We start from the raw sequence: 56,913 nt of genomic DNA on the forward strand, positions 1-56,913 counted from the left end.
CACATTGTCGGGCCATGCCGCGCGAATCAGCGCGTTGTGGCGGTGATACTCGCTCGACTCCAGTTCGCCCACCGCCGTGATCAGTGGGGCGCGCGTGGCCGGCGGCATGAAGGCCGGCGACATGCGCGCGACGTCCGACTCCGTAAGCCTCAGATCGGCCTGCAGGAACGCGGTGCGACGCAGCGGCTCCAGATCGTACAAACCGCTGATCGACAAGCCACCCTTGACCAGATCTACCGGCAGATCGGCACCGACCTGCGGCCACAGCGCCGTCATCAGCATGGTCACAAGATGGCCACCCACCGAATGTCCGGCCAGGAAGATACGATCCGGGTCATGGCCCAGCGCATCAGCCTGGCGATACAGCCATGCCACCGCCTCCAGTGCCTGACGCACGATCGTTTCAACAGTCACGTCCGGGCACAGCGCGTAATTGACAACCGCCACCGACACACCGCGCCGAGTCGGCACGCTGGCCACGAAACTATGATCGCGCTTGTCCAGCGCCCGGTAGTAGCCACCGTGCAGGAATACCAGCAATGGCGGACGCGTGCCATCCGGCACGTGCATGGCCGGGAAATAGTCGTATGTCTCGGTGGCGACCAGTGGCGAATCCGCCTCTCCGTAGGACAGATCCTCGAAATACTCGATCGCACCGGCCCGCGCCAGCGCCGAATCCGCCGCCCAGCGCGCCATGTGTACGGGATTCTCGGGCACGTTCGCGCGATTGTTGTACTGCTGCGCGTAAAACGCGGGGTCCTGCGAAGGGAGTTCAGCCAATGCGGCAAACGTGGCGGCAGGGGCAACATCCAGGGGCGGCTGGACTGACATGGCACTCGGCTCCAGTGGCATCTCGGGGGGGGGGCACCGCAAGGCGCGGTTGCGCGCTATCCTACCGCAACTGCCGCCCCTCCCTGACTCCACAGGAATACCAATGGTCGTCAAGCGCCGTCTGCGAGAAGGCCACGATGGCCAACTCGGCCCGCCCCCCGAAGCGCCAACCGCAGCCGGATCGCTCTGCCCGCTATGCGGCCGCAGGTTGCTGGACGACGCCACAACCGACCTCCACCACCCTGTGCCACGCAGCCACGGCGGCCGCGCAGTCGTGCCAATGCACCGCGTCTGCCACCAGAAAATCCACTCGGTCTTCACCGAGGCGGAACTGGCCACGACCTATCACGACTGGAACGCGCTGCGCGCCCATCCAGCCATCGCCGATTTCATCCGCTGGATCGCCCGCAAGCCGCCCGGCTTCTACGACCGCAGCCGCGCCACCAACGCCCGGCGCGGACGCTGACACCAAACCCGCCCCGGGTTGTCCGACTGGGCGATTTCCGGCATAATCCGCGATTCATCGCAGTGCGACAGGCATTCTCGCCCGTCGCCAGATACCCAGCCCGGGTGGTGAAACAGGTAGACGCAGGGGACTCAAAATCCCCCGCCGCAAGGCGTGTCGGTTCGAGTCCGACCCCGGGCACCAACTCCCCCATCGATTCCATTGCCAACCTATCCACCGCCAGCGTGGAGGATCCAGGCATGGCGAAACCGACGCTCCAGTCTTCGACCTTGCCCTTGGTATTGACCGGGTTGCCCCTGGCGCTGGCATCGGTGCTGGAATGACCATCGCTGCCCATCAGGCTCAGGTGCCCCCGGTCCGTGGTGGTCTGGCTACCTTCCCACTTGCCAACCGCGTATAGCCCGCCGGAGGCCGGCTTGTCGCTGTCCCGGTCGAAGCCCTGCTCTTCCACGTACTGCGGCTCACCGAGCCGATCGTGCAGGCTGTGCGCGAATACGTAAGACATATCCCGCTGGCGCAAAGGCGCATCCGTTGCTTATTCTTCTACCGTGCGATCGAGCGGGCCCGTCGAAGGCCCGCCGGCACGAACAATCCTCGATAACTGCAACACAGGGAATGAAGATGATCCGACTTACCGCCACAACCGCGGCCGTCGCCTGCGCCGCACTACTGGCTGGCTGCGCCGGCGCCAATATGGATAGCCTCACCCAGGCTGGCACCAGCATGTTCTCGGCCGCCACACTCAGTGATGCCAACGTCAAGCAACTGTCCGACCAGTCCTGCGCGCAGATGGACAAGCAGAACACGCTGGCCACGCCGGACAGCACCTATTCGAAACGGCTCGTGAAAATCATGAGCGGCCTGCAGAACACCGGGCTGCCGCTCGATGCGAAGGTCTACATGACCAAGGATGTCAACGCGTGGGCCATGGCCAATGGTTGCGTGCGGGTCTATAGCGGGCTGATGGACATGATGAGTGACGACGAAGTGCGCGGCGTGCTCGGCCACGAGATCGGCCACGTGGCGCTGGGCCATACCAAGTCGGCAATGCAGGTGGCCTATTCCACCGCCGCCGCGCGTGGACTGCTCGGTTCGACGGGCAACGCCACGTTGACCGCGCTGTCGTCGTCGCAGTTGGGTGCGCTCGGCGAGCAGCTCGTCAATGCGCAGTTCTCGCAGCGACAGGAGAGCCAGGCCGATGACTACTCGTTCGACCTGCTCACCAAGAACGGCGCCAACCGCCAGGCGCTTGTCACGGCATTCCAGAAACTGGCCAAGCTCGATGGCGGCCAGTCGAGCATGCTGAGTTCGCACCCCGGTTCGGCTGCGCGCGCGCAGCATATTCAGGACCGGATCGCCAGCGGGAAGTAGTCGCGCGCTCCCAGGACGCGGGAGCGGGTGTGGAGGTTCAGGATGCGACGTACGGCATATTGAACCGCTGGCCCCCGTTCCTCTCTCGCAAGCGGGAGAGGAACGAACACCGCAGGCGCATCAGCGCGCTTCGACAAACGCCAGCATCGTCTCCAGCATCTTGCGGATAGCGGGCTGGATCGCGGCGGCCTTGGCCTCGCTGTACGCGAACGGGTACACCTCTTCCATGTAGGACGACTGCGTCTGCTCAAGCTGGACCGCGTGCACGCCCTGCGCCGGGTTGCCATACTGGCGCGTGATATACCCGCCCTTGAAGCGGCCATTGAGCACCGCGGTATGGTTCGGCACCGCGTCGGCGATCGCGATCAGTTCGGCTGCCAGGCCAGCGTCGCAGCTCTTGCCATCGGCGGTGCCCAGGTTGAAATCGGGCAGCTTGCCTTCGAAGAAGCGCGGCAGCATCGAGCGGATCGAATGCGCTTCCCAGAGACCAATCGTCCCATGCTCGGCACGCAGACGCGCCAGTTCTTCCTGCAACGCGTTGTGGTACGGGTGCCAGACTGCGCCACGGCGCAGCGCGACTTCCGCATCGTCCGGCCCGTTCGTGCCATCGGCGTAGATCGGCGTCTTGTCGAACGTATCGACCGGGCACAGGCCCGTGGTGTCCTGGCCCGGGTACAGGTTCTGGTTATCGGGCGGACGGTTCAGGTCGATGACATAGCGCGAGTGCGTGGCCATCAGGATCGACGCGCCCAGTTCGCGCGCGCATTCATAGACGCGATCCATGTGCCAGTCGGTGTCCGGGACGGTGCGGGCCTCAGGCGTCAGGCGCTCGGCCAGTTTCGCGGGAAGATGGGTGCCAACGTGCGGCATCGACACCAGCAGCGGGCGTGTGCCGCGATGCAGGGTGAAAGCGGGGATATCGGTGGTGAAGGACATCGTTGTCTCTGGGGCTTCGGGATTGCAGTCCAGGCTCGGTTGGCCTGGCTCAGTCGGCCAGCAGGCGAGCACGCGTCTCGGCGAACAACCGGCCCGCCTCCGCCTGTTGCGGATGCACGCCATGCTGCACGCGGCACATGCCGCCGGTGCGGACTTCCGCTAGTGTCTCATGTCCGTGGCTGGCAAACACGTGCGTGGCCAACGCGCGTGCGCCGTCCAGACCGGCCAGCGTCGGATGATTGCCATCCAGCACGACGAAATCGGCACGCTGCCCCACAGCCAGCCCGGCCACCGGACGTGCCGACGCGCGCGCGCCGCCAGCCACCGCATCGAGCCAGAGCAGATCCGCCACCTGCGGATGCCGCGCCGATGCCAGCACATTGCGCCGCTGCATGGCCAAGCGCTGACCATACTCGAACAGGCGCAGTTCCTCGGCCACGCTCACGCTGGCATGGCTGTCCGAGCCGATGCCCCATGCGCCGTTCTGCGCAAGGTACGGCGCCGCGTCGAACACGCCATCGCCAAGGTTCGCCTCGGTGGTCGGACAGATGCCCGCCACCGCGCCGCTGTGCGCCAGGCGCCGGCGTTCGTCCCAGTCCATGTGCGTGGCATGGACCAGGCACCAGCGCGCATCCACCGGCGCGTGATCGAGCAGCCACTGCACGGGACGCACGCCCGTGGTCGCCAGGCATTCATCCACCTCTTTCTGCTGTTCGGCGATGTGGATATGCACGGGCGCCGTCGCGTCCATCGCGTGCAGGTGCGCGACGGCCTGGGCCAGGCTGTGCGGCGGCACGGCACGCAGCGAATGCGGCGCGAGGCCGAGTCGCGCCCCATAGGCCGCGCAGTGGGGCGCGAGCTTTTCCAGCAGCGCCAGCATCGCATCGGTATCGTTGAGGAAGCGTCGCTGGTCATCCTGCGGAGGCTTTCCGCCGAAGCCGGCTGTCTGATACAGCACCGGCAGCAGCGTCATGCCGATGCCCGCCGTCTGCGCCGCGCGCAACAGCCGCAGCGACATCTCGGCCGGATCGGCATACGGCTTGCCATCGACATCGCGATGGACGTAGTGAAACTCGCACACGCTCGTATAGCCCGCGCTCAGCATCTCGATGTAGAGCTGGGTCGCGATGGCCTCCAGCGCATCGGGTGACAGGCGCAGCGCGAAACGGTACATCAGCGTCCGCCAGCTCCAGAACGAATCGCCGCCGGCCGGGTCAGCGGTCTGGCTGACACTGCGGTATTCGGTGAGCCCCGCGAATCCGCGCTGGAACGCATGGGAATGGAGATTCGGCATCCCGGGCAATACCGGGCCTGCCGCTTGCGGTTCTCCGGGGGCAGGTGCCACATCCGTCGTCACCGACGTAAGCACCCCGTGGGCATCCCATTGCAGCCGTACATTGCGTGCCCATCCGGCGGGCAGCAACGCGTGCGACGCAAACAAGCTTGTTACTGCGGTCATCGTTGCCAACCTTCTCCGTTGCGGAATACCCGCCCTCGCCGCACGACGGCGGCGCATGGGTTGCGGCCGAACCAGTACGCAAGCTCGGCCGGCGACGCGACCTGCCACAGCACGAAATCGGCGGCGCGATCCACCGCCAGCCGGCCATGCCGGTCGGCCGCGCCGAGCGCGCGTGCCGCGTGTGTCGTCACACCGGCCAGCACCTCGGGCACCGTCATGCGGAATATCGTGCAGCCCATGTTCATCATCAGCAGCAGCGAGGTGGTGGGCGACGTACCTGGATTGTGATCGGTCGAGATCGCCATCGGCACGCCATGCTTGCGCAGCAGCGCCAGCGGCGGCAGTTGCGTATCACGCAGGAAATAATACGCCCCGGGCAGGAGCACGGCCACGGTACCCGCTTCGGCCATCGCCACCACTCCGGCCTCGTCGAGATGCTCGAGGTGATCGGCCGAAATCGCCTTGTGGCGCGCAGCCAGCGCCGCGCCGCCCAGGTTGCTCAGTTGCTCGGCATGGAGCTTGACCGGCAGGCCGTGGCGCGCGGCGGCCTCGAACACGCGCGTGGTCTGCGCGATCGAGAAGCCAATGCCCTCACAGAACGCGTCGACCGCATCGACAAGCCCTTCCGCAGCCAGCGCCGGCAGCATCGTCTCGCAGACCAGTTCGATGTACGCGTCGGCGCGGCCGGCGTACTCGGGTGGCAGTGCATGGGCGCCAAGGAACGTCGTGTGGACGGCGACGCCATAGGTCTCGCCAAGCTGGCGCGCCACACGCAACTGCTTGCGTTCGGCATCCAGCGACAGGCCATAGCCCGACTTGATCTCGATCGCGGTCACGCCTTCCGCGAGCAGCGGCTCGAGCCGCTCGGCCGCCTGCGCGAACAGCGTGGCTTCGTCCGCCTCGCGCGTGGCGCGCACCGTGGACACAATGCCGCCTCCCGCGCGCGCAATCTCTTCGTAGCTTGCGCCGGCCAGCCGCATCGCGAACTCGTCGGCACGCTGCCCGCCATAGACCAGATGGGTATGGCAATCGACCAGTCCTGGCGTGATCCACGCGCCGTTGGCGTCGTGCCGCGGCAAATTGCGATAGACGTCGGGCAGCGCGGCGAATGCGCCGAGCCATGCGATGCGGCCCTGCTCGACGACGATGGCGCCATCATGAATCGCCTGCGCCGGATCGGCGGCGGGCAGCAGATGGCAGTGATGCCAGACGCCGTCGGCTGACGGCGCTTCGTTGAATTTCATCGGACCGGTTCCTTGTGCAAGGCCACGCGCAGGCACAGCGCGGACATCTCATCGTGAATCATCGTGACAGCCGGCGCTCCGGGCACCATCACGATGCCGTCGCCAGCCGTCATGTGCTGGCCGTCGCCACAATCCCATGCGCCGCGCAGCACCAGGATCAGCACCGTGGCGTCGGTGGGATCGGCGGTGAACGCCTGACGCATCAGTCGAACCTCCGCGCGGCAAACGCCGCGACGCGTCATGACATTGAAGTCGCGCGTCGGGCCGTCAATCAGCGTCGCGTGGACGGCGCTATCGCCGGAGAATGCGAACGGCTCGCCGAGGTGCCTGAGCTTGTGGCAAAACGAATCGTCGTGAGCCTGCAGATGCACGCCAGCCCCGTCGATCAGCACGATCTGTCGGTCGATACCCGGAAACGCCGAGAACGGCCCGTCCATGGCGATATCGGCCACGCTGATGCGCCAGTCGAACGTATCCATGCCCGCGCCCGGCGGCCATACGGCGATTTCACGCGTGGTGCCGCCGCCGTTCTTCCACGGCGTCGGCACGATCCTGTCGAGTCCAAACTTCATGTACGGTTCACCATCGGCAGATTCAGTCCCTTTTCCTTCGCGCATTCGATGGCGGATTCGTAGCCGGCATCGGCATGACGCATCACACCGGTGGCAGGATCGTTCCACAGCACGCGCTCGATGCGCCTGGCCGCGGCGTCCGTACCATCGCAAACGATCACCACGCCAGCATGTTGCGAGAAGCCCATGCCAACACCGCCGCCGTGGTGCAGGCTGACCCACGTGGCGCCGCCAGCCGTGTTCAGCAGCGCGTTGAGCAGTGGCCAATCAGACACGGCGTCGGATCCATCACGCATCGCCTCGGTCTCGCGGTTCGGTGATGCCACCGAGCCGCAGTCGAGGTGATCGCGGCCGATCACGACGGGCGCCTTCAGTTCGCCAGACTTCACCATTTCATTGAAGGCCAGACCCGCGCGATGGCGCTCGTCGAGACCAACCCAGCAGATGCGCGCGGGCAAGCCCTGGAACGCGATGCGGTCGCGCGCCATGTCGAGCCAGCGGTGCAGGTGCTTGTCCTCCGGGAACAGTTCCTTCATCTTGGCGTCGGTCTTGTAGATATCCTCGGGGTCGCCGGAGAGCGCCACCCAGCGGAACGGCCCCTTGCCGCGGCAAAACAGCGGACGGATATACGCGGGCACGAAGCCGGGAAAATCGAAGGCGTTCTTCACGCCTTCGTCGAACGCCACCTGACGGATGTTGTTGCCATAGTCGAGCGTGGGCACACCCATCTGCTGGAACGCGAGCATCGCCTCCACATGCTTGACGATCGACGTACGCGCGGCCGCTTCCACGGCCTTCGGATCGCGCTGGCGCAGGTCCTCCCATTGCGCCACGGTCCAGCCCTCTGGCAGGTAGCCGTTGACGAGATCATGGGCGGAAGTCTGGTCGGTGACGATGTCCGGCCGCATACCGCCGGCCTGCGCGCGACGCACCAGCTCCGGCACGATCTCTGCGGCATTGCCGAGCAGCCCCACCGAGATCGCCTGGCCATTTTTCGTGGCCTCGGCAATCATCGCCAGCGCTTCATCGAGCGTGGTGGCCTTCTTGTCGAGATAGCGCGTGCGGATACGGAAATCGATGCGCGATTCCTGGCATTCGATCGCCAGCACACAAGCACCGGCCAGCACGCCGGCCAGCGGCTGCGCGCCACCCATCCCGCCCAAGCCAGCGGTCAGGATCCACTTGCCGGTCAGGTCGCCGTTGTAGTGCTGGTTGCCTGCTTCGGCAAAGGTCTCGAACGTGCCCTGCACGATGCCCTGCGTGCCGATGTAGATCCACGAGCCAGCAGTCATCTGACCGTACATCATCAGCCCGGCGCGATCGAGTTCGTTGAACTTGTCCCAGTTTGCCCAGTGCGGCACCAGGTTCGAGTTGGCGATCAGCACACGCGGCGCATCGGCATGGGTGCGGAATACTCCGACGGGCTTGCCCGACTGCACGAGCAGCGACTCGTCTTCGCCCAGACGGCGCAGGCAGTCGAGAATCGCGTCGAAGCACTCCCAGTTGCGCGCGGCCTTGCCGATGCCGCCATAGACCACCAGATCCTGCGGGCGCTCCGCCACGTCGGGGTCGAGATTGTTCTGGATCATGCGGTAGGCGGCTTCGATCAGCCAGTTCTTGCAGTGAAGCTGACTGCCATGCGGCGCGCGGATCTCGCGCGGGCCACGCAGCGTCTGGGTGAATTGGTGTTCGTTGGCGTTCATGATCGGTCCCGGGATGGATGAAGGCTGCTCGAATGGAGAATGGAGAATGGACTAGCGGTTCACGAAGCTCATGCGCCGACGTTCGTCGGCAAGATCGCCCGCACGGCTTCAGGCCAGCCCGCGCCGGCATCGCCTTGAACGACCCACTGCTTCATGGCCTCGATGTCCGGCGCGAGATAGCGATCGGCTTCGACGAACGCCACGCGCGCGCGGATGCGCGCCAGTTCCTGTTCAACCAGCGGCGACGACTTGAGCGGTCGATGAAATTCGATACCCTGCGCGGCGGCCATCGCCTCGATGCCGACGATCACGGCGGTGTTGGCCGCCATCTCGCCCAGGCGGCGCGCGCCGTAGGTGGCCATCGACACATGGTCCTCCTGGTTGGCCGAGGTGGGCAGGCTGTCCACGCTGGACGGATGGGCCAGTGACTTGTTCTCGGACGCCAACGCCGCGGCCGTGACCTGCGCGATCATGAATCCGGAGTTCAGGCCGCCATCGCGCACCAGGAACGGCGGCAGGCCCGACAGGCCGGTGTCGAGCAGCAGCGCAAGACGGCGTTCCGAGATCGCGCCGATCTCGGCAATCGCCAGCGCGATGATGTCGGCGGCAAAGGCCACCGGCTCCGCGTGGAAGTTGCCGCCGGAGACCACATCACCCTGTTCGGAGAACACCAGCGGATTGTCGGATGCCGCGTTGGCTTCGATGCGCAGGATGCGGGCGGCATGGGTCAGGTTGTCCAGGCATGCGCCCATCACTTGCGGCTGGCAGCGGATCGAGTACGGGTCCTGCACCCGGCCGCACAGCTTGTGCGAGTCGACAATCTCGCTGCCATCAAGCATTGCGCGTGCCGCGCCAGCCACGGCGATCTGGCCCGCCTGGCCGCGTGCCGCGTGAATGCGAGCATCGAACGGCTTGACCGATCCCTTGATCGCTTCGAGCGACAGCGCGCCCGCCACCAATCCGGCCGCGAAGGCGTCCTCCGCGGCGAACAGGCCGGCCAGGGCCAGAGCGGTGGAAACCTGCGTGCCGTTGAGCAACGCCAGACCTTCCTTCGGGCCCAGCGTGAAGGCGGCGAGCCCCACATGGACCAGACCCTGCGCAGCCGGCACGCGCTGGCCGTCGACATACACATCGCCCACGCCGATCAGCGTGCAGGACATATGGGCCAGCGGCGCCAGATCGCCCGATGCGCCGACCGAGCCCTTGGCGGGAATGCACGGCGTCACGCCGTGGTTGGCCAGCGCCAGCAGCGCTTCGATCAGTTCGGGGCGCACGCCCGAATGCCCACGCGCGAGGCTGACAGCCTTGATGGCCAGGATCAGCCGCACGGTATCGACGGACAGGTCGGAGCCCGTGCCCACGCTGTGCGAGAGCACCAGATTGCGTTGCAGTTCGGCGAGCTTGTCGTGCGCGATGCGCGACTGGGCAAGCTTGCCGAAGCCGGTATTGATGCCATAGACCACCGCGTCGGCGTCGATGATGTCCTGCACGGTGGCCTGCGCGGCACGCACGCCGGCCCACGCCGACTCCGCCATCGCCAGTCGCACTTCGCCACGATGGATGCGGCGCAGGTCGTCCAGCGAGACGTGGCCGGGGTTCAGCGTCAGGAGCGGTCGGGAATCTTGGGTCATCGTCATTCTCTGCTTGCTTGTCGGTCTTGGATAAAGACCTTGTATGGGCCTGTCTATACAGGTTAGTCGAAAAATAAGCCCGATGACCAGCTGTTGCTGGCCTCAGGCGCAAATATCAGCCGAAGGCAGGATTGCCGTCGGCACGGAAGCGGCTGCCAAGTCGGTAGCGGTTGCCCGGGTGCAGGCAACGCACGAACGTCACCGGCACGCCGTTGGTCCATGTGCGGCGCGTCAGCAGCAGGCACGGCTGCGTCGGCGGCATCTCAAGCTGCGCCGCCTGCTCGGGCGTGGCGGAGATGGCATCGACCACATGCTCCACCTGGTCGTACGGCACATTGCGCAACAGGTATTCGCCGGGCTTGGTGCCGCTGAAATCCTGGTTGATGAACTCTGGCGCCACGCGCGGGTTCACGTAGCGGTCTTCGAGTTGAACTGGCACGCCGTCCTCGCGATGCACACAAACCGAGTGGTACACCGACTCGCCCGTGTGCAGCTCCAGTGCGGCGGCGACCTCGATCGGCGCGGAGACGCGCTCCACCAGGATCACGTCGCACGCGTAGTCATGCCCACGCATACGGATCTCGTCCTGCAGGTTGACCACGGAAAGCAGCGTCGACTGCGGCTTCTGCTCGGCCACAAACGTCCCCACACCAGCCACGCGCACCACCCTGCCCTGCTCCGACAATTCGCGCAGCGCGCGATTGACCGTCATCCGCGATACCGAGAAGCGGTTCACGAGTTCCTGCTCGGACGGCACGCGGTCACCGGGTTTCCACACGCCGCTCTGGATCTGGCGCGCGATGTATTCCTTGACCTGCCGATACAGCGCGGCAGGCGCGGTGGCGTTGGTCGGGGTGGGTGCCTGGCTGGCGGACTGGTTCATGGTCTCAATGCTCGGCCGAGGCCATGGCTTCGGCGCGAATTTCCTCGGTCAGCCGTGCCTTCAGCGCGGAGAACTCGGGAGAGGTCTTGATCGTGTAGTGGCGCGGATGGGGGAAGTCCACCGCGATTTCGCTCTTGATCCGACCCGGCCGCGCGGAGAACACCGCCACCCGGTTGGCCATGAAGATGGCCTCGTCGATATCGTGCGTGACGAATAGTACCGTCTTGCGTGCGGACTCCCAGATGCCCAGCAGCAGTTCCTGCATCAGCACGCGGGTCTGGTTGTCGAGCGCGCCGAACGGCTCGTCGAGCAGCAGGATCTTCGGATCGTTGGCCAGCGCCCGCGCAATTGCCGTGCGTTGCTGCATCCCGCCGGAGAGCTGCTTCGGATAGTGATGCTCGAAGCCGCGCAGCCCCACGCGCGCCATGAAGAAGTCGCTGCGCTCCTTCTGCGCGGCCTCGCTCATGCCGCGCTCGCGCAGCCCGAAGCGCACGTTCTGCTCGATCGTCAGCCACGGAAACAACGTGTACGACTGGAACACCATGCCACGGTCCGCGCCCGGGCCGGCCACCGGCTGGCCATCGAGCAGCACGCGACCCCCGCTGGGCGTATCAAGCCCTGCCACGATGCGCAGCAACGTGGATTTGCCGCAGCCCGATGGGCCGAGGATCGTCACGAAATCGTTGTCGCGTACTTCGAAATCCACGGGCAGCAGCGCCTGCGTGGAGCCACCGCGCGGATTCTCGAACGTGCGGGAGACCTGCTGGATCGACAGCGCGCTCATTTGATCGAACTCCACGGGAACAGGCGCTGGTTGGCCTGCTTGAAGACGAGGTCCGACACCAGCCCGATGCAGCCGATGACGATGATGCCGAAGATGATCTGTCCGGTATTCAGCAGTGCCTGGCTGTCCGTGATCATGTGGCCGATGCCTGACGACGAGCCGATCAGCTCAGCCACGATCACATAGGTCCAGGCCCAGCCGAGCACCAGACGCAGCGTCTCGGCAATATCGGGCGCGGCGCCCGGAATCAGCACGCGCCGCACGATGCCACGCGGCGTGGCGCCCAGCGTGTAGGCCGCTTCCACCAGATCCTTGCGCGCGCCGCCCACCGTCACCGCCACCATCAGCACGATCTGAAAAAACGAGCCGATGAAGATCACCAGCAGCTTCTGCGTCTCGCCGATACCCGCCCACAGGATCAGCAGCGGAATAAACGCCGACGCCGGCAGGTAGCGGCAGAACGACACGAACGGTTCGAAGAACGCTTCCGCGGCCTTGTACGCGCCCATGAAGATGCCGAGCGGCACGGCCAGCAACGCGGCCAGCACGAACCCGCCCACCACGCGCCACACGGTCATGCCGATATCGCCGATGAAGCCGTACTGCGTGAAGAGCATCCAGCCTTCATGCGCCATCGTCAGCGGATCGGCCAGGAACGTGCGCGACACGAAGCCGCCCAGCGTGGCGACGGCCCACACCGCGAAGAACGCGACGAAGAACGACATGCCAAGCAGCCAGCGCGCGCGGGGCGATACCGGCACCAGCGGCGACATCCACGGATGGCGCGCGCGCCGCGCGGGCGCGCCCTGCGCCTCGATCGGCGCGGGCACGCGGGCAGCGGCCGCGGTGGTTGGCGTGGAGGCTTGCGACATGGCCGGGGACTCCGTCTTACTTGAGGAAGCGTGCGTCATAGATCGCCGTCACATCCGGCACCTGGCGAATCACGCCGATGTCCATCAGCACGCCTGCGGCTTCCTTGCTGAAGCTGGCCAGCTCACCACTGAAGAACTTGCGGTTGGCGTCCTTGTCCTGCCAGCGCAGGTACGCCGCGGATTTCGCGAACTGCTCGCCGGTCTGCTTGACCGCCGCGCCCATGATCTCGTTGGCCTTGTCCGGCTCCTTGCGGATCATTTCGAGCGCTTCGAAATAGCTATCCACCAGCGCCTGCGCGGCCTTGGGATTGTCCTTGAGCCACTTCGGCGCGCAGCCGAGCGTATCGGTCACCATCGGGTAGTCGAGCGTGGTGGCCAGGATCTTGCCCTTGTCCGGATTCGCGCGCACGGTCGACAGATACGGCTCGTACGTCATCGCGCCGTCGTTCTGGCCGGCCACGAATGCCTGGGCGGCAGCCTGTGGCGACAGCGTGGTCACCTTGACATCCTTCAGCGTCATGCCGTTCTTCTTGAGCATCCAGGCCAGACCGAAATACGGCGCGGTGCCCGGCGCATCGACGCCGATGGTCTTGCCCTTCAGGTCCGCGAAGCTCTTGACGTCGCCGCGCACGGCCAGGCCGTCCGCGCCATAGGACTTGTCGAGCTGCACGATCTGCGTGATCGGCACCCCGTTGGCATTCCACGCCACATGCGTTTCCACCGTGGTCGCCGCGCACTGGATCGCGCCTGACGCCAGCGCAAGGTGGCGGTCCTTCTGCGGAATCATCTTGATGTCCACGTCAACGCCATGCTTCTTGAAGATGCCGGCCTTGTCGGCCAGTGTCAGCGGCGCAAAGCCGGTCCATCCACTCATGCCGAGCACAACCGGCGTGTTATCCGCATGGGCGGTGGCGGCGGCGGAAGCCGCGAGGGCAAGAATGGCGGTGACTGCGTGGCGTTGCAGCGACATGCGTCGGCTCCAATGGTCGTCAGATGTGGGGGCAGGACCCGTCTCCCGGATCGGGCGGCGCTGACTGCGCTGCCGCCGTGACGGGCAATTTAGCAACGCTGTATATACAAGTCAAACCCGGGGTTTACCTGAGACCAGGCACGCATCGGATTGCCGGAATACCAATAAATACGCGCGATAGCGGTGCACCGGGATGCTGCGGCGCACCGTTGCCGGTCACATCCGGATCCACTGGGATGGCACGCCGCACCATTGCTGTATATACAACAAGCGATGACAAAGGCATATGCAATCGGCGTGCCACCGCGAGATGGCGGGAGCAGAGATGTTCAGCGGTCGAAGAACGACGCGACGGTGGGGTATCGCAGCCGCAGCCGCAGTTCGCGCTTGAGCCGGCGATTGTCGATCCGGCGCGACTCGCTCATGAAGCTCAGCAACGTCGGCTCGATCATCTCGCGCGCCTGCTGCCGCGTGATGCGCGGCGGCCGCGGCAGGCCCTTGCGGTCTGCCACGAGGTCGAAGTAATCGGCCATGCGCAATTCCGTGTCATCACTGGCGTGGACCACGCGCTGCGGGCGGCCACGCCACATCGCCGCGATCATCGTGCGCGCCAGGTCGTCGGCATGGATGTGGCTTGTGTAGACGTCATCCTGCGACGCCAGCGCCGGCGTGCGCTTGTTCAGGCGCGCGATTGGCAGGCGATCCTCGGCGTAAATGCCCGGAATCCGGACGATACCGGCACGCCAGCCGGCGTCGCGGCCAAAACGCCGCACCGCCGCTTCCGCGGCGACCCGACGGCGCGCACGGGCGGTCTGCGGGCGCACCGCATCGAATTCCCGCACGCGGGCGCCGCCGCGATCACCGTAGACACCGGTCGTGCTGGCGTAGACGAACACCCCGCGCGACTGGTGCCGGCGGGATGTCTGAAACGCCCGGTGCCAGCCTTGCTCGGGTAGAATGGCGGCCTCGCCAGCGCCGGTGGGGAGCCGGGTGAAGCGTGCTCGACGCCACGCCGTGCGACGCAACGCGCCGAGCAAACCCTGCGTGCGCGGATCGCCCTCGCCCTGCCCGGGCGGCGGCGCCAGATCGATCACCCGCTCCGCCAGCCGCGACAGACGCGCCAGCGTAGCGGGCCGGTCCAGGTCCGCCACCAGCGGCACCGCACCAGCTGCGCGAAGCTCGGCCCGGCGTTCTGGTTGTGAAGTGACGGCGAACACGCGCATACGCGCGGACAGCAGGCGCAGGATGCGCGTGCCGACATCGCCGCAACCGACGATCAGCAGGCGCGGACGACCCAGGCGCCGTGCGCCCCGTGGGGAAGACAATGCCGTTCGCGGCGACAGAATTTGGCTCATAGATCCGATTATGGCGTATCAAGTCACCGTAATGCCCAGCGGCCACAAGTTCGAAGTGGCCACCGATGAAACCATCCTTGGCGCGGCCCTGCGCCACAGCATTGGCTTGCCCTACGGGTGCAAGAACGGTGCGTGTGGCTCCTGCAAGGGCCGCGTGCTAGAAGGCACGATCCACCAGGGCGACCACGCCGCTGCGGCCCTGACCGCCCAGGAAAAAACGGAAGGCCGCGCGCTGTTCTGCTGCGCCAACGCCACTTCCGACATCACGATCGAATGCCGCGAGGTGCATGGCGCCGGCGATATTCCGATCAAGAAGATTCCCTGCCGCGTGAGCTCGGTGGAGCGCCTGGCCGACGACGTCATCGCCATCAAGCTGCAACTGCCCGCCACCGAGCGCATGCAGTACCTGGCCGGCCAGTACGTGGAATTCCTGCTGCGTGACGGCAAGCGCCGCAGCTACTCGATCGCCACGCCGCCGCACGAGGAAGGCCCGATCGAACTGCATATCCGCCACATGCCCGGCGGCGCGTTCACCGACTACGTATTCGGCGCCAAGGAAGGCGCGCCGGCCATGAAGGAGCGCGACATCCTGCGCTTCGAAGGCCCGCTCGGCAGCTTCTTCCTGCGCGAGGAATCGGACAAGCCGATCATCCTGCTGGCCTCCGGTACCGGCTTCGCCCCGATCAAGGCGATTGTCGAACATGCCGCGTACACGGGCATCACCCGTCCGATGACGCTGTACTGGGGCGGACGCCGTCCGCGCGACCTGTACATGCACGCGCTGTGCGAACAGTGGGCGCGCGACCTCCCGAACTTCAAGTACGTGCCAGTGGTATCCGACGCGCAGGCTGAAGACAACTGGACCGGCCGCACGGGGTTCGTTCACCAGGCGGTAATGGCCGACCATCCGGACCTGTCCGGCCACGAGGTCTACGCCTGCGGCGCGCCCGTGATGGTGAACGCCGCGCGCGGCGACTTCTCGGCGCAATGCAAGCTGCACGAGGACGCGTTCTTCGCCGACTCGTTCACGTCAGAAGCAGACCTGCACAAGGGTGGCGTGGCCTGAGGGCATTGCCCCCAGAACGCCACTCGCCGTTCCGCTGACACAACAATGGCACCCGGGCCTGCCAAATTTCGCTTTGACACCCGGGCCCATGCGTCTTATATTGGCCGCCATGAACACCGCCAACTTCATCCGACGCCGCGCTCGTACGTTGCTCCCATTCGGGGTGCCGCGCGGCTGACCGTCAACAGCGTCTGTTCAGGTCAACAAGCCACGGGCAATCCCCGTGGCTTTTTGCTTTTTTCGACTTTTAGTTTCATGCCGACCCCAGGAGTCCGCCATGGCATTTGCTGAGTTTCCCGTCCAATCCCTGATGTACATCACCAACCGGCCCGAACTGGTTTTCACCGAAGGCAAGGGGTCGTGGCTGACGGACCATAACGGCAAGCGCTATCTCGATTTCGTGCAGGGTTGGGCGGTCAACGCACTGGGCCATTCGAACGAAGGCATGATCCAGGCGCTGGAAAAGCAGGCGCGCAAGCTGCTCAACCCGAGCCCGGCGTTCTACAACGAGCCGATGCTGAAGCTGGCGCAGCAGCTCACCGATAACAGCTGCTTCGACAAGGTCTTCTTCGCCAACAGCGGCGCGGAAGCCAACGAAGGCGCGATCAAGCTCGCACGCAAGTGGGGCCGCAAGCACAAGAACGGCGCGTACGAGATCATCACGATGGACCACAGCTTCCATGGCCGCACGTTGGCGACCATGAGCGCGTCGGGCAAGGCCGGCTGGGACACGATCTTCGCGCCGCAGGTGCCGGGCTTCCCGAAGGCCGAGCTGAACGACCTGGCTTCGGTGGAAAAGCTGATCACCGACAAGACCGTTGGCATCATGCTCGAGCCGGTGCAGGGCGAAGGCGGCGTGATTCCCGCCACGCGCGAATTCATGCAGGGCCTGCGCGCGCTGGCCGACAAGCACAAGCTGCTGTTCATCGTCGATGAAGTGCAGACCGGCTGCGGCCGCTGCGGCACGCTGTTCGCGTATGAGCTGTCGGGTGTGGAGCCGGACATCATGACGCTCGGCAAGGGCATTGGTGGCGGCGTGCCGCTGTCCGCGCTGCTGTGCAAGGCCGATGTCGCCAGCTTCGAAGCCGGCGACCAGGGCGGCACGTACAACGGCAACCCACTGATGACAGCCGTGGGCAGCTCGGTCATGGAACAACTGACCGCGCCGGGCTTCCTGGACGACGTGAAGGCCAAGGGCGAATACCTGCGCGAGCAACTGCTGGTGCTGACGAAGGAATTCGGCCTGGGTGGCGAACGTGGTGAAGGCCTGCTGCGCGCGCTGGTGCTGGGCAAGGACATCGGCCCACAACTCGTGGAAGAAGCACGCGAGATGTCGCCGGTGGGCCTGCTGCTGAACGCGCCGCGCCCGAACCTGCTGCGCTTCATGCCCGCGCTGAACGTGACCCGCGAAGAGATCGACCAGATGATCGGCATGCTGCGCGAGTTGCTGAAGAAGCTGGCCTGACTTCACGCCATGCAATGAAAAATGCCTCGCTTTCGCGAGGCATTTTTTGTTTGAAGCACCGGGTGTCTGCTCCCCTCTCCCGCAAGCCGGAGACAGGAGCACCACCGGCCTTTTACTCCCCCAGATACGCGGCCCGCACCTTCGGATCGTCGAGCATCTGCTTTGCGTCGCCGCTCATCGTGATCAGGCCAGACTCCATCACGTAGCCGCGATGGGCCGCCTGCAGCGCCAGGCGCGCGTTCTGCTCGACCAGCAGAACGGTCACACCCTGCGACGACACCGTGCGCACCACCTCAAAGATCTTCTCGACCATGATCGGCGAGAGACCCATCGACGGCTCATCCAGCAACAACAGTTTCGGCTGGCTCATCAGCGCGCGGGCCATGGCCAGCATCTGTTGCTCGCCGCCAGACATCGTGCCGGCAAGCTGGTTGGCACGCTCCTTCAGGCGCGGGAACGTTTCGAACATGCGGTCGATGTCAGCCTTGATGCCGGCCTCGTCGTTGCGCGTGTACGCTCCCATCTGCAGGTTCTCGGTGATCGTCATGCGCGCGAACACGCCGCGGCCTTCCGGCACCATCGCCAGCCCTTGCTTGAGCAGCGCATAGCTGGGCACGCCCTTGATCGACTTGCCCATGTACTCCACGTCGCCGCCGGCCCAGCCCTGCAGGCCGGTGATGGCCTTCATGGTGGTGGTCTTGCCGGCGCCGTTGGCGCCGATCAGCGTCACGAGTTCGCCGTCTTTGATATCCAGGTCCACGCCCTTGACGGCCTGGATGCCGCCGTAGGCCACCTTCAGGCCCGAGATCTTCAGGATCGTCTGTGTCATTTGCGTCTCTCCCGCCTTAGTGCGCCGCTGCGCCGAGGTAAGCCTCGATCACGGCAGGATTGTTCTGCACTTCGTGCGGCAGGCCCTGCGCGATGACCTTGCCGTAGTCCAGCACGGTGAGGCGGTTGCACAAGCCCATCACAAGCTTGACGTCGTGTTCGATCAACAGGATGGTCTTGCCATCGTTCTTGATCTTCTCCAGCAGGCCTCGCAACTCCACCTTCTCGGTGGCGTTCATGCCGGCGGCGGGTTCATCCAGCGCCAGAAGCTTTGGCTCGGTGGCCAGCGCGCGGGCGATCTCCAGACGACGCTGGTGGCCGTACGACAGGTTGCGCGACGTGAAGTTGGCGTACTTGCCGATGCCAACGTACTCGAGCAGATCGTGGGCCATGTCTTCAACGGCCTCTTCTTCCTGACGCACCGCAGGCGGACGGAAGATGGCGCCGAACAGGCCTGCCTTGGTGCGCACGTGCCGGCCCACCATCACGTTTTCCAGCGCGGTCATGTCGCCGAACAGGCGGATGTTCTGGAACGTGCGCGCGATGCCAGCCTTGGCCACTTCGTGCACGGCAGTCGGCTGGTACGGCTTGCCGCCCAGCACGAACTCGCCGGAGTCCGGCGTGTACAGGCCCGTGATCACATTGAAGAACGTGGTCTTGCCGGCGCCGTTCGGGCCGATAAGTCCATAGATCTCACCCGGATTGATCTGCAGGCCCACATCGGACAGTGCCTGCAGGCCACCAAAACGTTTGTTGACCCCCTGTACGGACAGGAGGAAATCGGAATTGCTCATGTTGTCCCCCTGTTCAGAAACGACCGACACTGCCGGCACGACGCACAACCGGGCGGTCTTCCTTGCGTGGCGATGGCCACAGGCCGGCCGGGCGATAAAGCATCACGCCCACCAGGGCCAGACCGAACAACAACTGGCGCAGCACTTCGGCATCGACAATGACCTGGCCGAAGATGCCGGTCTGGATCGGTTCCGCCACGGCACGCAACAGCTCCTGGAAGCCCACCAGAAGGATGCCGCCCAGGATCACGCCCGGGATGTGGCCCATGCCGCCCAGCACCACGATCGCCAGGACGTAGATCGATTCCCACAACGTGAACGATTCCGGCGAGACGAAGCCCTGGAATGCGCCGAAAGTCGCACCTGATGCACCGCCAAACGAGGCGCCCATGGCAAAGGCCAGCAGCTTGATGTTGCGCGTGTTGATGCCCATCGCCTTGGCGGCGATCTCGTCTTCGCGGATGGCCACGAAGGCACGGCCGATACGCGAGTTCTGCAATCGCAGGCAGATAAACACGATGATGATGACCAGCGCCACCAGCAGGTAGTAGTACATGAACACCGGTGTGAACTTGAGCCCGAAGATCTCGTGCGACTTCGAGAAGTCGAAACCGAAGATGTGGACCGGATCCACTGCCGTGATGCCCTTGGGGCCGTTGGTGATGTTCACCGGACGGTCCAGGTTGTTCATGAAGATGCGGACGATCTCGCCGAAGCCCAGTGTCACGATGGCTAGGTAATCCCCGCGTAGTTTCAGCGTTGGCGCACCCAGCAGCACACCGAACGTGGCCGCCACCACCACAGCGATTGGCAGGACGAACCACATCGACAAGTGCAGTCCGTTAGGGAACAGCTGGTGGATCCACTCGAACTGGTTGGACAGGTGAGGCGAGCCGAGCAACGCCATCATGTAGGCGCCTACCGCGTAGAACGCGATGTAGCCCAGATCAAGCAGACCGGCAAAGCCGACCACGATGTTCAGGCCCAGCGCCAGCATGATGTAGAGCAGCGCGAAGTCGAGCACGCGCACCCAGTAGTTGCCGCCGAAGGTCTGGACGAAGAACGGCGCGCAGAGCGCGACCACCAGGAAGCCGACCAGCGCGGCCAGCGTCTTGGCCGGCACGCGCGACGGCGCCGCCACGGCTGTGGATGGAATCGGAGTATTCATGGATTCTCTCCCCTCAGGCGCGGTCAGCCACACGTTCGCCCATGATGCCGGACGGACGGAACACGAGCACGATGATCAGCACGATGAAGGCGAACACGTCCTGGTAGTTCGAGCCGAACACACCGTTGGTCAGGTCGCCGATGTAGCCCGCGCCAAGCGCCTCGATCAGGCCCAGCAGCATGCCCCCGACCATTGCGCCGGCCAGGTTGCCGATGCCGCCGAGCACCGCGGCGGTGAACGCCTTCAGGCCCGGGATGAAGCCCATGTAGAAGTGGGCATTGCCGTAGTTGGTGGCCATCATGACGCCGGCCAGCGCCGCAAGCGCCGCACCGATCATGAACGTGGCGGAAATCACGAAGTTGGGGTTGACGCCCATCAGGCCCGCCACCTTCTGGTTCTCGGCGGTGGCGCGCATGGCGCGGCCGAGCTTGGTACGGTTCACCAGGGCCAGCAGGCCCGCCATCACCATCACGGCCAGGCCGATGATGACGATTTCCTTGCCGGTGATCGTGGCGCCGGTGGAGCCGATGTCGATCGGGCTCGACGGCAGCAGTTGCGGGAACGTCAGCGGGTTACGCGACCAGATCAGCATCCCCATGGTCTGGAGAATGATCGAGACGCCGATCGCGGTAATAAGCGGGGCCAATCGTGGCGCGTTGCGCAACGGCCGGTAGGCCACGCGTTCGATGGTATAGGCCAGAACTGCACAGACGGGCATGGCGATCAGCGTGGCGATCACCAGCGTCAGCCATTCGGGCAGGCCGGGGGCGAACTTTTGCAGCCCCATGATTGCCGACAAAGCGGTCAGCGCGCCAATCATCAGCACATCGCCGTGCGCGAAGTTGATGATGCCCAGAATGCCGTAGACCATGGTGTAGCCCAGTGCGATCAGCGCGTAGATGCTGCCGAGCACAAGACCGTTCACGATCTGCTGGATAAAGATATCCATGAAAACTCCTGCTTCAGCCCCGATCCGGCCGGCATGGTGTGGATGCCTCGGATGGGACGGTAATGTTGGATAGGTCAGGTGTGGGTGTTGCTCTGCTGGTGTGCCTCCCGCCCTGTTCCACCCTTGGTAAGGATGCTGTCAACACGTTGGCGAGACTAAAAAGAACGGCACCGTAAAAGTGCTCACGGTGCCGTTCGTCTGGGCTGGTAAGCCCTGATTACATCTTCACGACGTCGAGGACGGACTTCTTCTTGTCCTTGTAGTCGTACAGCGTGATGGTGCCCTCCTTCATATCGCCCTTCTCGTCGAAGGCGATGTTGCCGATCACACCCTTGTAGTTCGTCTTCGGCATCTCGGCCAGGATGGCCGCCGCGTCGGTCGAATTGGCGCGCTTCATCGCGTCGACGATCACCATGACGGCGTCATAGGTGAACGGCGCGTAGATCTGCACCGGCGAGTTGAAACGTGCCTGGTAGCGCTTCTCGAAGTCGGCGCCCTTCTCCATCTTGGACAGTGCCAGACCGGCTTCCGAGCAGATGAGGTTGTCCACGGCGTCGCCAGCCAGTTCGGCTACCTTGTCGGTACAGACACCATCGCCGCCAACGATCTTCGCCGTGATGCCGAGTTCCTTGGCCTGCTTGGCGAACGGACCGCCGGTGGCGTCCATGCCGCCGTACATGATCACGTCGGGCTTCTTGCCCTTGATCTTGGTCAGAATGGCCTTGAAGTCGGTGGCCTTGTCGTTGGTGGCTTCACGTGCCACCACGTTCACGCCATCGGCCTTCGAGGTCTTCTCGAACTCATCGGCCAGGCCCTTGCCGTAGGCAGTGGCATCGTCAACGATGGCCACGGTCTTGGCGTGCAGGGTCTTGGCAGCGTAGTTGGCCAGTGCCGGACCTTGCTGGGCATCGGTCGCCACCACGCGATAGGTGGTCTTGAAGCCTTGCTTGGTGTAGTCGGGGTTGGTCGACGACGGCGAGATCTGGACGATGCCGGCATCGCTGTAGATCTTCGAAGCCGGGATCGACACGCCCGAGTTCAGGTGGCCCACCACGGCCACGACCTTGGCGTCCACCAGCTTCTGGGCCACGGCGGTACCGGTCTTCGGATCGGCCGCGTCGTCTTCGCCAACCAGTTCCAGCTTGATCTTCTTGCCGTTGATGGTCAGGCCATCCTTGTTGACCTCTTCCACGGCCAGGCGGGCGCCGTTCTCGTTGTCCTTGCCAAGGTGGGCAATGCCACCGGTCAGGGGCGCCGCGTGACCGATCTTGACGATGGTCTCGCCGCCACTCGTGTCGGCTGCCGCCGTGGCAGCGGGTGCCGGTGCGGCCGATTCCACCGGCTTTTCTTCTTTCTTGCCACATGCAGCGACCAGCGCCACAGCGGCCGCGATCGGCAGAATCTTGGCAAACGTGAATTGCATGAGTGATCTCCTAGGATTCACAAAAACAGGGAATAAAACACGCCTCCCGGACGTATTCCCCGAACCGCCTTTGTTTAGTTTCAATTTGAAACGCGCGAATTGTATCCCCTTTCTTTGTAGATGCAATACGCGACGCAACAACCTGAACCTTTTACCCGCCAAATGAGCTAGGGAATTTCCCCAATGCACAAAATGGGGCAATCTCCGCTCACTTGGCAGACCCGTCACATACCCTTACAAGAATCGTGCCCAGCCCCCGCCTAGCCAGGCGGCACCGCCGTATAAGCATTGCCGGAGCCACCTATAATCACCAACTATTAATTAGGCATTTCATTTCAAATGCAAGATTGCCTCTCTAATGTGCAGAATATGTCGCCGCCCCAAAATAGGGAAAACCCCAGCATCGGGGATTACCCTGTATTGTCTGCGTGTATAGACACGCGAGAAACGTATTAATAAAGAAACGGCTATTACAGAAGTATTGGACGAGGAACAAATGCGCGGCGGCAACGAACGTGCGGAATGACACCCAAGCACCAATCATGGGCGGGAGAAAGGCGGTGCGAATTGCTGGGGAGGGATTTCGGCGCGGACACCGTCACGCGTGCGCGTGAGGTGTCCGGCAGGGACGAGGCAGGCAGAGCGCCCGGCCTCGGGAACTCAGGACTTCAGGATCAGGACTGGACCGACACGCTGGCCAGGCCGCGCGGCAGCGGGAACGACATGTTCTCTTCCACGCCCTCGAGCGCACGCACGCTCTTGACACCGAAGGTCCGCAGACGCTCGACGATTGCCTGGGCGAGCGCCTCGGGCGCCGAGGCGCCAGCCGTCAGGCCGATGCGGCGCTTGCCAGTCACCCATTCCGGCTTGAGCTGTTCCGGATCGTCCACCATGTACGCTGGCACGCCCAGACGGTCGGCCAGTTCGCGCAGGCGGTTCGAGTTCGAGCTGTTCGGGCTGCCCACCACGATCACCACTTCCACCTGCGGCACCATGAACTTCACGGCGTCCTGGCGGTTCTGCGTCGCGTAGCAGATGTCCTGCTTCTTCGGCTCGCGGATCTGCGGGAAGCGGACCTTGAGCGCGGCCACGATCTCGGCGGTTTCGTCCACCGACAGCGTGGTCTGCGTGACGTAGGCCAGCTGTTGCGGATCGGCAACGACCAGACGATTCACGTCGTCCACCGATTCCACCAGCAACATCCCGTGTTCGGATTGGCCCATGGTGCCTTCCACTTCGGGGTGGCCCCGGTGGCCGATCATGATGATCTCGCAACCCTCGCCGCGCATCTTGCCGACTTCCACGTGCACCTTGGTCACCAGCGGGCAGGTGGCATCGAAAACGGTCAGGCCTCGCGCGGTGGCGTCGGCGCGCACTTCCTTCGATACGCCATGGGCGCTGAAGATAACCGTCGAGCCCTGCGGCACTTCGTCGAGCTCGTCGACGAAGATCGCGCCTTTCTTGCGCAGGTCGGCCACCACATAGGCGTTGTGGACGATCTCGTGGCGCACATAGATAGGGGCGCCGAACCGCGACAGCGCGCGTTCGACGATTTCGATCGCACGATCGACGCCCGCGCAGAAGCCGCGCGGCTGCGCCATCAGGATCTCGGCATCGGCAGGGACAGTGGTTTCGGTCATGCTGCGTTCCGTTACAACGGCAGACATCAGAGAATTCCGATCAGCTGGACGTCGAACAGAATTGCCTGTCCGGCCAGCGGGTGGTTGAAATCGAAAAGCGCGGCGGTCTCGCCGTACTCCTTGAGCACGCCGGCGTACTTGCCGCCGCCGGGCGCGTTGAATTCGACAAGGTCGCCCGGCGCGTAGTCTTCCTCGAACGAGCTGTTCTCGCGCAGCGTGGCCAGCGAGACCCATTGCAGCAGTTCAGGATTGCGCGGGCCGAACGCCTGTTCGGGGGCCAGGCGATAGAGGGTGCGCTCGCCTTCGGCCATCCCCAGCAGCGCCTGTTCCAGCGTCGGAACGAGCTGACCCTGGCCAAGCAGCAGCGTGGCGGGCTTTTCCTCGAACGTGCTCACCACTTCGGTGCCGTTTTCGAGGGCGATGCTGTAATGAAGCGTCAGGAAGGAGTCTGCCTGGACGGTCTTGCGCGCAGGCGCGGCGTCACGTTCGGCCTGGGCCGCAGTAGATTGCAAAGTCATGGGAGTCAACCGGTCAACAGCCGCCATTGTATGCGACTAGACCATCCGCCGTTGGGCTGCTCGCGCTGGCAACTCGGAAAACCTTGAGGAAACACATCCCGGAAGAGACTGGACAGCACTCGCCGGGGCCGTTACATTGTGGGCCCCGTCGATCTCCGGTCGACGGCAGAACATGACCGGCCCATCCGTCAGCCCATGACGTGACGCAAGCAGCACGATGCAACGGCCCGCTTCCGAATCTGTCGGAAGGCATTGATTCGTCGCTCGTTTCCGGTCTATAATGTTCGTTTCGCTGAAGTACCAATCCGCTGCAGTCCGGGCCCGCGCGCCTTTTGTTGATCTGTTGCGAACATTGTCCACGAATAAGATTTAGGAGTGCTTCATGGCACGCGTCTGTCAAGTGACCGGGAAAGCGCCGATGGTCGGCAACAACGTTTCCCACGCAAACAACAAGACCAAGCGCCGTTTTCTGCCCAACCTGCAGAACCGCCGCTTCTTCGTTGAATCGGAAAACCGCTGGGTGAGCCTGCGCGTCTCGAACGCCGGTCTGCGCCTGATCGACAAGAAAGGCATCGACGCCGTGCTCGCAGACCTGCGCGCACGCGGCGAAGTCTAATTAGGAGTACACCATGGCCAGCAAAGGCGGACGCGACAAGATCAAGCTGGAATCGACCGCAGGTACCGGTCATTTCTACACGACCACCAAAAACAAGCGCACCATGCCGGAAAAGATGGAGATCTCGAAGTTCGATCCCGTCGCCCGTAAGCATGTGCCTTACAAGGAAACCAAGATCAAGTAATTGATCTACGGTCTTCAGCCAAAAGCCCCGCACTAGCGGGGCTTTTTGTTTCTGGGCGGCCGTCCGGCAATCGCCGCCAAACCTTGCCGGCCAAGGGGAAGGTGTAACAGTCTGGTGCAGGTGGGTGTAGACTTGCGAGCTTTCCCCCAACGCTCTTTCGCCCTCGCGCGATCCCTGCACCATGAACTACGACGTCGCGATCGTCGGCAGCGGGCTGGCCGGCCTTACCGTCGCTTTGCAGCTTGCCGATACCCACCGGGTTGTCATCCTCAGCAAACGCGCCATGACAACGGGGGCAAGCGATTGGGCCCAGGGCGGAATCGCCGCGGTGCTCGACTCGGGCGATAGTCACGACGAACACACGCAGGACACGCTGGTTGCAGGTGCCGGACTTTGCGACGAGGATGCGACGCGCTTCATCGTGGAGCATGGCCGCGAAGCGATCCAATGGCTGATCGACCGCGGGGTGCCGTTCACGCGCGACGAACAGGCCGAACTCGGCTTCCACCTCACCCGCGAAGGCGGGCATAGCCGCCGCCGCATCATCCACGTTGCCGACGCCACGGGCCATGCGGTGGTGACCACGCTGGCCGAGCAGGCCCGCCAGCATCCGAACATCACGATCCTCGAAGACCAGTTCGCGGTCGATCTGATCACGTCCGCCAAGCTCGGGCTGCCCGGCAACCGCTGCTATGGCCTGTACGTGCTCAATGCGGAAACGGGCGAAGTGCGCACGCTCACGGCCACGCATACGGTGCTGGCCGCCGGCGGCGCGGGCAAGGTCTACCTCTATACGACCAACCCCGATACGGCTACCGGCGACGGCATCGCCATGGCCTGGCGCGCGGGCTGCCGGGTGTCGAACATGGAATTCATCCAGTTCCATCCGACCTGCCTCTATCACCCCTACGCGAAGTCGTTCCTGATCTCGGAAGCCGTGCGCGGCGAAGGCGGCCTGCTGAGGCTGCCGGATGGCACGCGCTTCATGCCCGAGCATGACGCCCGCGCCGAACTGGCGCCGCGTGACGTGGTAGCCCGCGCCATCGACTTCGAAATGAAGAAGCGCGGCCTGGATTGCGTGTATCTCGACATCACGCACCAGCCCGTGTCGTTCCTCAAGGAACACTTCCCGACGATCTACGCCCGCTGCCTGGAACTCGGCATCGATATCGCACGCGAGCCGATTCCCGTGGTGCCGGCCGCGCACTACACCTGTGGTGGCGTGGTCACCGATACGGCGGGCCGCACCGATCTCGGCAATCTCTACGCGGTTGGCGAGACGGGCTGCACGGGCCTGCACGGCGCCAACCGCCTGGCGTCGAACTCGCTGCTCGAATGCATGGTGATCGGCCGTGCCGCGGCTGCGGACATTGCCTCGCAAGGCAAGGCCGACGCGCCGGACATCACGCTGCCGGCCTGGGACGAGAGCCGCGTATCGGATGCCGACGAGGAAGTCGTCGTCTCGCACAACTGGGATGAGCTGCGCCGCCTGATGTGGAACTACGTCGGCATCGTGCGCACCGACAAGCGGCTGGAGCGCGCGCAGCATCGGATCGGCATGCTGCGCGAGGAGATCGCCGAGTACTACGCGAATTTCCGCGTTACCCGCGATCTGTTGGAATTGCGCAACCTGGTGGAAGTGGCGTCGCTGATCGTCGACAGCGCCTACTCGCGCCACGAAAGCCGTGGCCTGCACTTCAGCCGTGACTATCCGGAAACGCTGCCGAAGGCGCTGCCTACCGTGCTGCAACCGCTGACGGGCCGCGCGGCAAGCCGCCGGAAGGTCTGAGCCTCCGGCGACAGCCCAGGACCAGATTCAGCCGACGATGCGCAGCGAATAATCGGTCGCGCGCACATCCTTGGTGAGGGCGCCGACCGAGATCCGGTCGACGCCGGTTTCGGCGAAACGGCGAATCGTTTCGTAGTTCACCCCGCCCGACACCTCGAGCAGCGCGCGCTCGCGGTTGATCGTCACGGCCTCTCGCATCATTTCCAGCGAGAAGTTGTCGATCAGCACGGACTTCGCGCCTGCCGCCAGCGCCTCTTCCAGTTCGGCGATCGATTCAACCTCGATCTGGATCGAAGCATCGGTGCCAAGCGCCAGCGCCGCTTCCATCGCCGCCGCGATACCGCCCGCTGCCGCGATGTGGTTCTCCTTGATCAGGATGCCGTCGTATAGCGCCAGGCGCTGGTTCTCCCCGCCTCCGATCCTCACCGCATACTTCTGCGCAAGCCGCAGGCCCGGCAGCGTCTTGCGCGTATCGAGCACGCGTGCGCGCGTATCGGCGATCAGATCGGCGTAACGGCGAGTGGCCGACGCCACGCCGGAGAGCAGTTGCAGGAAATTCAGCGATGGCCGCTCGGCGGTCAGCAACGCGCGTGCCGGCCCGGTGATTTCGCAGACCACGTCGTCCGGCGCCAGACGCACGCCCTCGTCCTTTTGCCACGTTACCTGCAGCCTCTCGTCGATGGCTTGCATGCAGGCGTCGAACCACGGGCGACCGCATAGCACGGCAGCTTCGCGAACAATCACGCGGGCGTGCACGGGCTTGTCGGCCGGCACCAGCAGACCGGTCAGGTCACCAGTCCCCACATCCTCGGCAATCGCCGCCTTGACGTTGGCGGCCACCGCCACACGCAGCGCGGGGCCGTAGCTATCGAATACGGAATTCACGCTCATGCCGGGCCGACTCCGCTGAACAGTGCCGATTCCTTGGCGAGATCGGCTGCGGGGCGAACATTGGCTTTCTGCTGCGCGGCGAAATCGAGCATCCGGTTGATACACGTTACGGCGCGTCGTCCGATGTCGGCGTCGACGTGAATTTCGTTGCGGCCGGTCTCGAGGACTTCGGCCAGGTTGGTCAGCGCATTCATGGCCATCCACGGGCAATGCGCGCAGCTCTTGCAGGTGGCGCTGTTGCCGGCGGTCGGGGCCTCGATGAACATCTTGCCCGGCGCGGCCATGCGCATCTTGTGCAGGATGCCGTTATCGGTGGCGACGATGAATTCGTTGGCGTCCAACTGCTGGGCCGCGGCGATCAGCTGGCTGGTCGAGCCAACCACATCAGCCTGCGCAACCACGTTGGCCGGCGATTCCGGGTGGACCAGGATCTTGGCCTTCGGATGCTCGCGGCGCAGCAGATCGAGTTCGATACCCTTGAACTCGTCGTGCACCAGGCACGAGCCCTGCCACAGCAGCATATCGGCGCCGGTCTGCTGCTGGATGTAGCTGCCCAGATGCTTGTCCGGTGCCCACAGGATCTTCTCGCCGCGCGCGTGCAGATGCTCGACGATCTTCAGGCCAATGCTCGACGTCACCATCCAGTCGGCGCGCGCCTTCACCGCCGCGCTGGTGTTGGCATAGACCACCACGGTGCGATCCGGGTGCGCATCACAAAATGCCGCGAAATCGTCGGCCGGGCAGCCCAGGTCCAGCGAGCAGGTGGCGTCCAGATCCGGCATCAGGATCGTCTTCTCGGGGCTCAGGATCTTGGCGGTCTCGCCCATGAATCGCACGCCGGCCACCACGAGCGTCTTGGCCTCGTGATCGCGCCCGAAACGGGCCATTTCCAGCGAATCGGACACGCAGCCGCCGGTTTCCTCGGCAAGATCCTGCAGGTCGGCATCGACGTAGTAATGCGCCACCAGCACCGCATTGCGCTCTTTCAACAACTTGCGAATGCGGGACTTGAGCGCCTGGCGCTCATCGGGTGTCAGCGCCGGGGGCACCTTGGCCCAGGCGTGCGCGACGCAGCTACCACCGGCGGCCGCGTCAGGGTCCGTCAGGTTCGGCTTCTCGAACTCGACGCTCTTGATCGTTTGTGGGGTCATCTCTGCAGTACTCCTCGGCGCACCGTTGGCTGCCGCGCTGTGGACGCGCGGTCTGTGCCATCACATGGAGAAGTTTAGCCAAAAGAAAAGCCCCGCCTGGGGCGGGGCTTTGTAGCCATGACGGGCGCGTCGGCGATTGTATCAGGCGTACCGGCGCAGGCGCAGCGAAAACTCCTGCAGCGCCTGGATCCCGCTGGCTTCAGCGCGATGGCACCAAGCCTGCAGCTGAGCCAGCAGTTGCTCGCGAGTCAGGTTCGAGCGGCCCCAGATCACAGCCAGTTCGCGGCGCATTTCCACGAACGTGCTCAGCATCTTGTTTTGCTCGACGATGGTCGCCAATTGCTGACGTTGCGGCGCAGCCAGCTTGGTTTCCTCGCGGTGGAACCACTTGCGGGCCGGCTTGAAGCTCGAGTACTCGGGCGTGTTGCCTTCCTTGTGCTTGCGCAGTTCATCCTTGTAGGCGGACTTCAGCGTCTTGGCATAGCGAGCCATCACGTCGTAGCGGTTAGCGATGATCGCTTCCAGCGTGTTGTGATCCACCGGACGGGCCTCCACCAGGCGAGCCTTGGGCGGGATCTTCTTGACCTTGGCCAAGCCCACCGACTGCATCGCGCGGATGTACCACCAGCCCACGTCGATCTCGTACCACTTGATCGAGAACTTGGCCGACGTCGGATAGGTGTGATGGTTGTTGTGCAGCTCTTCACCACCGATGATGAAGCCCCACGGCGACACGTTGGTCGATGCGTCTTCGCAGTCGTAGTTGCGATAGCCCCAGTAGTGGCCCAGGCCATTGATGATGCCGGCGGCATGGATCGGGATCCAGAGCATCTGCACCGCCCACACGGACATGCCGACCAGGCCGAACAGGGCCAGGTCGATGATCAGCATCAGCGCCACGCCTTGCCAGGAGAAGCGCGAGTACAGATTGCGCTCGATCCAGTCATCGGGCGTGCCGTGACCGAACTTGGTGACGGTTTCCTTATTCTTGGCCTCGGCGCGATACAACTCGGCGCCTTCCAGCAGCACCTTGCGGATGCCGCGGGTCTGCGGGCTGTGCGGATCGTCTTCGGTTTCGCACTTGGCGTGGTGCTTGCGGTGAATCGCGGTCCACTCCTTGGTCACCATGCCCGTGGTCATCCACAGCCAGAAACGGAAGAAATGCTGGGCGATCGGATGCAGGTCCAGCGACCGGTGCGCCATGCAGCGGTGCAGGAAAATAGTCACGCCGGCGATCGTGATGTGCGTCATCACGAGCGTGTAGATCACGATCTCCCACCAGGACCAGTTGGCGAGGCCGTTGGCGGCCCAATCAAGAATTGAGTCGAACAAACTGTGTTCTCCGTCTAAAAAACGAGGGATGCAGTGCGGCACTACCATGCAACGCACCAAACGCGCAGAAAAAAGACTGCAAATTCAACGATTGCGATAGCTTTCTGGCGCTGGCGCAATCCTGCGTAGGTGGCAGGAGCCGGGCCGAGGCACGAACCGCTGCAATCTGGCGGTTGTCTGGAAGTGGGGGCTTACGGGTTGGTCTGCAACCCGCGTTCAACCCGATATTCTACCGGATCGGCGCGGGTCAGACATCCGCTTTTTCCCCGACTTTGAGCGGCTGGCGCGGGAAACGTTCAATCCTGTGCGGCATCCGCCACGACAAGTGGCGTCGCCGGATTCAGCATCCGCACCTCGCGCTGCGGATATGGGATCGAAATGCCATTTTCGTGAAACGCGCGCCAGATGGCCCGGTTCATCGCCGACTGCACGCCAAGCTTGCCGTTCTGTGGATCCGCGATGTAGACGGCAGTTTCGTACTCGATGCCGCTGTCAGCAAACATCACCAGGAACGTGGCGGGTGCCGGCGTTTCGAGTACACGTGGCAAATTGCGCACACAGTCCTGCAGCAACCCGATCACCATTTCCGGATCGGCGGCATAGTCCGCTTGCACCCGTGTAGCCACGCGCACATTCGTTCCAGAGAACGAATGGTTTTGCACTGACTGGGCCACAAGTTGCTCATTCGGCACAAGCGTCTCGCCGTCGCCATTGCGCACAACGGTGTAGCGCGTGCGAATCTGCGACACGATGCCGGTGTACTTGTCGACCGTGATCTGGTCGCCAAGCTTGACCGAGCGGTCGAGCAGAATGATGAAGCCCGATATGTAGTTGCTGGCGATCTTCTGCAGGCCAAGACCGAGGCCGACACCCAGTGCGCCGCCAAACACCGAGAGCACGGTCAGGTCGATGCCCACCAGCGACAGGCTCAGCAGCAACGACACCAGCAACAGCAGCGCCTTGGTGATGCGCGTCAGCACGACCTTCAGGTTCGAATCGAGCGTGGTCGCACGCATCAGGCGCTCTTCCAGCCACGAACCAAACCACATCGCCACCAGCACGGTCAGGAGAATCCAGACCATGGCCATCAGCGAATCGGCCAGGTTGATGTGCTGCTTGCCGCCAATCGAGAACCGCACGTCCCGCATCCATGCGACCACGTCCGGCAGCACGCCAAGCACGTACAAACCCATGGCGATCCACGTCAGGGTCGTCAGTACCTTCTCCACCAGCACAAGCATGCCGTGAAGCTGGCCATGTCCCGATATCACGCGCCGGAGGATGTAGAACGTCACATACAACGAGGTGATGCCGAACAGCGGCACCAGCGCCAGCCGCAGAACGCTGATCGGGATCAGCGATTCCAGCGAGAAACGCGCCACCAACACCAGCAGCCAGCTGATGAGCGGGAACACCGCCCGCTCCAGGCTGACCGCGGCCATGCGCAACGAGAAGCTTGCCGACTGGTGGCGAACCTCCAGCCGCTTGACCACGCGCCGCGACAGCGGCCACGCGATCAACAGGCAAATGGCCAGTACCCCGATTTGCCAGAAAAACCCCGGGCCGCCCGCATCGTGGATCAGGTCCTGAACCATCTTGCCGAACATCGCGTGCGAACGTTTCAGCTCGGCAAGCGTATCGGGGTTCATCAGCGTGCCATCCGCCATCAGCGCGTGCGCTCCAACACCGCGGCGAAGAAGCCATCGGTCTGATGGATATGCGGATAAAGCGCCAACATGCCGCCTTCCGCCGGCAACTCCGGCACCTCGATCTTCTGCTCGGCCAGCACTTCGCTCACCGGCACAAGGCGGAAATTCTCGTGGGATGCCAGGAAATCACGGATGATTGCCTCGTTTTCGGCCTCCAGCACGCTGCACGTGGCGTACACGACACGGCCGCCGCCCTTCACCAGCTTCGCCGCGGCATCGAGGATGGCCGCTTGCTTCGCGGTGAGTTCCACAACCGATTCCGGCGTCTGACGCCACTTCAGGTCGGGATTACGGCGCAGGGTACCCAGGCCGCTGCAAGGCGCGTCCACCAGCACGCGATCGATCTTGCCGGCCAGGCGCTTGACCTTGGCATCGCGCTCGGAGTCGATCAGCACCGGGTGCACGTTCGACAGGCCGCTACGAGCCAGACGCGGCTTCAGATTGGCCAGGCGCTTCTCCGACACATCGAATGCATAGAGCCGCCCAGTCGAGCGCATGGCCACGCCCAGCGCCAGCGTCTTGCCGCCAGCGCCCGCGCAGAAGTCGACCACCATCTCGCCGCGACGCGGCGCAAGCAGATGGCACAGCAACTGACTGCCTTCGTCCTGCACTTCCACGCCACCGTTGATGAACAGCGGGAGCTGGTTCAACGCGGGCTTGCCCTTGAGGCGGATGCCAGCCGGCGCCATCGGGGCCAGTTCAGCGGCGATACCGGCCGTCTGGAGTTCGGCCAGTGCCTCTTCACGCGACAACTTGGCGGTGTTCACGCGCAGGTCGAGCGGCGCGGGACGCAGCCAGGCATCGCCAAGCGCAGCAGTGAATGCCTCGCCATGACGCGCCACCAGATCGTCATACAGCCACTCGGGCAGGTTGGCGCGCACGCGCGGCGCCAGGCTGGAGCGCTCGATCGTGGTCAGACGGTCGAGCCAGACAGCTTCGTCGGGATGAAGGAAGGGCGAAAGCACATCGCGGCCGAGCGTCGCGGCCAGGCCCAGCAGCCCGAGGCGGCGCGTGGCCGAACCTGTGCCACTTTCGGCAAATTGACCAAATTCGACGCGTCGGCGCAACACTGCAAAAATTGCTTCAGCGATGATGCCTCGGTCACGATGACCAAGTTTGCTGTTTTCGCGGAAGTAATGGCTGACCACCGCGTCGGACGGACGCGCGAACAACAGCACCTTGCCGAGCAGTCGGTCGATATGTTGCAGATGGAAAGCCTGCAGGCCGCCGGGCGTGCGCGGCGCGCCGTCAGCGCCCTGCTGCCGGGCGTTGGGCGACTTGCGGATCGGGCTGGCCTTGCCTTTGCTCGGACGCGAGCGCTGGCGATTGTCTTGGGAAGTTGCGGGATTGCGACTCATGGCTGTTTTCCTGCCGCTTGGGGCGAGATGGCCATGAACCATTGGGGCTCGGCCGGTTGAACTACTTGAACGACACCGTCCTGCACGTGCAGACGGTCTTCGACGAACCAGCGCACGGCGCGCGGGTAAATGACATGTTCGCTATCGAGCAAACGATCGGCCAGCGACTCCGGTGTATCGCCAGGCAGAACATCAAGTGCCGCCTGCAACACGATCGGACCATGATCGAGTTCTGGCGTCACGAAATGCACTGTCGCGCCATGCAGCTTGACGCCCGCCTCCAACGCCTGCTTGTGCGTATGCAACCCGGGGAAGCTCGGCAGCAGCGACGGATGGATGTTGAGCATTCGCCCGGCGTAATGCTCAACGAAGCCAGGGGTCAGGATCCGCATGAAGCCTGCCAGCACGACGAGGTCGGGCTGATAGGCGTCGATGGTGTCCCGCATCGCGGCGTCGAAACTCTCACGTCCGGAAAACTGCTTGTGGTCCACCACACCGGTGGCAATACCGTGGCGCGAGGCGAACTGCAGGCCCGAAGCATCGGGGCGGTTCGACAGTACCGCTGCCACGCGCGCCGGCCATTTCTCGGCGGCGCAGGCCCGGACGATCGCTTCCATGTTGGAGCCACGCCCGGAAATCAATATCACAATATTCTTCATCGCCGCGATTCTACCAAGCTGTGGTCCAAACACTTGCAAACCATGCGCATTAGGTACTTAATTACCGCCAAACGCACATGGGGCAACAAAAACAGGCGCGCCCACCAATCCCACTACCCCCGTGTGATGGATTGTGACGCGCAACCCGCTCTGTTAGAGTGGGCCCTACGCCCACGCGCCGCGACACAAAAAGACGGTGACAACAAGGGCGAAACGGGAACTTAGACGGGAATACGCATGTTGAACGCTGCACCGACTTTGTTGGTGGTCGATGATCATCCTATGGCGCTCTCGGGCACAACCGCCTTCCTGGCGGAAGTGATGCCCGACGTCGCCGTTCATTCCGCTGGCAGCGCCAAGGAAGCCCTTCACTCCCTGAACCAGGGGCTCCGTCCCGATATCGTGCTGCTCGACATCTGGCTGAACGATGGTACTGGCTTCGATGCCATGCAGTCGTTCAAAACCGTGATCCCGGGCGCCCGATTCATCTTCATGTCGGCGGAGGCCACACCCGAGATCGTGGGCCGCGCCCGCGCGCTATCGGCCTGCGGTTTCGTCGGCAAGCATCTGGACGCCAACGCGTTCACTGCGGCCGTGCGCAAGGTCCTGGCCGGCGACACCAGTTTTCCATCCGATGAGGCCTTGTCCGGCCGATCGCAATCGTTCGGCCCCGCCCACGGCATTCCCGTCACGCCGGCCGAACTCGGCCTCACGCCGCGCCAGGGCTCGGTGCTCGCGCTGGTGCTCGAAGGACTGCCGAACAAGGTCATCGCCCGCAAGCTGGGGCTGACCGAGAACACCGTCAAGGAACACGTCTCCGCCATCCTGCAACGGCTGGGCGTGCGCACGCGCATGCAGGTCATGTCGCGCATGGAGCGTTTTCGCCTGCGCCAGTGAGGCAGTGAACATCGCCACCCATGAATGACAACGCCGCCCTTGAGGCGGCGTTGTCATTCATGGGTTCATGCCGTGGGCAACCAGCGGCGCAGCAACATGCGCAGGTTCGCTGGGTCTACCGGTTTCGGCAGGACGAAGTAGCCTGCCTCCTCGGCCGCCTGCAGCGCCGCGGACTTCAGATCGCCCGTCAGCAGCGCGCTGCGTGCCTGAGGCTGCGACGTCTGCCAGCGCTCCAGCAAATCGAGCCCGTTCTCGTTGCCGGGCAAGCGCAGGTCACAGAAGATGATGTCCGGCTTGAGACCCTTGGCGAAGAGACGGTCGGCCTCTTCCCCGTGCGCAGCACATGCCACGCGAATGCCCCAGGCCTCCATCAAGGCGATCCACGCCTTGCGAATCTGGCTATCGTCATCGACCACCAGCACAGTGCCACGTAAACGATCGTGTCGCGCTTCTTCCGCCTGCGCATTCGCCCGCATCGCCCGAACACTGGCTACGGTCTCCTCGGGCACCGGCGCCAGCGCGAACCAGAATACCGATCCCTTGCCCGGTACCGAGCGCACGCCGTAAGTCCCGCGCATCAGACGCACGCATTCCCGGAAGATCGCGAGCCCCAGACCGAGACCCTGCGACGGATCGCGCTGCGGATTGTGAACCTGGTAGTACGGCGAGAAGATCTCCGGCAGGTGCTCGGGCGTGATGCCCGCACCGGTGTCCCAGACCTCCAGCCGCACGTGCTTGCGGCGCTGTCGCGCGGTCACCAGAATGCCGCCGCGCTTCGTATAGCGCAGCGCGTTCTGCACGAGGTTGAACAGCGCCCGCCGCAACAGCACCGGCTCGGCCATGACGAACAGTTCGTCAGGCACGCGTGGTGTCAGCGTCAGACCGCTTTCGCGCGCATCAGCGGCGAACTGGCTCATCACGTCATGGATCAGCGAATTGAGTTCGCATGGCTCCAGCGTCGGCAACACCTTGCGCCCCTCAAGCTTGGACAGGTCAAGCAGGGACCGGAACAGCAGATCGATAGTCTGCGTCCCGGCGGCCACCTGCTCGACGAGCGGGTGGAGCGAACTCGATTGGTTGCGCGCACGCAACGCTTCGACCAGCATCACGAGGGCATGAACAGGCTGGCGCAGGTCGTGACTCGCGGCCGCCAGGAAACGGGATTTCTCCTCGCTGGCATGAAGTGCCCGTTCCTTCTCTTCCTGAAACTGCTTGGCGAGCCGGCGGCTTTCGGATTCGAGCTGGATGGCCCGCACCAGCGTGTGCTGCAGATTCAGCGAGTGCCGTGCCAGCATCAGCGCGTAGATAGCCAGCAGCAATTGCACATAGGTGCCGTGGCCCGGAAAGGCAAAGTTGGCCAGCAGCACATTCGGCACAAGGATCGGCACGCCGGCAAAGACCAGGTTCGATGGGATGGGCGACTGCGACGTGGCGCCGCCGGCGAGCACGCCCAGCGTCAGCAGATACAGCACGCTCGAGAACACCACGGACGACGAATACAGATGCAGCAGCGCCGAACTGCCCCAGGTCAGTCCCGTCAGAAACGCAATGGCGCGCATATTGTTCCACCACTTGCGCGTGTGCGCCGAGCGGCTCAACCTGCCCATATCGCGCTGGAACCCGAGGTAGAACCACATCCCGCCGATGGTCAGCAGCAGCATGATGGCGCACCAGATCACCAGCGCCACGTGGTTGGCTTCGTTCCAGAACGTGTACGCGGTCAGTCCCGGCAGCAGGGCCGAGGATGCAATGCCCGTGGGGGAGACACGATGAACGGTGACGAGCAGCTTGGCTCGCGTTTCGGTGTCCAGTTGCGGCCCGGGCGGGGGCAGGATCTTGTTGAGCAGCGCGTTCAAGTGTGGCGTGGCACGTAAGGCGACGTTCTTCGTCGCTGCAACTGGCATCAGACAAGTCTGCCGACGTTGCAGAAATCGCGCAATTTTGTTGCAAGTGGGGCATATCATGCCGATTTTTGCGGCGCCGCGCCATTGCGAGGCGCCCCAATAACCCACAAATTTGTCAAAAGCACCACGTTTGTGGGGGGCGTGTGTCGAAAGCGCGCGCCAGACCCGCGTCAAATTGGTCGGCCGGCAGGCTTTTCGGGCGGCAATCCGGTGGTTCGCCTTATAATGCCCCCTTTCCCAAAAACGCTCGTCCGCCGTCCTCGTGAAAGTCTTCCGCGGTCTGCCCAATGCCGAAAGCCGGGCGCCTTGCGCGCTTACCATCGGCAATTTCGACGGTGTGCATCGCGGCCACCAGTCGTTGCTCGCGCGCGCGCGCGCGGCCGCCGATGCACGCGGCCTGCCGCTGTGCGTGATGACATTCGAGCCGCATCCGCGCGAATTCTTCGCCCCCGAGCACGCTCCCACCCGTATCGCTCTGCTGCGCGACAAGCTCGACGCGCTGCGCCGCAACGGCGTGGATCGCGTGGTGGTGGAGCATTTCAATGCGCATTTCGCCGCCCAGTCGCCTCAGGCTTTCGTCGAGAACGTGCTCTGGCACGGCCTCCACGCCCGATGGGTGCTGGTTGGCGACGACTTCCGCTTCGGCGCCAAGCGCGCCGGCGACTTCTCCTATCTGCAGGAGGCCGGCCGGCAGTTCGGTTTCGACGTCGAGCAGATGGGATCGGTCTCCGAAGGCGGCATCCGCATCTCCAGCTCAGCCGTGCGCCAGGCACTGGCCGGTGGCGACCTGGAACATGCGCGCCGGCTGCTCGGCCACGGCTACGCGATCAGCGGCCACGTGATCCATGGACGCAAGCTCGGCCGTGACCTCGGGTTTCCGACGCTGAACCTGCGGATCTCGCACAAGCGCCCGGCCGTGAACGGCATCTTCGTGGTGCAGGTGCATGGCATTGCCGACCACCCGGTGCCCGGCGTGGCCAGCATCGGCGTGCGGCCGACCGTCGAGGACGCCGGCCGCGTGCTGCTGGAAGTGCACCTCTTCGACTTCAACGAAAACCTGTACGGCAAGCTGATACGGGTGGAATTCATGAAGAAGCTGCGTGACGAGAAGCGCTACGACTCGCTCGAAGCGCTGACCGCGGCCATCGCCAAGGATGCCGCCGACGCGCGCGCATTCTTTGGCCAGACCGCGCCGGATGCCGGCCGGCGCGACTTCGCCACCTCCGCCACCGACCGAATTAGCTAGCGGCCGGCAGCGCGCTCGATCAACGAGCCGCGGCCGGGACCCGCCCTGCCTCACCCCGAATGACACGCGCGGTGGTCATGCACGCGCCGCGCCCTACCGAATTGCCTTGAGAATCAACCATGTCCGACGACAAACGCGCCAAGCCTGAAAAAAGCAAGTATCCGGTCAATCTGCTGGATACCCCGTTCCCGATGCGCGGCGATCTGCCCAAGCGCGAGCCGCAATGGGTCAAGCAATGGCAGGACAAGCAGCTCTACAAGAAGATCCGCGCCGCCCGCCATGGCGCCAAGAAATTCGTGCTGCATGACGGCCCGCCGTACGCCAATGGCGATATCCACATCGGCCACGCAGTCAACAAGGTCCTGAAGGACATGATCATCAAGGCGCGCGGCCTGACCGGGTTGGACGCCGTCTACGTGCCGGGCTGGGACTGCCACGGCATGCCGATCGAGATCCAGATCGAAAAGCAGTTCGGCAAGGGTCTCCCGGTGCAGGAAGTCCAGTCGAAGGCGCGCGCCTACGCCACCGAGCAGATCGCCCGCCAGCGCAAGGACTTCGAGCGCCTGGGCGTGCTCGGCGACTGGGAGAACCCGTACCTGACCATGAACTTCAGCAACGAGGCCGACGAGCTTCGCGCGCTGGGCAAGATCATGGAGCGCGGCTACGTGTTCCGCGGCCTGAAGCCGGTCAACTGGTGCTTTGACTGCGGCTCGGCGCTGGCCGAGGCGGAGGTCGAGTACAAGGACAAGGTCGACCTGTCGATCGACGTCGGCTTCCCGTTCGCCGAGACCGACAAGATCGCTCACGCATTCCATGTGCCGCTGGCCCAGCTAGAAGGCAAGCCGGGCTGGATCGTGATCTGGACCACCACCCCGTGGACCATCCCGTCGAACCAGGCGCTGAACATGCACCCGGAGGTGGAATACGCGCTGGTCGACACGCCGCGTGGCTTCCTGATCCTGGCCAAGGATCGCGTCGAGGAACAACTCAAGACCTACGCGCTGGAAGGCACGATCGTCGCCACGGCGCGCGGTGACGCGCTGACCGAAGTGCGCTTCCACCACCCGCTGGCGAAAATGGACGCCGGCTACGTCCGTACCTCGCCGGTCTACCTGGGCGACTACGTGACCACCGACACCGGTACCGGCATCGTCCACTCGGCGCCGGCCTACGGCGTGGAAGACTTCCAGTCGTGCAAGGCGCACGGCATGCCGGATTCGGACATCATCAGCCCCGTGATGGGCGATGGTGTCTACGCCAGCACGCTGCCGCTGTTCGGCGGCCTGTCGATCTGGGATGCCAATCCGAAGATCGTCGAGGTGCTGCGCGAGTCGGGCAACCTGTTCAACTCGCACAAGTACGAGCACAGCTACATGCACTGCTGGCGTCACAAGACGCCGATCATCTACCGCGCCACGTCGCAGTGGTTCGCGGGCATGGACGTGGACCCGGTGGACAACGGCCCGACGCTGCGCGAAACCGCGCTGGCTGGCATCGAGGCTACCGAGTTCTACCCGGCCTGGGGCAAGCAGCGCCTGCACAACATGATCGCCAACCGCCCGGACTGGACGCTCTCGCGCCAGCGCCAGTGGGGCGTGCCGATGGCCTTCTTCGTCCACAAGGAAACGGGCGCCCTGCACCCGCGCACGCCTCAGCTGCTCGAGGAAGTGGCCAAGCTTGTGGAGAAGCACGGCATCGAGGCCTGGCAGACGCTCGACCCGAAGGACCTGCTCGGCGACGAAGCCGCGCAGTACGAGAAGAACCGCGACACGCTCGACGTGTGGTTCGACTCGGGCACCACGCACTGGACCGTGATCCGCGGCTCGCACCGTGACGAGCTGTACGATCCGGCCGCCGACCTGCCGGATGGCCGCCTTGCCGACCTCTATCTGGAAGGCTCGGACCAGCATCGCGGCTGGTTCCACTCGTCGCTGCTGACCGCGTCGATGCTCTATGGCAAGCCGCCCTACAAGGCACTGCTGACGCACGGCTTCACGGTCGACGGCGAAGGCCGGAAGATGTCGAAGTCGGTCGGCAATACAGTGTCGCCGCAGGACATCTCGAACAAGATGGGCGCCGAGATCATCCGCCTGTGGGTGGCATCGACCGACTATTCGGGCGAGCTGTCGATCTCCGACGAAATCCTGAAGCGCGTGGTGGAAGGCTATCGCCGCATCCGCAACACGCTGCGCTTCCTGCTGGCCAACCTGACCGACTACGACCACGCCAAGCACGCGCTGCCGGCTTCGGAATGGCTCGAGATCGACCGCTACGCCGTGGCGCTGACCGACCGCCTGCAGAAGGAGGTGCTGTCGCACTACCAGGCCTACGAGTTCCACCCGGTCGTCGCCAAACTGCAGACGTTCTGCTCCGAGGACCTCGGCGGCTTCTACCTGGACGTATTGAAGGACCGCCTGTACACCACGGCCGCTGACTCGAAGGCTCGCCGTGGCGCGCAGAACGCGCTGTATCACATCACCCAGGCGATGCTGCACTGGATGGCGCCGTTCCTGACGTTCACGGCCGAGGAAGCGTGGCAGATCTTTGCCCACGGCACCGAGCACAAGGACACGATCTTCACGAGCACGTACTATGCGATCCCGTCGGTGGACGACGGCGACACGCTGCTGCAGAAGTGGCACGAAATCCGTACCGTGCGCGCCGAAGTCACGCGCCAGCTCGAAGCCGTGCGCGTGGAAGGCGACATCGGTTCGTCGCTGCAGGCGGAAGTCACGATCGCCGCGGGCGGTCCGGTGCTGGCCGCGCTGCAGAGCCTGGAAGACGACCTGCGTTTCGTGCTGCTGACGTCGGCCGCCAAGGTCACGCCGGCGCCAGAAGGCGGCGACCTGCTGGTGACGGTCACGCCGTCGCAGCACGCCAAGTGCGAGCGTTGCTGGCACTACCGCGCCGACGTGGGCCACAACCCCGAGCATCCGACGATCTGCGGCCGCTGCGACAGCAACCTGTTCGGCGCCGGTGAACACAGGAGCCACGCCTGATGGCATCGTCCACTCGTTCGACGCGTTCGACGCCGGCCCGCGGCAAGAGCAAGGGCGCCAGCAGCAACGTCACGCCGTGGCTGTGGATGGCCTTTGCCCTGCTGGTGGTGATGATCGACCAGTTCTTCAAGGTGGTGATCACGCGCTCGTTCCAGTACGGCGAGTCGCGCCCGGTCACCAGCTTCTTCAACCTGGTGCTGGTCTATAACAAGGGCGCCGCGTTCAGCTTCCTCGCGGATGCGGGCGGCTGGCAGCGCTGGTTCTTCACGCTGCTGGGCGTGGTGGTCGGCGCGTTCATCATCTGGCTGCTCTATCGCCATACGGGACAGAAGCTGTTTTGCCTGGCGGTATCGTTGATTCTCGGTGGCGCCGTGGGGAATGTGGTCGACCGGATCATCCACGGCCACGTGATCGACTTCCTGGATTTCCATCTGCGTAACACGCATTTCCCGGCATTCAACGTGGCGGACTGCGCGATTACGCTCGGAGCGATCCTGCTGATCGTCGACGAGCTGCGGCGCGTGCGACGTCACTGACACCTGTCATACGCCCCTCTCCCACAAGCGGGAGAGGGCGCCAGCCAACTTTCCCTTCCAGCGCGTCGCCTCTCCCGGCGGTATCATGCGCAGACTCCCGTCTCCCTGAAGAGCTCTCCCCATGGATTTGCGCGGCAAGCACATCGTCCTTGGCCTGACTGGCGGCATCGCCTGCTACAAGTCAGCCGAGCTGGTCCGACTGCTCACCAAGGCTGGCGCCACGGTGCAGGTGGCGATGACCGAAGCGGCAACGCACTTCATCACGCCGGTCACGATGCAGGCGCTCTCCGGACGCCCGGTGTTCCTCTCCCAATGGGACGCCCGCATCGACAACAACATGGCGCATATCGACCTCTCACGAGAGGCAGACGCCGTCATGATCGCGCCAGCATCGACCGATTTCCTCGCCAAGGTAGCCAACGGCCTCTGCGACGACCTGCTGACCACGCTGTGCATCGCGCGTGAATGTCCGCTGCTGGTGGCGCCGGCGATGAACCGGCAGATGTGGGCCGCCGCGCCAACGCAACGCAATGCCGCGCAGCTACGCGCCGATGGGGTCATGATCCTCGGCCCCGGCACGGGGGACCAGGCCTGTGGTGAAATCGGCGACGGGCGGATGCTCGAACCGGAAGAACTTGTCGAAGACCTGATCGCGTTCTTCCAGCCCAAACCGCTGGCTGGCAAGCGCGTGCTGATCACGGCTGGCCCGACGTTCGAAGCGATCGATCCGGTACGCGGCATCACGAACCTGTCCTCGGGCAAGATGGGATTCTCGATCGCGCGCGCCGCGCGTGAAGCGGGTGCCGACGTACTGCTGGTGGCTGGCCCGACCGCGCTCGACACGCCACGTGGCGTCACGCGCACCGATGTGCGCAGCGCCCAGCAGATGCACGACGCGGTCATGGCGCAACTGCGCGATGTCGACGTATTCGTCGCCGTGGCCGCCGTGGCGGATTGGCGTCCCGCGGAGGTCGCGCAGCAGAAGCTCAAGAAGGCCAACGACACCGACACGCCGACCCTGCAATTCGTGCAGAACCCGGACATCCTGGCTGCCGTGGCCGCCCGTGCCGATGCCCCCTATTGCGTCGGCTTTGCGGCCGAGAGCGAGAACCTGGAGCAATACGGCGAGCAGAAGCGCAAGCGCAAGGGCGTGCCGCTGCTGGTCGGCAATATCGGCCATCGCACGTTCGGTCTCGACGACAACGAGATCGTGCTGTTCGACGCCAACGGCATGACGCGCCTGCCGCGCGCGGACAAACTCTCGCTGGCGCGCGAGCTTGTCACCGCAATCGGCCAGCGTCTGCCGCGCAAACCCGTGTAATCCGCCACCCTGCCTGCCATGAGCCAACCCCGCCCCAAGCTGCGCCTGTCCGTGCTCGACCAGAGCCCGGTCATCGCCGGCCATACCGCGCGCGACGCGGTGGCTGCGACCGTCGAACTGGCCCAGATGGCCGACGATCTCGGCTATACCCGCTACTGGTGCGCCGAACACCACGGTCTGCAAGGCGTCTGCAATCCCGCGCCCGAAGTCATGCTGGCGCGGCTGGGCAGCGCGACGAAGCGCATCCGCGTGGGCTCCGGCGGCGTGATGCTGCCCTACTACAGCCCGTTCAAGGTGGCCGAGCAGTTCCGTATGCTCGAAGCGCTGTTTCCGAACCGCGTCGACCTGGGCGTGGGCCGCGCGCCCGGCGGCGATATGCGCACCGCGCAGGCGGTGGCCATGGGGCAGTACAACCGTGGCGACCAGTTCCCGCAACAGGTGCAGGACCTGGCCTGGCTGCTGCGCGGGGAAGTCCCGCCCGACCATCTGGCCGAAGGGGTGCTGCTGCAGCCGGTGATCGACACCAAACCCGAACTCTGGGTGCTTGGTTCGAGCGATTTCGGCGGCGCACTGGCCGCCCGTCTCGGGCTGCGATTCGCGTTTGCCCACTTCATCAATGCGCACAGCGGGCATCTGGTTACCCAGCAATATCGCGAAGCGTTCGAGTCCGGCTACGAAGACAAGCCTTACAGCGCCGCAGCTATCTTCGTCATCTGCGCCGATACCGAACAGGAAGCCGCGACGCTGGAACGCGCGGTCGATATCCGCCGGCTGCAGATGGCCTATGGCGTGAACGCGCCCATTCCTTCGCTGGCGCAGGCGGCCGACTTCACGCCGACCGAACGCGACCGGATGATCATCGAGCGCGAACGGCCGCGCACGATCTGCGGCACGCCCGAGCAGGTTGCCGAGCGGATGCTGGCGCTCAAGGACCGGTTCGCGGCGGACGAACTGGTCGTGCTGAGCGTGACGGCCTCCTACAAGGCGCGTCTGCGCACCTACCAGTTGCTGGCCGAGGCATTCGACCTGGCCGCCTGACTCCAGGCCATCCGGCGCGGCGCGGTATGATTCGGCCTTTGGCCAGTCCGTGCTTTTGCCGGACTGCCCAGCCCATCTTTCACGCATTGCAGGAAACCGCTTCCATGACCGTAGCCACCAATCCGACCGTCGAAATCAAGGTGCTCGACGCCCGCCTGAATGACTGGGGCCTGCCCGCCTACCAGAGCGACATGGCCGCCGCCATCGACCTGCACGCTTGCGTGGACGGCCCGGTCACGATCGAGGCCGGCACGCCTGCGCAACTGATTCCGGCCGGTATCGCGGTGCATATGGCCAATCCGTACATGTGCGCCACGATCGTGCCGCGCTCGGGTCTGGGCCACAAGAAGGGGCTCGTACTCGGCAATTCGATCGGTGTGATCGACGCGGATTACCAGGGGCAAATCATGGTCAGCGTGTGGAATCGCAACGCGCCCGGCACCGAACCGATCGTGATCCAGCCCGGCGAGCGTATCGCCCAGATGATGTTCGTGCCGGTGCTGCGCCCGGTGTTCACGACGGTGGAAGAATTCTCGGAGGATTCGACGCGTGGTGCCGGTGGCTTCGGGTCGACCGGCGTCGCGCACGCAAAGGCGTAAAGCCAGAGCGGTACTCTCCCTCTCTCGCTGTCCTGGAGAGGGAGAAAGACTTCAGCGCTGCTCGAAGATCAGCGCTACACCATTGGCCTGCATCGCCGGGATCAGCGTGACTTCCGGTGACAGGTCGATAGACTCGACACCCTGCTCGCGCCAGTGAGCGCGCGCGCCAGCCAGGTTGGACGTGGCAAGGCGAATAGCCGCGTAGCCGCGCTCGGCGTGTTGCAATTGCGGTGCGCCAGCGGCAACCGCCAGCGCCTGCGGCGCCACGATCACGAACCTGGCGTCGCCAATGGCGATCGTGGCAGCCTCATCGGTCGCCTCGATGATCGCCCCGCCCGTCAGCACAGCATAGGCCTCGGCCGTCGCGCTCACCTGCTCCGCCTCCACCACCAGATACGTTGCCGCAATGGCCCGAACGCCATTCGCGTGCGCCATCCATTCCGGGCGCCACAGCAACTCCGGCGTGCGGTGTTCGCAGACGAAGTAGCGCGCGCCTGGCGCGCCATCAAGTGCCGTGACGCGGAACGTGGCCGGATGCTCGCTGCCATCATCGAGCCGGACCGGGCGTGAGAACTCGATCGGATCGGACGGCTGGAAGCCCGCCGCACGCAGGCGGTCGGCCGTGGCGAACGCATCGCTGCTCTTGCAGGACATGGCCGCGCAGCCATCCCCGCGCTGCTGGGCGTCCCAGTAGTACTGACGACTCGGGCTCGGCGCGGTGACGTGCAGCAGTTCCAGGTAATCACGCGCCAGCATGATGCAGTGGTTCTGCGATCCCAGCGTGTGATAGCCGCGCGGCGTCAGCGTGAATCCCAGCGCGCGCCAGTTGGCAACCGCGGCGTCCAGGTCGCCGCAAACCACCACGGCATGATCGAAAGGTTCAGGCAGACCGCTCATTGCTGACTCGACATTTACTCGAACTGGATATTGGCCTTGCGAGCCACCGCCTGCCATTTGTCATGCTCGTGGCGCACCAGGTTGCCGAGGTCGGCAGGTGTGCCAACCGCAATTTCGAAACCCTGGGCCGTCAGCGCCTCAACCACCTTGGGCTGGCGAATCGCGACGCCCAGCGCATCGTGCAGGCGGGTCACGGTATCGGGCTGCATATGAGCCGGGCCGAAAACGCCGATCCACGAGTAGGCCTCGAAGCCCTTGAAGCCCTGCTCGGCCACGGTCGGCACCTGCGGAAGCTGTTTGATGCGGCTCGATCCGGTCACGCCGAGCACCTTGATCGTCTTGGCGGCGATGTGGGCCTGCACGGCGGCGTAGCTGCTGAAGAACAGGTCGACTTCCCCCGCCAGCACGGCTTGCACGGCCGGGCCGCCACCCTTGTAGGGCACGTGGAGGAACTGGACGCCCGCGTCGGTGGCCAGCGCTTCCGCGGCAAGCTGGTTCAGGCTGCCGATGCCAGACGAGGCATAACGCACGCCCTTGGGATTGGCGCGGGCCAATTCCACGAGCTCACGCACGTTCGAGGCTGAAAGCGCGGGATTGGCAGCGATCACCAGCGGGAAGCGCACCAGTTGGGAGATCGGCGTGAAATCCTTGAACGTGTCGTACGGCAGGTTCTTGTACGCAAATGGATTGATCGCGTGCGTATCGAAGGCCATCAGTAGCGTATTGCCATCCGGCTTGGCACGCGCCACGGTACTGCTGGCGATCAGTCCGCCAGCGCCAGGCTTGTTATCGACAACGACGGTCTGGCCGAGTCCGCTCTTCAGCCCGGGCTGCAGTTGGCGCGCAACGATGTCCACGCTGCCACCCGGCGGGAACGGCAACACCATGGAAATGGGACGGCCACTCGAGGCAGGTTCTGCCGCGCGGGCGAGACTGGAGATCGAAGCGACGGGCACGGCACCCATCGGCAAGGTCTTGAGCAGCAGACGGCGCAGCCGCATGCGGTCTGGAGAGGACATCGGTGACTTGAGCTGTGCGGCCACAGGGCCGCGTGACAAAAAAGAAAGGGCGACATGCCGCCCGCCCGTATTTTGCCCGATGATCGCTCGCGTTGCAGGCAATGCCTTCGCTGATCGCCCAAAAGCCCACGAAGCTGGAACAATCGCCCAAGAAAAACGGCCGGGAATGACCCGGCCGTTATCCGATTTTGCTGATATGTCAGACGCTCAGACTTCTGCGCGCTGCTCGCTTTCCGGCGCCTCGGGCGGCTCCGGATCCGCTTCGGAGAACGTCAGCTTGATCTGGTCGTCGTCGTCCAGGTCCACCGCGACCTTGCCGCCGCTGACAAGCTTGCCGAACAGCAGCTCGTCGGCCAGCGCCTTGCGGATCATGTCCTGGATCAGACGCTGCATCGGACGGGCACCCATCAGCGGATCGAAGCCCTTCTTCGCCAGATACTTGCGCAGCTTCTCCGAGAAGCTGGCATCTACCTTCTTCTCGTGCAGTTGCTCTTCCAGCTGCATCAGGAACTTGTCCACCACGCGCAGGATGATTTCCTCATCCAGAGAACGGAAGCTGATCATCGCATCGAGTCGGTTACGGAACTCGGGTGTGAACATCCGCTTGATATCGGCCATCTCGTCGCCCTGCTCGCGGGCGGTGGTGAAGCCGATTGTGGCACGGTTCATCGTCTCGGCGCCCGCATTGGTGGTCATGATGATGATCACATTGCGGAAGTCGGCACGGCGACCGTTGTTGTCGGTGAGCGAACCGTGGTCCATCACCTGCAGCAGGATATTGAAGATATCCGGATGTGCCTTTTCGATCTCGTCGAGCAGGAGCACGCAGTGCGGCTTCTTCGTGACGGCCTCGGTCAGCAGGCCGCCCTGGTCGAAACCGACATAGCCCGGGGGCGCGCCGATCAGGCGGCTAACCGCGTGGCGCTCCATGTATTCGGACATGTCGAAGCGCAGCAACTCAATGCCCATGATGAACGCGAGCTGCTTGGCCACTTCGGTCTTGCCGACGCCGGTCGGGCCCGAGAACAGGAACGAGCCGATCGGCTTGTCGGTCTTGCCCAGGCCAGCACGCGACATCTTGATCGCCGAAGCCAGCGCCTCGATGGCCGGGTCCTGACCGAACACCACCGACTTCAGGTCGCGTTCCAGCGTCTGCAACTTGCTGCGGTCGTCCTGGTTCACGCTTTGCGGCGGGATACGCGCGATGCGCGACACGATGTCCTCGATCTCGGCCTTGCCGATCGTCTTCTTCTGCTTCGACTTCGGCAGGATGCGCTGTGCCGCACCCGCTTCATCGATCACATCGATCGCCTTGTCCGGCAGATGACGGTCCGTGATGAAGCGTGCCGACAGTTCGGCCGCCGCGGTCAGCGCCGAGGCTGCGTACTTGACGCCGTGATGCTCCTCGAAGCGCGACTTCAGGCCACGCAGAATCTGCACGGTCTGGTCTACCGAAGGCTCGACCACGTCGATCTTCTGGAATCGACGCGATAACGCCGCATCCTTCTCGAAGATGCCACGGTACTCGGTGAACGTGGTCGCGCCGATGCACTTGAGCTGCCCCGACGACAGCGCCGGTTTCAGCAGGTTGCTGGCGTCCAGCGTGCCGCCCGATGCGGCGCCCGCGCCGATCAGCGTGTGGATCTCGTCGATGAACAGGATCGCGTTCGGATTGTCCTTGAGCGACTTCAGCACGCCCTTGAGGCGCTGCTCGAAGTCACCACGGTACTTGGTGCCGGCCAGAAGCGCGCCCATGTCGAGCGAGTACACCACGGCCTTTTCCAGGATATCCGGCACCTCGCCCTTGGTGATGCGCCATGCCAGACCTTCGGCGATCGCCGTCTTGCCCACGCCGGCCTCGCCGGTCAGCAGCGGGTTGTTCTTGCGGCGGCGACACAGCACCTGGACGACGCGCTCGACTTCGCTTTCGCGGCCGATCAGCGGATCGATCTTGCCGGCCTTGGCCAGCGTGTTCAGGTTCTGGGTGTATTGCTCGAGCGGGCTTTCCTTGCCGTCACCGCCCTCGCCTTCGGCGTTGCCGTCGCCATGCTTGGCGGGCTCGGCCTGATCCTTGCGGATGCCGTGGCTGATGAAATTCACCACGTCCAGGCGCGTGACGCCCTGCTGTTGCAGGTAGTAGACCGCGTGGGAATCCTTCTCGCCGAAGATCGCCACCAGCACGTTCGCGCCAGTCACCTCCTTCTTGCCGTTGGAGGTCGACTGCACATGCATGATGGCGCGCTGGATCACTCGCTGGAAACCGAGTGTCGGCTGTGTGTCCACTTCATCGGTGCCGGGCACGACCGGCGTGTTGTCGGCGATGAAGTTCTTCAGACTAGTGCGCAAGTCCTCGATGTTGGCTGCGCACGCGCGCAGCACCTCGGCCGCCGTGGGGTTGTCGAGCAACGCCAGCAGCAGGTGTTCCACGGTAATGAACTCGTGGCGCGCCTGGCGAGCCTCGACGAAGGCCATGTGCAGGCTCACTTCCAATTCTTGCGCAATCATGCTTCCTCCATCACGCACTGCAGCGGGTGCCCCGCCTGCCGCGCATGGGTTGATACAAGCTCGACTTTGGTCGCCGCGATATCACGCGTATAGATACCACAAACGCCCTTACCTTCCCGGTGGACGGTCAGCATGATCTGCGTCGCCGTTTCCCGGTCCCTGCTGAAATACTGCTGCAGGATCATCACGACGAACTCCATCGGAGTGTAGTCGTCGTTGAGCAGGACCACCTTGTACATCGCCGGCGGCTTGAGCTGCTGCTCCTTCCGTTCGATGACAGTGCCTGTTTCGCGTTGGGGGGTGTTCGCCAGCCGTGTCGCCATGGCTTTTATTCTAACCCTTGTTCACAAGTCTGCAATTTGGGGAACTGGGCTGTTATTCAAGCCCCGCACCCGGTAAATTCTCTGCGTGGCACGCCACACAAAGGACGTTCGGCGCACGTTGGCGGAGCACGCCGCACACGAGCGGGACGGCTCCCTGGCACCAGTCCGGGGCATTCGGGAAAATCCGTACGCCCCGCGCCAAAGGTACCACTGGTGGCCGTTTCAATCCCGCCACACCCCGCGCCGAGTGGGGATTCTGCCAGCTTGACAGTATGTAGGTTTGCCGAAAGAATCGTTCGCGCATTCGGGCATGACCACGCGAGCCAAGCAACAAGGTCAGTCCGGATGATTCCGTGAGCAGGGGAGGCCCACGACCGGCGTCGTTCATGCGTCCGCATGCCAGCATTTGACTGGTAACCGGGCGCCGACCACGCGAATCTCATCGATACGGCGCCTTTTGGCTGCCGGTGCCGCAGGGCGCCGACGCTGGAAGCCCGTCGAAGTGTTTTTCAGCTGGCCATCGGTTTCCCCGCTTGAAATCTGCTTTTTCGTTGGGGGAGTTTATGGCAAGCGGTATCGTCAAATGGTTCAATGACGCCAAGGGTTTCGGCTTTATCAAGCCGGACGACGGCGAGGAAGAACTGTTTGCGCACTTTTCGGCAATTCAGATGTCGGGTTTCAAGACGCTGAAGGAAGGCCAGCGTGTGGTGTTCGAAATCGTGCAAGGCCCGAAGGGCAAGCAAGCTACGAACATCCAGGACGCGAACCAGTAAGAGTGCGCCGCGACCGAACCGGCCGCAGAGCCGCGTCGGTCCGTCAGGATGCTGGGGGATGTACCCCCGCGGAACGGGATCCAGTGCCACGGTACGGCAATGCCGGCCAGCGGCACGCTGCTTTTGGCGGTACGCCACGCATCCGATGGAACGCCCGGCCTCGTGCCGGGCGTTCTGCTTTCCGCCCCTCGCGCTCACTCCCACCGTCCGTCGATATTCCGACCGCTCGCCCGCTGGACGTCTTCGCGGCTGACTATTCGCAACGCAAGGACCGAAGACCTTGCCCCCAATCGCATTTCGCTATCAGGCCAACGCCGCGACGATCGGGTGATCTACGTCGGCCGTTGGACGTGAAAAAGCCCCGCATCTGCGCGGCTTCCTGTCTCCGGCGGAGTGGCCGTCGCGCTTACATATTGTCGATCATCACCTGACCAAACCCCGAGCACGACACCTGCGTCGCACCTTCGAGCAGCCGGGCGAAGTCGTACGTGACCTTCTTCGACTGGATCGACTTCTCCATCGAGCGAATGATCAGGTCGGCCGCTTCGGTCCAGCCCATGTGGCGCAGCATCATTTCCGCGGAGAGGATTTCCGAACCTGGGTTCACGTAGTCCTTGCCTGCATACTTCGGCGCGGTGCCGTGCGTGGCTTCGAACATGGCAACCGAATCGGACATGTTCGCGCCCGGCGCGATGCCGATGCCACCCACCTGGGCAGCCAGGGCGTCGGAGATGTAGTCACCGTTCAGGTTCAGCGTGGCGATCACCGAATACTCAGCCGGACGCAGCAAAATCTGCTGCAGGAATGCGTCGGCGATAGCGTCCTTGACGACGATATCGCGGCCAGTCTTTGGATTCTTGAACTTGCACCACGGGCCGCCATCGACCAGCTCCGCGCCAAATTCCTGCTGCGCGAGTTCATAGCCCCAATCGCGGAAGCCGCCTTCGGTGAACTTCATGATGTTGCCCTTGTGCACGAGCGTCACCGACGGCTTGTCGTTGTCGATCGCGTACTGGAGCGCCTTGCGCACCAGGCGCTGCGTGCCCTCCTTCGAGACGGGCTTGATGCCGATGCCGGACGTTTCCGGGAAGCGGATCTTCTTCACGCCCATTTCGTTCTGCAGGAAGGCGATCAGCTTCTTCGCGCCTTCGCTTTCGGCTTCCCACTCGATACCGGCATAGATGTCTTCCGAGTTCTCGCGGAAGATCACCATGTCGGTCTTCTCGGGCTCGCGCACCGGGGACGGCACGCCCTTGAAATAGCGCACCGGGCGCAAGCAGACATAGAGATCGAGCTGCTGACGCAGTGCCACGTTCAGCGAGCGGATGCCGCCACCGACCGGCGTGGTCAGCGGACCCTTGATCGACACCACGTATTCCTTGACCACATCCATGGTCTCTTCCGGCAGCCACACATCCGGGCCGTAGACCTTGGTCGACTTCTCGCCGGCGTAGATCTCCATCCACGAGATCTTGCGCTTGCCGCCATACGCCTTGGCCACGGCGGCATCCACCACTTTCAGCATCACCGGGGTGATATCGACACCCGTGCCGTCACCTTCGATGTAGGGAATGATCGGATTATCCGGCACGTTCAGCGAAAGATCGGCGTTGACCGTGATCTTCTCGCCTGCCGGCACCTTGATGTGCTGATACATATTTGTCTCCAACTGCGGATGGGGGTAAGGACGGCACCAGGCCGCAGAGCCCGGCAATGCGATTGTGTCGTGCAAGGCATTGTAACGGGCGAATCGGATTCGCCACGTGACCGGCCGCGATCACATCTCGCTCGGCAGTCCATGTCAGTCTTATATAAGACTCAAGAGCATCCGCATATTATGCATAAACGCCGTGGGCACGCCAATTGATTCGGCGGCTCGTGCATACTTCGCGCCCATGACCCTGATCGCGCTAAACAAACCCTACCAGACCATGAGCCAGTTCTCCGCGCACCCCTCGCGCGCGACGCTGGCTGACTGTGTCGATGTGCCTGGCGTCTATCCTGCCGGCCGGCTCGATGCGGACAGCGAAGGCCTGCTGCTGCTCACCGACGATGGCGCGCTGCAGGCACGCATCGCCGATCCGCGACACAAGCTCCTCAAGACGTACCTCGCTCAGGTGGAAGGTGTTCCAGACGAGGCTGCGCTTGCTACCCTTCGCGCCGGCGTGGACCTGGGAGATTTCAAGACGCTGCCAGCAAAGGCACGCGTCGTCGATGAGCCAGCATGGTTGTGGGAACGCCATCCTCCGATCCGCTATCGCGCGGCCATTCCCACTACGTGGATCGAGTTGTCGATCCGCGAAGGCAAGAACCGACAGGTGCGTCGCATGACTGCCGCGGTGGGGCTCCCCACGCTTCGACTCGTCCGCATATCTATCGGCAATCTGAAACTGCCGGAGCTGGGACTGATGCCCGGCCAATGGTGCGAAACAGATGTCTCGAAACTAGGACTTTCAAGCAGCAATCCGCATGTTTCGACTGCAAGACCTGAGCGCACGCCCACATCGGGACCGGCAAGACGCAGTTACAAATTCAAGTAAATATGGCGTCAACGGCCAGCCTTGCCGCTTCGTTTTTTCGAGTGACACGTTCTACTACGCGTCGCACTCACCAAATGCTGGACACAAATTCTCGAGGTACTCGCAAATGAAAAAACTGATCGCTGCCCTGGTTGTTGGTCTGTTCGCTACCGGCGCTTTCGCCCAGGCTTCGGCTCCCGCCGCTGCTGATGCTGCCGCACCGGCCGCCAAGGAAGCCAAGCCCGCGAAGTCCACCAGCAAGAAGCATCACAGCAGCAAGAAGCATAGCTCGAAGAAGACTGAAGCTTCGGCTCCGGCTGCTCAGTAAGGCGGTTCGCGCGCGACTCGCCGGCATCGGTCCGGCGCTCACGCGAAGGGCAGGCACGTTTCGACGGCCTGCCTTTTTTATTGCGCGAACGACTGACGCACGCGCGCTGCGCTATGCTCTCGGCTGCAGTCGACCCACTCACTTCCGATAACGCCATGCATCGCATGATCAAGACTCTGCTGGCCGCAGGCACCACGGTGCTGGCCACGCTCGCCCACGCACAAAGCGCGCTGCCCGTGATTCCGCTGACCGCTGGCATGTATGCCATCCAGGCGGAGGTGGCAGCCTCGCCTGAGGCGCGCGAACGCGGCCTGATGTTCCGCAAGAACATGCCAGCCAATGCCGGCATGTTGTTCGTGTTCGAGGATAAGGCCGGCCACTGTTTCTGGATGAAGAACACCGACCTGCCGCTGTCGATCGCCTTCCTGGCCGATGACGGCAGCATCGTGAACATCGAGGAAATGAAGCCGCAGACCGAGGACAATCACTGCCCGCGCGCGGCCGTGCGCTACGCGCTGGAAATGAACAAGGGCTGGTTTGCCCAGAAGGGCCTCAAGCCGGGCGCGAAGATCGGCGGACTGCCTCAGCCGAAGTAGCCCCAATAGCGCTGTAAGGCAGCCCGCGAGCTGGGTGGTTGCGGGCTGCGACGCGCTTAGTCGCGGAAGTTGTTGAAGTCGAGGGGCGCCTCGTTGGCGTCCTTGCGCAGCATGGCGATCACCGCCTGCAGATCGTCGCGCTTGGTGCCCGATACGCGCACCGCATCGCCCTGGATGCTGCCCTGGACCTTGATCTTGCTGTCCTTGATCATACGCACGATCTTCTTGGCCAGATCGCCGGTCACGCCCTTCTTGATCGTGATGACCTGCTTGACCTTGTCGCCGCTGATCTTCTCGACCTTGCCGTAGTCCAGGAAGCGCACGTCCACGTTGCGCTTGGCCATCTTGTTGATCAGGACGTCCTTGACCTGATCCAGCTTGAAATCGTCATCAGCAAAGGCGGTCAGCTCGCCCTCCTTCTGCTCGACCCGGGCATCGGAACCCTTGAAGTCGAAACGCGTGGAGATTTCCTTGTTGGCCTGCTCCACGGCGTTCTTCACTTCGACCATATTGGCTTCACACACTACGTCAAACGACGGCATTTCAATTCTCCTGGTATTGCATGGCCGCTGGCACTAAGCAGCGGCCGGTCCGTAACGGTTACGTATAATCGGGCCTGCCTCTCAGTCCGGGGAGGCCATTTCGCCGCTTCGGCGCCCGCTTTTCCCGTCCTTGCATGGCAGATTTCCTCGAATTCTATCCCCTGCGCACCCACAATACATTCGGGTTCGATGCGCGTGCGCGCCTTGCCGTCCATATTCGTAACGAATCGGACCTGGTTTCGGCCCTGTCCGACCCTCGGATCGGCAATCTGCCGATCGTCGTGCTCGGTGGCGGCAGCAATGTGGTACTGACCGGCGATCTCGATGCATGTGTGCTGCTGATGGAGATCCCCGGGTACGACGTGGCGGAGGATGATGGCAGCTGGCTCGTCACGGCCGGCGCCGGGGAAACCTGGCACGGGCTGGTGAACCGCACGATCGACGAAGGGATGCCTGGCCTGGAAAACCTGGCGCTGATCCCGGGCACGGTCGGCGCCGCCCCGATCCAGAACATTGGCGCGTACGGCGTGGAACTGCGCGAACGTTTCGCCCGGCTACGTGCCTATGACCGACAATCCGGCGACTTTGTCACGATCGACCTGGACACATGCGCGTTCGGCTACCGGGACAGCCTGTTCAAGCGCGAAGGCCGCGACCGCTACATCATCACGGCGGTCACGCTGCGGCTGCCCAAGGCCTGGCAACCGGTACTGAACTACGGCGAACTGGCGCGTGAGCTGGAAGGTGTGGGCACGCCCAATGCGGCGCAAGTCCGCGACGCGATCGTTGCGATCCGCTCGCGCAAGCTGCCGGATCCGGCAAAGATCGGCAACGCCGGGAGCTTCTTCAAGAATCCGGTCGTCGACGCCGCGCTGCGCAATGCCCTGCTGGCCGACCACCCTGCCCTCGTCAGCTATCCGCAACCCGATGGCAGCTACAAGCTGGCCGCAGGCTGGTTGATCGACCAGTGTGGATTCAAGGGTGTCGACGACGGCCCGGTGGGCGTCTACGGCAAGCAGGCACTGGTGCTGGTGCATCACGGCGGTGGAACCGGCGCGGCGCTGCTGGCGCTGGCTAACCGCATCGCGGACGCGGTGCAGGCGCACTTCGGGGTCCGGATCGAACCGGAACCGGTGATTCTGTAGAGGGGGTCTGCTCCCCTCTTCCACAACGTGGCAGAGGGGAAAGTTCTCGGTACGGCTTAACCGAAGTGGCAGACGTAATCCAGGGTCTCGGTCACTTCGATGTCGAAGCTGCTGTTGCCCGGCACGTCAAACTGCTGACCTGCGCCATAGGTCTTCCACTCGTCCGAACCTGCCAGACGCGCGCGGCAGACGCCAGCATTGATTTCCATGATTTCTGGCGCGCCGGTGCTGAACGTCAGCGCAGCCGGGAAAATCACGCCGAGCGTCTTGCGCGTGCCGTCGGCAAAGGTCACCGTGTGGCTGACACACTTGCCATCGAAATACAGGTTGGCCTTCTTGACCACGGATACGTTGTCGAACTGGCTCATCTCAATCTCCTCGAGTCTTCGGGTTTCATCAAATCGGTGGGCGTAAAAAAGGGAGCCTGGACGGCCCCCTTTGATCAGCTCCTGCAGGCGCTTAGTAGCGGCCGCAGAGCAGGTATTCCATCAGCGCCTTCTGCACGTGCAGACGGTTCTCGGCTTCTTCCCACACCACGCTGCGCGGGCCGTCGATCACCGCCGCTTCCACTTCCTCACCACGGTGCGCGGGCAGGCAGTGCATGAACAGGGCGTCGTCCGCGGCGCGATCCATCATCGCCGTCGTCACCATCCAATCCTTGAACGCACGCTTGCGCGCATCGTTTTCGGCCTCGAAACCCATGCTGGTCCACACGTCAGTGGTGACCAGATGCGCGCCCTGGCAGGCGTCGAGCGGATTATCGAACACCTTCACGCGCGATGCGGCCCAGTCCGGCACCATCGCCGGATCGAGCTGATAGCCCGGGGGCGCCGAGAAATGGAACGTGAAATCAAGGCGCTCGGCGGCCTGGATCCAGGTATAGGCCATGTTGTTGGCATCGCCGATCCACGCCACGGTCTTGCCGGCGATGGTGCCGCGCTGTTCGATGTACGTGAACACGTCGGCCAGTACCTGGCACGGGTGGTATTCGTTGGTGAGCCCGTTGATCACCGGCACGCGCGAGTGCTTGGCAAAGCGGTCGATGATTTCCTGTCCGAACGTGCGGATCATGATGATGTCGACCATGCGCGAAATCACCTGGGCGGCAT

Annotated in this window: 53 protein-coding genes and 1 tRNA gene (1 of these 54 only partly in view); 20 read left to right on the forward strand and 34 right to left on the reverse strand. The window is 63.9% G+C overall.

What is annotated here, in order from left to right; translation table 11 throughout:
- A partial coding sequence (locus RN01_RS22735) for an alpha/beta hydrolase (protein ID WP_039016774.1) occupies nt 1-831 on the reverse strand: 831 nt, incomplete at its 3' end.
- 103 nt (nt 832-934) lie between these two features.
- On the opposite strand from RN01_RS22735, the gene RN01_RS22740 reads away from it, so the two are divergent.
- From RN01_RS22740 to RN01_RS22750, 3 genes are all read left to right on the forward strand, one after another.
- Nucleotides 935-1,297, forward strand: a complete 363-nt coding sequence (locus RN01_RS22740) for an HNH endonuclease (protein WP_008644121.1) — start codon at nt 935-937, stop codon at nt 1,295-1,297.
- Between the two features lie 98 nt (nt 1,298-1,395).
- A tRNA-Leu gene (locus RN01_RS22745) sits at nt 1,396-1,480 on the forward strand.
- A 438-nt stretch (nt 1,481-1,918) separates the two neighbouring features.
- Entirely contained in the window at nt 1,919-2,668 is a 750-nt protein-coding gene (locus RN01_RS22750; RefSeq protein ID WP_011517408.1) for a M48 family metallopeptidase, read from the forward strand.
- Nucleotides 2,669-2,788: 120 nt separating this feature from the next.
- Here RN01_RS22750 and hutG read toward each other — a convergent pair whose 3' ends face one another.
- From hutG to RN01_RS22805, 11 genes are all read right to left on the reverse strand, one after another.
- Nucleotides 2,789-3,604, reverse strand: coding sequence for an N-formylglutamate deformylase (gene hutG / locus RN01_RS22755; RefSeq protein ID WP_008644124.1), 816 nt, complete (start codon nt 3,602-3,604; stop codon nt 2,789-2,791).
- A gap of 49 nt (nt 3,605-3,653) precedes the next feature.
- The gene (locus RN01_RS22760; protein WP_024569071.1) at nt 3,654-5,063 is read right to left on the reverse strand and encodes a formimidoylglutamate deiminase; all 1,410 of its coding nucleotides are present in this window, start codon (nt 5,061-5,063) and stop codon (nt 3,654-3,656) included.
- Nucleotides 5,060-6,307, reverse strand: coding sequence for an imidazolonepropionase (gene hutI / locus RN01_RS22765; protein ID WP_017510752.1), 1,248 nt, complete (start codon nt 6,305-6,307; stop codon nt 5,060-5,062). The genes RN01_RS22760 and hutI overlap by 4 nt, the downstream gene beginning before the upstream one ends.
- A complete protein-coding gene (locus RN01_RS22770) occupies nt 6,304-6,879 on the reverse strand; it encodes a HutD family protein (RefSeq protein WP_017510751.1) in 576 nt (191 codons plus the stop codon). The genes hutI and RN01_RS22770 overlap by 4 nt, the downstream gene beginning before the upstream one ends.
- Nucleotides 6,876-8,582, reverse strand: a complete 1,707-nt coding sequence (hutU, locus tag RN01_RS22775; RefSeq protein WP_017510750.1) for a urocanate hydratase — start codon at nt 8,580-8,582, stop codon at nt 6,876-6,878. The genes RN01_RS22770 and hutU overlap by 4 nt, the downstream gene beginning before the upstream one ends.
- A gap of 68 nt (nt 8,583-8,650) precedes the next feature.
- The gene (gene hutH / locus RN01_RS22780; RefSeq protein WP_017510749.1) at nt 8,651-10,219 is read right to left on the reverse strand and encodes a histidine ammonia-lyase; all 1,569 of its coding nucleotides are present in this window, start codon (nt 10,217-10,219) and stop codon (nt 8,651-8,653) included.
- A gap of 109 nt (nt 10,220-10,328) precedes the next feature.
- The gene (gene hutC, locus RN01_RS22785) at nt 10,329-11,096 is read right to left on the reverse strand and encodes a histidine utilization repressor (RefSeq protein ID WP_017510748.1); all 768 of its coding nucleotides are present in this window, start codon (nt 11,094-11,096) and stop codon (nt 10,329-10,331) included.
- A 4-nt stretch (nt 11,097-11,100) separates the two neighbouring features.
- Nucleotides 11,101-11,880, reverse strand: a complete 780-nt coding sequence (locus RN01_RS22790) for an ABC transporter ATP-binding protein (protein WP_008644773.1) — start codon at nt 11,878-11,880, stop codon at nt 11,101-11,103.
- Nucleotides 11,877-12,752, reverse strand: coding sequence for an ABC transporter permease (locus tag RN01_RS22795; protein ID WP_017510747.1), 876 nt, complete (start codon nt 12,750-12,752; stop codon nt 11,877-11,879). The genes RN01_RS22790 and RN01_RS22795 overlap by 4 nt, the downstream gene beginning before the upstream one ends.
- Nucleotides 12,753-12,768: 16 nt before the next feature.
- Nucleotides 12,769-13,722: an ABC transporter substrate-binding protein gene (locus RN01_RS22800; protein ID WP_017510746.1), complete on the reverse strand. Its 954-nt coding sequence runs from the start codon at nt 13,720-13,722 to the stop codon at nt 12,769-12,771.
- A 329-nt stretch (nt 13,723-14,051) separates the two neighbouring features.
- On the reverse strand, nt 14,052-15,077 hold the full coding sequence (locus RN01_RS22805; RefSeq protein ID WP_017510745.1) for an NAD-dependent epimerase/dehydratase family protein: 1,026 nt from the start codon (nt 15,075-15,077) through the stop codon (nt 14,052-14,054).
- A gap of 10 nt (nt 15,078-15,087) precedes the next feature.
- Here RN01_RS22805 and RN01_RS22810 point away from each other — a divergent pair, with 10 nt between their 5' ends.
- Nucleotides 15,088-16,143, forward strand: coding sequence for a CDP-6-deoxy-delta-3,4-glucoseen reductase (locus tag RN01_RS22810; protein ID WP_017510744.1), 1,056 nt, complete (start codon nt 15,088-15,090; stop codon nt 16,141-16,143).
- A 277-nt stretch (nt 16,144-16,420) separates the two neighbouring features.
- Nucleotides 16,421-17,608: an acetylornithine transaminase gene (locus RN01_RS22815; protein ID WP_008644896.1), complete on the forward strand. Its 1,188-nt coding sequence runs from the start codon at nt 16,421-16,423 to the stop codon at nt 17,606-17,608.
- 112 nt (nt 17,609-17,720) lie between these two features.
- On the opposite strand, the gene RN01_RS22820 is transcribed toward RN01_RS22815, so the two are convergent.
- From RN01_RS22820 to RN01_RS22850, 7 genes are all read right to left on the reverse strand, one after another.
- Nucleotides 17,721-18,437, reverse strand: coding sequence for an ABC transporter ATP-binding protein (locus RN01_RS22820; protein ID WP_011517419.1), 717 nt, complete (start codon nt 18,435-18,437; stop codon nt 17,721-17,723).
- A gap of 16 nt (nt 18,438-18,453) precedes the next feature.
- On the reverse strand, nt 18,454-19,230 hold the full coding sequence (locus RN01_RS22825; protein WP_011517420.1) for an ABC transporter ATP-binding protein: 777 nt from the start codon (nt 19,228-19,230) through the stop codon (nt 18,454-18,456).
- A 13-nt stretch (nt 19,231-19,243) separates the two neighbouring features.
- On the reverse strand, nt 19,244-20,398 hold the full coding sequence (locus tag RN01_RS22830; RefSeq protein WP_017510743.1) for an ABC transporter ATP-binding protein: 1,155 nt from the start codon (nt 20,396-20,398) through the stop codon (nt 19,244-19,246).
- A 13-nt stretch (nt 20,399-20,411) separates the two neighbouring features.
- Nucleotides 20,412-21,347: a branched-chain amino acid ABC transporter permease gene (locus RN01_RS22835; RefSeq protein ID WP_008644904.1), complete on the reverse strand. Its 936-nt coding sequence runs from the start codon at nt 21,345-21,347 to the stop codon at nt 20,412-20,414.
- A gap of 217 nt (nt 21,348-21,564) precedes the next feature.
- Nucleotides 21,565-22,770, reverse strand: coding sequence for a branched-chain amino acid ABC transporter substrate-binding protein (locus RN01_RS22840; RefSeq protein WP_011517421.1), 1,206 nt, complete (start codon nt 22,768-22,770; stop codon nt 21,565-21,567).
- A 674-nt stretch (nt 22,771-23,444) separates the two neighbouring features.
- On the reverse strand, nt 23,445-24,437 hold the full coding sequence (ispH, locus tag RN01_RS22845; protein ID WP_011517422.1) for a 4-hydroxy-3-methylbut-2-enyl diphosphate reductase: 993 nt from the start codon (nt 24,435-24,437) through the stop codon (nt 23,445-23,447).
- On the reverse strand, nt 24,437-24,928 hold the full coding sequence (locus tag RN01_RS22850; RefSeq protein WP_008644907.1) for a peptidylprolyl isomerase: 492 nt from the start codon (nt 24,926-24,928) through the stop codon (nt 24,437-24,439). The genes ispH and RN01_RS22850 overlap by 1 nt, the downstream gene beginning before the upstream one ends.
- A 382-nt stretch (nt 24,929-25,310) precedes the next feature.
- Here RN01_RS22850 and rpmB point away from each other — a divergent pair, with 382 nt between their 5' ends.
- The 3 genes from rpmB to nadB all read left to right on the forward strand — a co-directional run bounded on the left by rpmB (nt 25,311) and on the right by nadB (nt 27,517).
- Nucleotides 25,311-25,544: a 50S ribosomal protein L28 gene (gene rpmB, locus RN01_RS22855; protein WP_008644908.1), complete on the forward strand. Its 234-nt coding sequence runs from the start codon at nt 25,311-25,313 to the stop codon at nt 25,542-25,544.
- 13 nt (nt 25,545-25,557) lie between these two features.
- Nucleotides 25,558-25,728 carry a 50S ribosomal protein L33 gene (gene rpmG, locus RN01_RS22860; RefSeq protein WP_008644909.1) on the forward strand — a complete coding sequence of 57 codons (171 nt, stop codon included), beginning with the start codon at nt 25,558-25,560 and terminating at the stop codon, nt 25,726-25,728.
- 181 nt (nt 25,729-25,909) lie between these two features.
- The gene (gene nadB / locus RN01_RS22865; protein WP_017514133.1) at nt 25,910-27,517 is read left to right on the forward strand and encodes an L-aspartate oxidase; all 1,608 of its coding nucleotides are present in this window, start codon (nt 25,910-25,912) and stop codon (nt 27,515-27,517) included.
- Nucleotides 27,518-27,544: 27 nt separating this feature from the next.
- Here nadB and nadC read toward each other — a convergent pair whose 3' ends face one another.
- From nadC to purN, 6 genes are all read right to left on the reverse strand, one after another.
- The gene (gene nadC / locus RN01_RS22870) at nt 27,545-28,408 is read right to left on the reverse strand and encodes a carboxylating nicotinate-nucleotide diphosphorylase (RefSeq protein WP_017514132.1); all 864 of its coding nucleotides are present in this window, start codon (nt 28,406-28,408) and stop codon (nt 27,545-27,547) included.
- Nucleotides 28,405-29,559 (reverse strand): quinolinate synthase NadA, encoded by a 1,155-nt coding sequence (gene nadA / locus RN01_RS22875; protein ID WP_017514131.1) that lies wholly within the window; start codon nt 29,557-29,559, stop codon nt 28,405-28,407. The genes nadC and nadA overlap by 4 nt, the downstream gene beginning before the upstream one ends.
- A 141-nt stretch (nt 29,560-29,700) precedes the next feature.
- Nucleotides 29,701-30,891 carry an acyl-CoA desaturase gene (locus RN01_RS22880; protein WP_017514130.1) on the reverse strand — a complete coding sequence of 397 codons (1,191 nt, stop codon included), beginning with the start codon at nt 30,889-30,891 and terminating at the stop codon, nt 29,701-29,703.
- Nucleotides 30,892-31,187: 296 nt separating this feature from the next.
- Nucleotides 31,188-32,558, reverse strand: coding sequence for a mechanosensitive ion channel family protein (locus RN01_RS22885; protein ID WP_024569072.1), 1,371 nt, complete (start codon nt 32,556-32,558; stop codon nt 31,188-31,190).
- Entirely contained in the window at nt 32,558-33,958 is a 1,401-nt protein-coding gene (locus RN01_RS22890) for an RsmB/NOP family class I SAM-dependent RNA methyltransferase (RefSeq protein ID WP_011517429.1), read from the reverse strand. The genes RN01_RS22885 and RN01_RS22890 overlap by 1 nt, the downstream gene beginning before the upstream one ends.
- Complete coding sequence (purN, locus tag RN01_RS22895; RefSeq protein ID WP_017511838.1) at nt 33,955-34,617, reverse strand: phosphoribosylglycinamide formyltransferase; 663 nt, start codon at nt 34,615-34,617, stop codon at nt 33,955-33,957. The genes RN01_RS22890 and purN overlap by 4 nt, the downstream gene beginning before the upstream one ends.
- Nucleotides 34,618-34,854: 237 nt before the next feature.
- Between purN and RN01_RS22900 the strand changes: the two genes are divergently transcribed.
- Nucleotides 34,855-35,514: a response regulator transcription factor gene (locus RN01_RS22900; RefSeq protein WP_011517433.1), complete on the forward strand. Its 660-nt coding sequence runs from the start codon at nt 34,855-34,857 to the stop codon at nt 35,512-35,514.
- A gap of 65 nt (nt 35,515-35,579) precedes the next feature.
- Here the strand turns inward: RN01_RS22900 and RN01_RS22905 are convergent, their stop codons facing one another.
- Nucleotides 35,580-37,418, reverse strand: coding sequence for a hybrid sensor histidine kinase/response regulator (locus RN01_RS22905; protein ID WP_017511837.1), 1,839 nt, complete (start codon nt 37,416-37,418; stop codon nt 35,580-35,582).
- A gap of 262 nt (nt 37,419-37,680) precedes the next feature.
- On the opposite strand from RN01_RS22905, the gene RN01_RS22910 reads away from it, so the two are divergent.
- From RN01_RS22910 to dut, 6 genes are all read left to right on the forward strand, one after another.
- The gene (locus tag RN01_RS22910) at nt 37,681-38,664 is read left to right on the forward strand and encodes a bifunctional riboflavin kinase/FAD synthetase (protein WP_017511836.1); all 984 of its coding nucleotides are present in this window, start codon (nt 37,681-37,683) and stop codon (nt 38,662-38,664) included.
- 119 nt (nt 38,665-38,783) lie between these two features.
- Nucleotides 38,784-41,663, forward strand: a complete 2,880-nt coding sequence (ileS, locus tag RN01_RS22915; RefSeq protein ID WP_017511835.1) for an isoleucine--tRNA ligase — start codon at nt 38,784-38,786, stop codon at nt 41,661-41,663.
- A complete protein-coding gene (lspA, locus tag RN01_RS22920) occupies nt 41,663-42,199 on the forward strand; it encodes a signal peptidase II (RefSeq protein WP_008644930.1) in 537 nt (178 codons plus the stop codon). Before ileS ends, lspA begins: the two co-directional genes overlap by 1 nt.
- A 121-nt stretch (nt 42,200-42,320) precedes the next feature.
- Nucleotides 42,321-43,520, forward strand: a complete 1,200-nt coding sequence (gene coaBC, locus RN01_RS22925; protein ID WP_017511834.1) for a bifunctional phosphopantothenoylcysteine decarboxylase/phosphopantothenate--cysteine ligase CoaBC — start codon at nt 42,321-42,323, stop codon at nt 43,518-43,520.
- An 18-nt stretch (nt 43,521-43,538) separates the two neighbouring features.
- A complete protein-coding gene (locus RN01_RS22930; RefSeq protein ID WP_017511833.1) occupies nt 43,539-44,558 on the forward strand; it encodes an LLM class flavin-dependent oxidoreductase in 1,020 nt (339 codons plus the stop codon).
- Between the two features lie 104 nt (nt 44,559-44,662).
- A complete protein-coding gene (dut, locus tag RN01_RS22935) occupies nt 44,663-45,157 on the forward strand; it encodes a dUTP diphosphatase (RefSeq protein ID WP_017511832.1) in 495 nt (164 codons plus the stop codon).
- 51 nt (nt 45,158-45,208) lie between these two features.
- Here dut and RN01_RS22940 read toward each other — a convergent pair whose 3' ends face one another.
- From RN01_RS22940 to clpS, 4 genes are all read right to left on the reverse strand, one after another.
- A complete protein-coding gene (locus RN01_RS22940) occupies nt 45,209-46,054 on the reverse strand; it encodes a VOC family protein (protein ID WP_017511831.1) in 846 nt (281 codons plus the stop codon).
- Between the two features lie 14 nt (nt 46,055-46,068).
- Nucleotides 46,069-47,073, reverse strand: coding sequence for a tripartite tricarboxylate transporter substrate binding protein (locus tag RN01_RS22945; protein WP_024569074.1), 1,005 nt, complete (start codon nt 47,071-47,073; stop codon nt 46,069-46,071).
- Nucleotides 47,074-47,280: 207 nt separating this feature from the next.
- The gene (gene clpA, locus RN01_RS22950; protein WP_008644941.1) at nt 47,281-49,578 is read right to left on the reverse strand and encodes an ATP-dependent Clp protease ATP-binding subunit ClpA; all 2,298 of its coding nucleotides are present in this window, start codon (nt 49,576-49,578) and stop codon (nt 47,281-47,283) included.
- Complete coding sequence (gene clpS, locus RN01_RS22955) at nt 49,575-49,901, reverse strand: ATP-dependent Clp protease adapter ClpS (RefSeq protein ID WP_008644942.1); 327 nt, start codon at nt 49,899-49,901, stop codon at nt 49,575-49,577. Before clpS ends, clpA begins: the two co-directional genes overlap by 4 nt.
- 563 nt (nt 49,902-50,464) lie before the next feature.
- Here clpS and RN01_RS22960 point away from each other — a divergent pair.
- Nucleotides 50,465-50,674, forward strand: coding sequence for a cold-shock protein (locus RN01_RS22960; protein WP_008644945.1), 210 nt, complete (start codon nt 50,465-50,467; stop codon nt 50,672-50,674).
- Between the two features lie 406 nt (nt 50,675-51,080).
- On the opposite strand, the gene icd is transcribed toward RN01_RS22960, so the two are convergent.
- Complete coding sequence (gene icd, locus RN01_RS22965; RefSeq protein ID WP_017513643.1) at nt 51,081-52,331, reverse strand: NADP-dependent isocitrate dehydrogenase; 1,251 nt, start codon at nt 52,329-52,331, stop codon at nt 51,081-51,083.
- Between the two features lie 238 nt (nt 52,332-52,569).
- Between icd and RN01_RS22970 the strand changes: the two genes are divergently transcribed.
- The 3 genes from RN01_RS22970 (at nt 52,570) to RN01_RS22980 (ending at nt 54,117) form a co-directional block, all read left to right on the forward strand.
- Nucleotides 52,570-53,214, forward strand: coding sequence for a pseudouridine synthase (locus RN01_RS22970; protein WP_017513644.1), 645 nt, complete (start codon nt 52,570-52,572; stop codon nt 53,212-53,214).
- Nucleotides 53,215-53,320: 106 nt separating this feature from the next.
- Nucleotides 53,321-53,521: a hypothetical protein gene (locus tag RN01_RS22975; protein WP_008644951.1), complete on the forward strand. Its 201-nt coding sequence runs from the start codon at nt 53,321-53,323 to the stop codon at nt 53,519-53,521.
- Nucleotides 53,522-53,676: 155 nt separating this feature from the next.
- Nucleotides 53,677-54,117, forward strand: a complete 441-nt coding sequence (locus RN01_RS22980; RefSeq protein WP_008644952.1) for a DUF192 domain-containing protein — start codon at nt 53,677-53,679, stop codon at nt 54,115-54,117.
- Nucleotides 54,118-54,173: 56 nt separating this feature from the next.
- Here the strand turns inward: RN01_RS22980 and RN01_RS22985 are convergent, their stop codons facing one another.
- Nucleotides 54,174-54,659 carry a YajQ family cyclic di-GMP-binding protein gene (locus RN01_RS22985; protein WP_011517448.1) on the reverse strand — a complete coding sequence of 162 codons (486 nt, stop codon included), beginning with the start codon at nt 54,657-54,659 and terminating at the stop codon, nt 54,174-54,176.
- A gap of 134 nt (nt 54,660-54,793) precedes the next feature.
- Here RN01_RS22985 and murB point away from each other — a divergent pair, with 134 nt between their 5' ends.
- Nucleotides 54,794-55,804, forward strand: coding sequence for a UDP-N-acetylmuramate dehydrogenase (murB, locus tag RN01_RS22990; protein WP_017513645.1), 1,011 nt, complete (start codon nt 54,794-54,796; stop codon nt 55,802-55,804).
- Nucleotides 55,805-55,860: 56 nt separating this feature from the next.
- Here the strand turns inward: murB and RN01_RS22995 are convergent, their stop codons facing one another.
- The gene (locus tag RN01_RS22995) at nt 55,861-56,172 is read right to left on the reverse strand and encodes a pyrimidine/purine nucleoside phosphorylase (protein WP_017513646.1); all 312 of its coding nucleotides are present in this window, start codon (nt 56,170-56,172) and stop codon (nt 55,861-55,863) included.
- 91 nt (nt 56,173-56,263) lie between these two features.
- Nucleotides 56,264-56,913, reverse strand: partial view of an ornithine carbamoyltransferase gene (gene argF / locus RN01_RS23000; protein ID WP_011517450.1) — the 3' portion only. The gene runs 274 nt beyond the window's last position; 650 of the gene's 924 nt are visible here — the last part of the coding sequence; the start codon falls outside the window, past its right edge; the stop codon is at nt 56,264-56,266.

The organism is Cupriavidus sp. SHE (assembly GCF_000812445.1).
GTDB classification, from domain to species: Bacteria; Pseudomonadota; Gammaproteobacteria; order Burkholderiales; family Burkholderiaceae; genus Cupriavidus; species Cupriavidus metallidurans.

Coding starts and splice junctions, on each gene's coding strand:
- RN01_RS22740 (WP_008644121.1), top strand. CDS start 935: ATGGTCGTCAAGCGCCGTCTGCGAGAAGGCCACGATGGCCAACTCGGC.
- RN01_RS22750 (WP_011517408.1), top strand. CDS start 1,919: ATGATCCGACTTACCGCCACAACCGCGGCCGTCGCCTGCGCCGCACTA.
- hutG (WP_008644124.1), bottom strand. CDS start 3,604: ATGTCCTTCACCACCGATATCCCCGCTTTCACCCTGCATCGCGGCACA.
- RN01_RS22760 (WP_024569071.1), bottom strand. CDS start 5,063: ATGACCGCAGTAACAAGCTTGTTTGCGTCGCACGCGTTGCTGCCCGCC.
- hutI (WP_017510752.1), bottom strand. CDS start 6,307: ATGAAATTCAACGAAGCGCCGTCAGCCGACGGCGTCTGGCATCACTGC.
- RN01_RS22770 (WP_017510751.1), bottom strand. CDS start 6,879: ATGAAGTTTGGACTCGACAGGATCGTGCCGACGCCGTGGAAGAACGGC.
- hutU (WP_017510750.1), bottom strand. CDS start 8,582: ATGAACGCCAACGAACACCAATTCACCCAGACGCTGCGTGGCCCGCGC.
- hutH (WP_017510749.1), bottom strand. CDS start 10,219: ATGACGATGACCCAAGATTCCCGACCGCTCCTGACGCTGAACCCCGGC.
- hutC (WP_017510748.1), bottom strand. CDS start 11,096: ATGAACCAGTCCGCCAGCCAGGCACCCACCCCGACCAACGCCACCGCG.
- RN01_RS22790 (WP_008644773.1), bottom strand. CDS start 11,880: ATGAGCGCGCTGTCGATCCAGCAGGTCTCCCGCACGTTCGAGAATCCG.
- RN01_RS22795 (WP_017510747.1), bottom strand. CDS start 12,752: ATGTCGCAAGCCTCCACGCCAACCACCGCGGCCGCTGCCCGCGTGCCC.
- RN01_RS22800 (WP_017510746.1), bottom strand. CDS start 13,722: ATGTCGCTGCAACGCCACGCAGTCACCGCCATTCTTGCCCTCGCGGCT.
- RN01_RS22805 (WP_017510745.1), bottom strand. CDS start 15,077: ATGAGCCAAATTCTGTCGCCGCGAACGGCATTGTCTTCCCCACGGGGC.
- RN01_RS22810 (WP_017510744.1), top strand. CDS start 15,088: ATGGCGTATCAAGTCACCGTAATGCCCAGCGGCCACAAGTTCGAAGTG.
- RN01_RS22815 (WP_008644896.1), top strand. CDS start 16,421: ATGGCATTTGCTGAGTTTCCCGTCCAATCCCTGATGTACATCACCAAC.
- RN01_RS22820 (WP_011517419.1), bottom strand. CDS start 18,437: ATGACACAGACGATCCTGAAGATCTCGGGCCTGAAGGTGGCCTACGGC.
- RN01_RS22825 (WP_011517420.1), bottom strand. CDS start 19,230: ATGAGCAATTCCGATTTCCTCCTGTCCGTACAGGGGGTCAACAAACGT.
- RN01_RS22830 (WP_017510743.1), bottom strand. CDS start 20,398: ATGAATACTCCGATTCCATCCACAGCCGTGGCGGCGCCGTCGCGCGTG.
- RN01_RS22835 (WP_008644904.1), bottom strand. CDS start 21,347: ATGGATATCTTTATCCAGCAGATCGTGAACGGTCTTGTGCTCGGCAGC.
- RN01_RS22840 (WP_011517421.1), bottom strand. CDS start 22,770: ATGCAATTCACGTTTGCCAAGATTCTGCCGATCGCGGCCGCTGTGGCG.
- ispH (WP_011517422.1), bottom strand. CDS start 24,437: ATGTCTGCCGTTGTAACGGAACGCAGCATGACCGAAACCACTGTCCCT.
- RN01_RS22850 (WP_008644907.1), bottom strand. CDS start 24,928: ATGACTTTGCAATCTACTGCGGCCCAGGCCGAACGTGACGCCGCGCCT.
- rpmB (WP_008644908.1), top strand. CDS start 25,311: ATGGCACGCGTCTGTCAAGTGACCGGGAAAGCGCCGATGGTCGGCAAC.
- rpmG (WP_008644909.1), top strand. CDS start 25,558: ATGGCCAGCAAAGGCGGACGCGACAAGATCAAGCTGGAATCGACCGCA.
- nadB (WP_017514133.1), top strand. CDS start 25,910: ATGAACTACGACGTCGCGATCGTCGGCAGCGGGCTGGCCGGCCTTACC.
- nadC (WP_017514132.1), bottom strand. CDS start 28,408: ATGAGCGTGAATTCCGTATTCGATAGCTACGGCCCCGCGCTGCGTGTG.
- nadA (WP_017514131.1), bottom strand. CDS start 29,559: ATGACCCCACAAACGATCAAGAGCGTCGAGTTCGAGAAGCCGAACCTG.
- RN01_RS22885 (WP_024569072.1), bottom strand. CDS start 32,558: ATGGCGGATGGCACGCTGATGAACCCCGATACGCTTGCCGAGCTGAAA.
- RN01_RS22890 (WP_011517429.1), bottom strand. CDS start 33,958: ATGAGTCGCAATCCCGCAACTTCCCAAGACAATCGCCAGCGCTCGCGT.
- purN (WP_017511838.1), bottom strand. CDS start 34,617: ATGAAGAATATTGTGATATTGATTTCCGGGCGTGGCTCCAACATGGAA.
- RN01_RS22900 (WP_011517433.1), top strand. CDS start 34,855: ATGTTGAACGCTGCACCGACTTTGTTGGTGGTCGATGATCATCCTATG.
- RN01_RS22905 (WP_017511837.1), bottom strand. CDS start 37,418: ATGCCAGTTGCAGCGACGAAGAACGTCGCCTTACGTGCCACGCCACAC.
- ileS (WP_017511835.1), top strand. CDS start 38,784: ATGTCCGACGACAAACGCGCCAAGCCTGAAAAAAGCAAGTATCCGGTC.
- lspA (WP_008644930.1), top strand. CDS start 41,663: ATGGCATCGTCCACTCGTTCGACGCGTTCGACGCCGGCCCGCGGCAAG.
- coaBC (WP_017511834.1), top strand. CDS start 42,321: ATGGATTTGCGCGGCAAGCACATCGTCCTTGGCCTGACTGGCGGCATC.
- RN01_RS22930 (WP_017511833.1), top strand. CDS start 43,539: ATGAGCCAACCCCGCCCCAAGCTGCGCCTGTCCGTGCTCGACCAGAGC.
- dut (WP_017511832.1), top strand. CDS start 44,663: ATGACCGTAGCCACCAATCCGACCGTCGAAATCAAGGTGCTCGACGCC.
- RN01_RS22940 (WP_017511831.1), bottom strand. CDS start 46,054: ATGAGCGGTCTGCCTGAACCTTTCGATCATGCCGTGGTGGTTTGCGGC.
- RN01_RS22945 (WP_024569074.1), bottom strand. CDS start 47,073: ATGTCCTCTCCAGACCGCATGCGGCTGCGCCGTCTGCTGCTCAAGACC.
- clpA (WP_008644941.1), bottom strand. CDS start 49,578: ATGATTGCGCAAGAATTGGAAGTGAGCCTGCACATGGCCTTCGTCGAG.
- clpS (WP_008644942.1), bottom strand. CDS start 49,901: ATGGCGACACGGCTGGCGAACACCCCCCAACGCGAAACAGGCACTGTC.
- RN01_RS22960 (WP_008644945.1), top strand. CDS start 50,465: ATGGCAAGCGGTATCGTCAAATGGTTCAATGACGCCAAGGGTTTCGGC.
- icd (WP_017513643.1), bottom strand. CDS start 52,331: ATGTATCAGCACATCAAGGTGCCGGCAGGCGAGAAGATCACGGTCAAC.
- RN01_RS22970 (WP_017513644.1), top strand. CDS start 52,570: ATGACCCTGATCGCGCTAAACAAACCCTACCAGACCATGAGCCAGTTC.
- RN01_RS22975 (WP_008644951.1), top strand. CDS start 53,321: ATGAAAAAACTGATCGCTGCCCTGGTTGTTGGTCTGTTCGCTACCGGC.
- RN01_RS22980 (WP_008644952.1), top strand. CDS start 53,677: ATGCATCGCATGATCAAGACTCTGCTGGCCGCAGGCACCACGGTGCTG.
- RN01_RS22985 (WP_011517448.1), bottom strand. CDS start 54,659: ATGCCGTCGTTTGACGTAGTGTGTGAAGCCAATATGGTCGAAGTGAAG.
- murB (WP_017513645.1), top strand. CDS start 54,794: ATGGCAGATTTCCTCGAATTCTATCCCCTGCGCACCCACAATACATTC.
- RN01_RS22995 (WP_017513646.1), bottom strand. CDS start 56,172: ATGAGCCAGTTCGACAACGTATCCGTGGTCAAGAAGGCCAACCTGTAT.